This window comes from Rhizobium sp. CB3060 (assembly GCF_025200735.1).
In the GTDB taxonomy this organism is placed as follows: Bacteria; Pseudomonadota; Alphaproteobacteria; order Rhizobiales; family Rhizobiaceae; genus Rhizobium.
Window position 1 is genome coordinate 111,700 of record NZ_CP104158.1, and the last position, 55,820, is coordinate 167,519.

Sequence of the window (55,820 nt, forward strand, 5' to 3'; positions counted from 1 at the left end):
GAACAGCACGCCTTCGACAAAAACGCGGTGTTCATAGAGAGCGATCAGGCGGCCGAGCGCATAAGGCGTCAGCTTGTCGTAGACAAAGGTGATCGACGGACGGTTGCCGGTGAAGACGCGATGCGGCGCGATGAAATCGGCCTTCTTGTCGTCCATGCCCTTGGCGGTGAGCTGGGCCTTGGCTTCCGCGAAGGTGCGGCCCTTCATCAGGGCTTCCGACTGTGCCACGCAGTTCGCCATCAGCAATTGGTGCTGGTGACGCAGATCCGGTTCGAAGGCATTGGCGGCAATCATGAATTCGGCCGGGATGATGCTCGTGCCCTGGTGGATGAGCTGGTAGAAGGCATGCTGGCCGTTGGTGCCCGGCTCGCCCCAGACGACGGGACCGGAATTGCCCTCGACCGGCGTGCCGTCGATGGTGACCCCCTTGCCGTTCGATTCCATGTCGAGCTGCTGCAGATAGGCCGGGAAGCGCGACAGGCGCTGGTCATAGGGCAGGATGGCGCGGGTGGTGTAGCCCAGCACGTTGCGATGGTAGAAGCCGATGAGGCCAAGCAGCATCGGCAGGTTTTCCTTGAAGGGCGCCTTGCGAAAATGGTTGTCCATCGCATGCGCGCCGTCGAGAAACTTGCCGAAGTTCTCCGGACCGACGGCGATCATCAGCGGCAGGCCGATGGCTGACCAGATCGAGTAGCGGCCGCCAACCCAATCCCAGAAGCCGAAGACGCGCTCGCTGTCGATGCCGAAGGCGGCAACCTTGTCGAGCGCGGTCGAAACGGCGGCGAAGTGATGCTGAACGGCTGCTTCGCCAAGCGCCTTGGCGATGAAGTTGCGCGCCGTCTGGGCGTTCGTCATCGTCTCGATGGTGGTGAAGGTCTTGGACGCAATGATGAACAGCGTCGTTTCCGGCGAAACGAGCTTCAGGATGTCGGCGATATGGGCGCCGTCGATGTTGGAGACGAAATGCGCGCGCGGGCCGTCATGGAAGGGAGCTAGCGCCAAGGTCGCCATGACCGGACCGAGGTCGGAGCCGCCGATGCCGATATTGATGACGTCAGTGATCGCCTTGCCGGTCGCGCCCTTTAGCGTGCCAGAGCGGATGCCGTCGGCAAATTTGCCCATGGCCGCCAAGACGCCGTTGACGTCGGGCATCACATCCTTGCCGTCGACGAGAACAGGCGTGTTGGAGCGATTGCGCAGCGCGGTGTGCAGAACGGCGCGGTTTTCGGTGAAGTTGATGGCAACGCCCGAGAACATCTCGTCGCGCTTGGCTGCGATGCCGCCTTCGGTTGCGAGCTTCTCGAGAAGCGCGAAGATCTCGTCGTTCACCGCGGTCTTGGAATAGTCCATCAGCAGGTCGTCAAGCGAGGTGCTGAAGCGGGAGAAACGTTGGGCGTCGGCGGCGAAGGCGGCGCGGATATCGGTGGCCTTGGTGGCCGCTGCGGTGCTCTTCAGTTGTTCGACGAGGGCGTTCATGGAGGGGCTCCTTGCGGTTCGCGCCGCTGGCCGTCTGGCGAGGGCGGGGGCACTCTGAGTTAGTCGCGGAAACTATTCGCTTTGTGAGGGGTAAATCAAGTTCGCGCGCACGTAAAAGCGAAAAAAGCCGCCCGCGGATGAAGGCGGGCGGCTTCCCGAATGGCAGGGAATAATGACATCGAATTATGTCAGTTGCGCAATTCCTTGCGCAAGATTTTGCCGACATTCGATTTCGGCAGTTCGCTGCGGAATTCGATGAAGCGTGGCCGCTTGTAGTTGGTGAGGTTTGCAACGCAATGCGCCTTGACATCGGCCTCGGTCAACGCCTGGTCCTTCTTGACGATGAAAAGCTTGACGGCTTCGCCCGAATGTTCGTCCGGCACGCCAATGGCGGCGGCTTCGAGAATGCCGGGATGCATGGCGGCGACTTCTTCGATCTCGTTCGGATAGACGTTGAAGCCCGAAACCAGGATCATGTCCTTCTTGCGGTCGACGATCTTGGTGTAGCCGTGCTCGTTCATGAAGCCCATGTCGCCGCTGCGGAAGAAGCCGTCCGATGTCATCACGCGCGCGGTTTCGGCCGGCTGTTTCCAATAGCCCGCCATGACCTGCGGCCCGCGGATGCAGATCTCGCCGACCTCACCGAGCGGCAGCGATTTGCCGTTCTCGTCGCGAATGTCGAAATCGGTTCCTGTTATCGGCAGGCCGATCGTGCCGGTGAATTCCGGGCTGTCGAAACGATTGGCGCTTGCGACCGGCGATGTCTCGGAAAGACCGTAGCCCTCGGTGATCCAGGCCCCCGTCATCTTCTGCCAGCGCTCGGCGACCGGCCGCTGCACCGCCATGCCGCCGGCGAGAGTCGCTGTGTTGGAGAGATCGAGCTTGGCAAATTCCGGATTGTTCATCAGCGCATTGAACAGTGTGTTGAGGCCGGGGAACATGTCGAACTTGTACTTGCCCAGCTCCTTGATGAAGGCGGGTATGTCGCGCGGATTGGCGATCAGGACATTATGTCCGCCGAGCGACATGCCCATCAGCGAATTCACCGTGAGCGCGAAGATGTGATAGAGCGGCAAGGCGCAGACGAAGGTGAGCTGCTCGGGACGCGGCTTGTTGATATAGGCCGATTGCAGCCAGAGCAGCAATTGCTGCTGGTTGGCGAGCAGGTTGGAATGCGTCAGGATCGCGCCCTTGGCAACGCCGGTCGTGCCGCCGGTATATTGCAGGAAGGCGATGTCGCTTCTGGTGAGCTCGGATGGCTTCAACGGCAGCCGCGCCCCTTCGGAGAGCACGCCCTTGAAGCTGCGATGGCCGGGAATGGACCATGCCGGTACGAGTTTCTTCACCTTGCGAACGATGAAGTTGACGATGTGGCCCTTGATGCCGAGCATGTCGCCAAGTGCGGTGACCACGACATGGCGCACATCCGTATGCGCCAGAACCTGCTCCACCGTATGGGCGAAGTTTTCAAGCACGAAGATCGCCCTGGCGCCGCAATCGCGAAGCTGGTGTTCCAGCTCGCGCGGCGTGTAGAGCGGATTGACATTGACGACGACAAGACCGGCACGAAGTATGCCATAAACGGTGATCGGGTTTTGCAGCACGTTCGGCATCATGACGGCGACGCGGTCGCCCTTCTGAAGGCCGAGGCTTTGCAGCCATGCGGCGATCTTGCGCGTTTGCGTATCGAGATCGCGATAGGTGATCGATTTGCCCATGCTGGTGAAGGCGAGCTTGTCGCCATAGCGCGCGCAGCTTTCCTCCAGCAATTCAACGAGCGATGCATGCTCCAACGGCGGCAGTTCGGCCGGCACGATATCCGGGTAAGATGCGAGCCAAATCTTTTTGACCAGCGGTCTATCCGAAGGAGCGGAAACTGAATTCATGCGTACTTCCTCCTTGACGCATCATCACGCCCCGCCTTCGGCGAGCCGCGGCTTTGTAGCGTGGCACTGCTTGGTGGAAAAGTCTCCCGCTTTTCGCACCGCTGCCGCTTTTGCCCTCACCTAAAGACGTAGAGCAACAAAGAAAGCTATACTGACTTTGACGTAAACGTCAATAATACCTGAGCGTTAACTATTTTTTAATAAGTTTGAAAAAAGTACTGGAACTTTTGTGACAACAGCGCGTTAATGCGCGGTGAGCGAGGGCCTCACCGAACGCATCGTGCTGCCCGCACGGTACTCCGGGGCGGGGTCGGATGCTCAAGAGTTTTATGTGAAGCGTATCCAAGAGGAGGTGCGCACATGCATAAAGAGAGTGCCGAGACGATTAGCCGCGAACTCTATGTCAAGGACATGTCGATGCTGGTCGCATGCGACCGGGTCGAGGGGTCCAAGGTCTTCGGGTCCGATGGCAAGCAGATCGGTCATATTGAGCGCCTGATGCTGGAAAAAAGCGATGGTCGCATCGCTTTCATCATTCTGAGCTTCGGCGGCTTTTTCGGCATCGGCCAGGATCACTACCGGCTGCCGTGGGAAAAGCTACGCTATGATGCTCGCATCGATGGCTATCGTATCAATATGACCAAGAATGACATCGAAAAAGCCCGCCGTTTCGCCAGCAAGGACGACATCGTCGCCCACAAGGATAATGGCCATAAGAGCCATGACTATTTCGGCGTGCCACCCTACTGGATGTAGGCACACATATAGGAAAGCCAGAAACTGGCCCCGTTTTCACGGGGCTTTGGTTTATGCGGCTTTTACTGAAACCGCCCGTTCCTTTGCATGACTTCGATCCTGTAGCCATCGGGATCGCTGACGAAGAAGAAGAGGGCGAAAAGTCTTCCATCGCGATTGAGTTCAACGATCTTGCCGGGATTGAGACCAAGCTCGGTGAAGCGCGCGTGCTCGTCCCGGAGTTCATCGACCGAAACAGCAAGATGGCCATAGCCTTCCCCGAGTGCATAGGGTTCGATGCGGCCCTGATTGACGGTCAATTCCAATTCGAAACCGGTCTCGGCATTGCTGAGATAGATCAGTGTAAAGGTCGGAAAGGTGACGCGGTCGGCGACCGCGAGCCCGAAAGCCTTGCCGTAGAAATCGACCGCGCGCGCTTCATCGAGCACTCGGATCATCGAATGGATCATTTTCGCCATGTGCGCCTCCCTGTCGTTAAAGGCGGGGCCAAGATCATGCTCCGGAGCCGCCAAGGCTAAATCAGTGCGGCTGCAAGCCGATTTTGCGCGTGACTGCGGTTTCGATCAATTCCATGCCGTCATAGATCAGCACCGCCATCAAGCCGACGATCAAGCCGCCCTGCAGGATGAAGGCGGTGTTGTCGTTGATCAGGCCGGCGATGATGACTTCTCCAAGCCCCTTCGCCGCAACGGTCGAGCCGATCGTCGCCGTGCCGATATTGATGACCGTGGCGATCTTCAGCCCTTCGATGATCAGCGGCAGAGCGAGCGGCAGCTCGACCCGAAACAGCCGCTGCCAGCCGTTCATGCCCATGCCGTCGGCGGCGTCGAGCACGGAGGCCGGCACCTGCTGCAGGCCGGCGACGGTATTTTCGAAGATCGGCAGCAGCGCATAGAGGAAAAGCGCGATCAGTGTCGGCACCGCGCCGAAGCCGGTGGTGGAGATGGCGAGCGCCAATACTGCGACAGGAGGAAAGGTCTGGCCGGCATTGGCGATCGCCCGCGATAGCGGCAGGAAATCGGCGCCGCTCTTGCGGGTGACGAAGATGCCGCCGAGCACGGCGAGAATGCCGCTGGCGGCGATCGAGACGAGGATCAGCTCCATATGGCTGATCGCGAGACCGACCAGGCTGTTCTGCGTATAGATCGGCGATGCTCCGAATTTGGTGAGCGGTGCCAGGATCGGCATCAGCCATTCCGGCCGGAATAGCAGCACCAGCAGCAACGCCAGCGCCAAAAACCGGAAGATGTTGGCGGTCAGAAACTTCATGCTTTGCGGCCCAGTTCGATCAAATGCCGCATGGAGATCGAGCCGACTGGGACCTTGCTGTCGTCTTCGACGGTCGCCTCGTCCGCGCCCTGCCAGATCATCTCGGCCAGTGCATCGCGCAGATTGAGCGTCTGCGGCAGGCTGTAGCCAATGCCCGGTCGCAGCGGCTGCATGCTTTCCTTGAGCGGCAGCAGCGACATCAGCTTCAGCGCCCGGTCGGAGGTACCGGTCAGTTGCTGCACGAAGGGATCGGCGGGCTCGGTGAGGATCTTCCCCGGTTCCGAACATTGCAGCAGCTTGCCTTCGCTCATCACCGCGATCTGGTCGCCGAGATGGAAGGCTTCGTCCATATCGTGGGTGACGAGCACGATGGTCGTGCCGAACTGTTTCTGGATGGCCAGAAGGTCGTCCTGGGCCTTGCCGCGGATGACGGGATCGAGTGCGCCGAAGGGTTCGTCCATCAGCAGGACTTCCGGTTCGGCCGCAAGCGCACGAGCAACACCGACGCGCTGTTGCTGGCCCCCGGAAAGCTGGCTCGGATATTTCGCCGCGAAGGTGCCGGGATCGAGATGGAAGAGATTGAGCAGCTCCTCGACGCGCCGGTCGATGCGCGCCTTGTCCCAGCCGAGCAGTTGCGGCACGGTTGCGATGTTCTGCGCCACGGTGCGATGCGGAAACAGGCCGTGGCCCTGGATGGCATAGCCGATGCGGCGGCGAAGCTCGGTCGCCGGCACGCTCATGACATCCCGGCCGTCGACCAAAATCTGGCCGAGGGAGATCGGCACCAGCCGGTTGATCATGCGCACCAGCGTCGACTTGCCGGAGCCGGAGGTGCCGACAATGACGGTGATCGTGCCTTTTTCCATGCTCATGCTGACATTATCGACCACGGTGGCGTTGCCATAGCGCTTGGTTACGTCCTTCAGCTCGATCATGGCGGTCATGCGTGTTGCCCTCGGATGCTGTCGATGACCGCATCGAGGATGACGGCCGATGAGAATGCGAGAAAGACCGTCGGCACGGCGCCGAGCAGCACCAGATCATTGGCCGTCTGGCCGATGCCCTGGAAAATGAAGAGACCGAAACCGCCACCGCCGATCAACGCCGCGACGGTGACGAGGCCGATCGCCTGCACCAGCACGATGCGGATACCCGTCAGGATGACCGGGAAGGCGAGCGGCAGGTCGATGCCGGTCAGGATCTGCCGGCGTGTCAGCCCCATGCCGGCAGCGGCATCGCGCACCGACGGGTCGACGCCGGCAAGCCCGACGACGGTGTTGGCGACGATCGGCAGCAGCGAATAGATCACCAGCGCCACCAGCGCCGGCGCGGTGCCGATGCCTTGAACGCCGATCGCGGCCGCGAAAGGGACGTGCGCCGCGATATAGCCGAGCGGCAGCATAAGAATGCCGAACAAAGCGAGGCTAGGAATGGTCTGCACCAGGCTCAGGCCGCGCAGAACGACGGCGCGAAGCCTCGGCTGCCAATAACAGAAGATGCCGAGCGGCAGGGCAAGCACGATGGCGATGGCGACCGAGCCGAGCGAGAGGAACACATGGCCAAGCGCCTCGTTCCAGAATTTATCGGCATTGTTGGCGTATTCCTTCATGATCGACAGATTGTCGAGCAGGCCGGATCTAAGGATGATGCCGAGGATCGCGGCATAGAGCGCGAGCGAGGCGACCCGAAGCCATGGCGTAAGCCGCAGCTTCACCAGTGCATCCGAGATCACTAGGCCGATGACCGCGAGCAGCACCCAGAAGGCACCGCCCGGCGTAATGCGCGCCACGGTGCTGCCGGCAGGCGTGGCCGCAGTCGAGACGAAGCCGAGCGTGACGATCAGAAGGGCAATGGCGAGCGTGGCGATGGCGAGGCGGACGAGCTGGTTGCGCAGGAGAAGGGCGGCAAGGGCGGTGGCGACGAGAAGGAGGAGAAGTGCCAGCGCGACGGGCTGGGCGAGGAGCTGCGTCAGCAATTGCGGCTTGCCGGCGGCGATGCGGTTTGCCTTGACGATGATGAACGGCATCGACGCCGCCGCGAGGCAGCCACCGGCCACCAGCACCACTCCGAGACGGTCCACCCTGCGGACCGCTAGCGCATCTTCCATCAAGCAAGCTCCGTCAGCGCATGCCAAAACCGGCGAGGCGGTTTTTGGATAAGATCATGCCTCATCAAATATCCATGCGGCCCCACCTTATCAAAGCGGAGCCGCAGGGGTGATAGGTAAAGTCTTACTTCAGGAAGCCGTTTTCCTTGAGGTAGGATTCGGCAACCGACTTGGCCGGCTCGCCGTCCACCTGGATGCGGCCGTTCAGCTTGCGCAGCACGTCGGCAGTCAGGCCCTTGAAGATCGGGGCCAGAACTTCCTCGATCTTCGGATTGGCCTTCAATACGGCTTCGCGGATGATCGGCGTCGGCGCATAGACCGGCTGCACGCTCTTGTCGTCTTCGAGAACCGTCAGTTCAGCCGCTTCGATGGCGCCGTCAGTGCCGTAGACCATGGCGGTGTTGACGCCGTTGGTCTGGTCGGCCGCAGCCTTGATCGTCGCTGCCGTGTCGCCGCCGGAGAGCACGACTTCCTGCTCTGGCTTGATCTGGAAGTTGTAGGTCGTCTGGAAGGCCGGCAGAGCCGCCGGCGAGTTGACGAACTCGGAAGACGCCGCAAGCTTGACCGGCCCGCCGCCGGCAACCCACTTGCCGAAATCGGACATGGTCTTGAGTTTGGCCGGGCCGGCGACGTCGTTGCGAACGCCGATCGCCCAGGTGTTGTTGGCGGGCGAGGGCGTCAGCCAGACGATCTTATTGGCATCGTAATCGAGCTTCTTCGCCAGATCATAACCCTGCTGCAGGTTCTTCCAGGCCGGATCGTCTGATTTGTTGAAGAAGAAGCCGGCATTGCCGGTATATTCGGCGTAAATGTCAATTTCGCCGGCCGTGATCGCCTTGCGCAAAACGGGCGTCGTGCCGAGCGCGATGCGGTCCTTCGCCTTGATGCCGTTGGCATTGAGCGCGGCGAAGATGATGTTGCCGAGCAGCGTGCCTTCCGTGTCGATCTTTGAGGAGACCACGACGTCGGCAGCGCTGGCACCACTGGCGACGAAAGCCGTTAGCGCGGCGGCGAGTGCGAACTTCTTGAACATGATGTTTCCCTTTGTACCCCGTTGAACCGTTAGTCTGGCGTATCCGTTCGGTTCAAATCCGGTCCCCGGACACGCCACATATGACTGCGGGCCGAAGAACCCGCATGCGAAGTCCTGTCTGCGTCTGGGAGATAGCGCTCGCCACCGAAAAATCGATGACACGCCAGTCCGCCACCTGCAGTCGCCGCGCGATTATGACGAGGGTGCCCGGCATAAGCGCGAAAATAGATTTCTTTTTTCGGGGGCAAGTGCGTTTGTTTTTGTTCCCCTTACCCGTTTCGCCGCCGTTCCGATCTCTTGGGTTGAGCAGGGTCAGTTAGGCGGTCATCGAACGATAGTCCTCGCTCTTTTGGTTTGGGATATCTTTTTTTGAGAACACATCATATCGTGCCGGCATGTTGGTTCGGCCGCGTGCGAGGCAGGGTATGTGGCAGGCTCGAAAGGATGGCCGGCTTGTATCTCGGGGCATTGTTCATCGCCGACACGGTTTTCTCGATCGGCTCCGTCAGGGAGACGGCCCGCAGGCTCTCTTTTTCGGCCTCGACCGTGTCGAGCGCGCTTCGGCGGCTGGAGACGGAGCTGGCGATAAAGCTCGTCGAGCGAGCATCGGGCGAGCTCGCCACCCTGCTTGCCAGCTCGAAGGTGCAGAAGGGCCTGCAGCCGATCCTCTCCGCCATGCGGCAACTCTCGGTGCTGACGAAAGAACCTCCCGCACCACAGGACTATCCCCAATGGGCTGCGCGGCTACCGTTGAGGATCGCCACCATTGAACGTTTCCTGGAGGTCGCCGATCAGGGCAGCATCAATCGCGCCGCCCGCCGCCTGCGTCTCGGTCAGCCGCAGCTTTCGCTGCAGATCGCCAATCTGGAAGAATTGTTCGGTTGCCGCCTGTTTGAACGACAGGCGCAGGGTTCGGTGCTGACCGACGTCGGTCGCGAGGTCTATGCCATCCTTGCCGGTATCGCGGAGGCCTGGGACGAGATGAAGGCGGCGGCGGACGAGCGATTTCAGCGGGCGGCGCGGGCCGTGCGCATCGGGTCGATCATCCCGACCGGCTCGGAGAGCTGGGTGGCCCGCTCGCTCGCCAGCCTTGTGGCGCGCTGGAACATCAGCGGTAACCGCAACACGCTGTCCTTGATGCTGATGACCGCCGACGATTTGCGTGAGGCGCTGAGATCCGGCCGCATTGACGTCGCCATCGTCGATTCCGTCTTCGGTCTCGATGCCTTCGAGCATATGGAGCTGGTGGCAACCGACATGGTAGCGATCGCGCCGCCTGGCAGCACGGAACAGACGGTGACGGCGCTGGTCGAAAACCATCCGCTCTGCGTGCCGAGCTCGCGCACCGGCATCGGCAATGCGGCCACGGCCTTCGGCTACGACAGCGGCGACCGTCGCCGGTTTCGCGGCCGCGACATCACTTCGGCCGACTCGCTTCCCGTCATCGTCGACCTTGTCGCCAATCATGGCTATGTTTCGTTTCTCGGCCGCGTCAGCGCCGCGCCGATTGCCGACAAGGTGCGGATCGTCAATCCGGATCAGATTTTGCCGCTTTCCTATCACCTCGCCCACAATGGCCGCCGTGCTTCCGTCGATGCCTGCCGGCTGATCCAGGAGGCGGTGCGCGAGCTGGTGGGCGCAACGGAAGCTGCTCGAAGTCGCCCAGCATCTTAGGAGATTTTGGACTGACGGGACGCATCCTGACGTCCATACGGAACGGAGCTTAATCGCCAGGCCCGCGCGTACAGGCCGTATTTCTCCCATACCTCATAGCTTTAGCTTCCGGAACATGCATTCCCCTTGAGCGTTTAACTCCATACCCCGCTTGTGCGGGAATGATGTGATCCGGGCCGGCATAGGTATCGCCGGCCTTACGGATGCGTGTAAGGAGAAGAGAAATGAGGATCATCGCAACGGCGTTAGTAGCGCTGGGTATCCTCGCTTTGCCAGTAACCAATGCTGATGCTCATCGTCGGTACTATTACCACCATCATCGGCACTACGGTCCCAGCGTCGTGATCTCGCCGGGCTTCGGCTTCTATGTCGGCCCAAGCTACGGCTACCATCGCTACTACTATCGCGACCGCTACTGGCGCGGTGGGGATTATTGGGGCTACCGCCATGGGTACTATCGCCCTTACTGGCGTGACCGCTACTACGATCCCTGGTACTGAGCAGGCAACCAGCTAACCCAGGCAAGCGGGTTATAATAAACGGCGCCAAAAGGGCGCCGTTGGAGCGTTGTCGTAATGTGCGACTTAGACCGGGCTCAGCACATGCACGGCGCGCGCGGCCATAAGGTCCTTCACTTTCTCCCCATAAGCGGCCATATGCGCCGAAGCGGCATGTGCCTTAAGCGCCGCCATGCTTTCCCATTTTTCGACCACCACGAATGTATCGGGACCAAACGCCGGGTCGGCGCCTTCGACATCCACGACAGCGGTATATTCGATGCAGCCGTCTTCGGCATGCACGGCCGGAACATTCGCCTGGAAGGCTTCGAGCACGGCGGCACGCTTGCCGGGCTGCGCGGTGAGGATGGCGAGAACGTGGATCATGATGGTTCCTCTGAATGGATCGGATGATGGTGACGCAAAAGGATGGATGACGCACATTGCGCGCCGGTTTCGACGAATATCACAAATAGACGGCGGTCGAATGCTTGACTTCACTTCGATGCAGTTGCAATTCTCTATCTAGGCGTGAGTTTTAATGCGCCGATCTATTATGGCGTGAGGGGGCTTGCGCCGGAAAATCACTTGAGAGGGAAAATGGGGCTTTCCACGCAAGAGCAAATATTGGTTGAACAACGTGTGACCAATGAAGCAAAATCGGTGGGCGCAGCCTACTTGCTTTGGTTCTTTCTTGGCACTCTGGGCGCTCACCGGTTTTACCTCGGTAGAACCGGCAGCGGCGTAGTGCAGTTGCTTCTGTTCGTACTCGGTTGGCTTACGACATTCATTGTCATCGGCATCGCCCTCTTAGCTGCGCTGGGCATCTGGTGGATCGTCGATGCTTTCCTCATTTCCGCGATGATTGCCGAGCAAAAGCAGGAGATCCGGCAACGTCTGACTGACGAGGCGCTCTGGGCGAATCAGCAGGCGAGCAGGCAAAACGCGCCGTGATTTCAGCGCATGGCGAAAAGTCATAGTCGTGTAAGAAGATGCTTCGGCGGTGGCAGCGCCGAGATAGGATAGAAGGGTATAGAGCGGCTTTGTAAGCCGCCCACCTTCGCGTGTTCTTAATGTATCGATGAACTTCATCCTCGACGCACAATAACAGCGGCGTACGAAGTGGTGTCTGCCTCTCGTAATCAAAGTGATTACATGACAATCGACAAACATTAGTGCTTCCCTATGTTCATAAAAACAGGAGGAAAGCCAATGTCAGCCGAATGGCCAATGTTCATTTTGCAGTCGATCGTGGTTTTTGGCTTGGTGGGCGCCCTGTTCATCAGGGCATAGCCGCCGTCGCCAAACCCTTTGCCGCCTGAACCGCGGTTTCTCGGTCTCGAAGCCAAGCAGCCCGACCGATCAAACGGTCGGGCTGCTTGCACGATCCGATCAGGGGTCAAATCCAACCAGATCACAAATCATTAAGTTGAACTTATTATAAGTCAACTACTATCCATCCAAACCGTGCACGCCTCCCATCAAGACCAAACGTCCACCATCCGTCTAAAGCCCCGAATTGCTTGAACTTGACCAGTAGGGGCTTGTCCGCAGGGGTATGGTATTGCCGCAGCGGCTGCTGACAACTGCACGATTATCCATACCGACGCATTTTTGACGGAAAGCCGTTTTTCTGGCAACCTACGCTGGGGCGAAGGGGACTATCCGGCATGTCCGAGCACAATCCGGCGAGCAGCGATGCCTTCTATGGCTCGCAATACACACGCATCTACGGCCAACTTGCGTCAGAAATCCGCAGAGAGGCTTTCGGCGAGGATTTCGGGCAGGAAAGTTGGCGCGGTCCAGCTGAGCAGGCCGAGATCGCCGCCCTTCTGAGGCTAGGTCCGGACGCGTGCGTTCTCGATGTAGCGTGCGGGGCCGGCGGCCCATCCCTTGCTTTGGTAGAGCAAACCGGCTGCCGCCTCCTGGGCATCGACATCGTGCCTGAAGGCGTGTCAAGCGCGACAGCGGAAGCGGTGAAGCGAGGACTCACGGATCTAGCCAAGTTTGTCGTGCTCGACGGCGGGGAACCACTCCCGTTCGAAGACGGCACATTCGACGCCATTGTGTGTATCGACTCTATCTCTCATCTTCCCGACCGGCACTCCGCTTTGCGGGATTGGGCACGGCTTTTGAAAGCTGGCGGGCGCCTGGTCTTCACCGATCCGCTCGTCGTGACCGGAGCCCTTTCGAAGTTGGAGATCGACGGCCGTTGCGCTCTGGTCCTCGATGCATCCAATGCACTTTTCGTACCGCCCGGCTTTAATGAAAGCGCCATGACCGCGGCGGGCCTTGTGCTGTTGCAGACTGTCGACCGTGCTGCAGCTGCCGCCGAGATCGCTGGCCGCTGGCGCGACGCCCGCGAGCGCCGCGCGAATGCGTTGATTAGAGAAGAGGGCGAAGACTGGTTCCGACGTAGACAGGTTATGTTGAATATGACCGCTCACCTCGCGTCAGAGCGGAGATTAACGCGGTTCTTCTATCTCGCAGAAAAGCGCGAGGAATCGCAGTAACGGTGCGAATCCGAGCGACCTGCGTGGGCGCTACGCCCGATCGTCACCGCGGCATCGCGTATTTGACGCTCGCAATCGAGGAAGACGGCGATCTTCGATTTCGAGGTACTCATCGGGCCCACTTGAACTTCGCAACTCAAGGCGCGGACGGCGCTCCGCGTCAACGACCGGAACCACCTGTTCTTGGCCGAGGTCGAGGGCACTGCGCCCAAGTTTGGCCCTAGGTTCGCCATCGAGCCAATGATCGCTGTTGAATAGTTGGGTCAAGTATTTGCGTTTATTGGAGTGGTGCCGCTTACGTGACTCGAACACGTGACCCCATCATTACGAATGATGTGCTCTACCGACTGAGCTAAAGCGGCATTCCGGGCCGATCGGTATGGCCCTGCGATTTGCATGGCGCTGATACAGTCAATGCGCCGAGATTTCAAGCGCTCAAATTGCCGATTGGAAAAAAAGCGAGGGGCCTGTGAAAAAGCAGGCGCGCTTTCGAGCGTTCTCAGAGCGCCAGCCGGGCGCGCGCCTGACGATACTGCGCCTCCAGCCGATCGACAAGCGCGGCCACCGGTTCGATTGCTTTGACAGCGCCGATTCCCTGGCCGGAGCCCCAAATATCCTTCCAGGCCTTGGCGCCGGTCGTCGCCGTTTCGAAATCCATCTTGGAAGGATCGGCCTCGGGCAGGTTGTCCGGGTCCATGCCGGCGGCGCGGATCGAGGGTTTGAGGTAGTTGCCGTGGACGCCGGTGAAGAAGTTGGAATAGACGATATCGGCGGCCACGCCGTCGACGATCGCCTGCTTGTAGGCTTCCGCCGCGCGCGCCTCCTCAGTGGCGATGAAGGGCGAGCCGATATAGGCCATGTCCGCGCCCATCGCTTGGGCCGCCAGGATCGCGCCGCCATTGGCGATCGCGCCGGCAAGCAGCAACGGCCCGTCGAACCATTCGCGGATTTCCTGAACGAGCGCGAAAGGCGAGAGCTGGCCGGCATGGCCGCCTGCGCCTGCTGCCACCGCAATCAGCCCATCGGCTCCTTTGCGGATGGCCGAATTGGCATGACGGTTGTTGATGATATCGTGCAGCACTATGCCGCCATAGGAATGCACGGCCGCGTTGACCTCCGGCACGGCGCCGAGCGAGGAAATGACGATCGGCACCTTATATTTGACGCAGAGCATCAGATCGTGTTCCAGCCGCTTGTTCGAGGCATGGACGATCTGATTGACGGCGAAGGGAGCCGACGGGCGTTCGGGATGCGTCGCATCATGCGCAGCGAGATCTTCCGTGATCATCGCCAGCCATTCGTCCAACTGGCTCTCCGGCCGGGCGTTCAGCGCCGGAAACGCACCGACGACACCGGCCTTGCATTGGGCCAGTGTCAAAGCCGGATGCGAGATGATGAAGAGGGGAGAGGCCACGACCGGCAGCCGCAGGCGCTCGGTCAGGACGGAGGGAAGGGCCATGAACATCATCCGTATTTGACGTTTACGAAAACGTCAAAGGGATAGCAGATGTGCGTCGGGAGGGGAAGATGGCAGGCAGTAGGCAATGGGCAATAGGCAATAGTGATTGACGGCATCCGCGATTGAGGCCTTCCCCTGCTGCCTGCTGCCACCCCATTTGTGTCGTCTTTGCCATTTATCCCCGCCCGAGTGTTCGCGCCTCTTTTCGAGAGACTTGCACATTGCCGGTCGGGGCGTTACCGAATTCGGTTAGCGAATAGTAAAGAAATGGTCGTTTTGCGGTAGAGTATGCGGGCGCATCGCGAGTGAGAGTAAAGGACCTGATGTGAGCGGATTAGAAACGGCTATCAGAAGCGCGTTGGAGCGATCCGAGCGCGCCAATCCGGAAATCCGGGCTCGTATCTATCAATCGGCGCGACAGGCGCTCGAAGCCGGGCTTCGCAAGCAGGACATTACCGATATCGGCATTATTTCGGCTCAGCGCCAACGCCTGGAGGCGACCATCCGGGCGATCGAAGGCGAGGAGCGTGCCCGCCCGCCGGAACCGTCTGCTGCCCCCGAGGTGGAGGCGCCTTATGTGCCGCCCGCGCCGCCGCAACAGCAGGCCCCGCGACCGATGCAGCAGCGACAGGAGCAGGAGCCTGTCATGAGCGTTCGCGGCGAGACGCGCGACCACCCTGTTGCCGGCCAAGCCTCCGTTCCCGTCGAACCCACCGCCCCGGAAAGCGATTTTGGCGACATGCGAGCCGGCCCCGCCGATCATCTCGGCGCCGATAGCGATGAACGCCAGGCCGTCGCCGCGCCGGCCGCAACGCGGTCGATGAATTTCAAGCCCGAGCGTGCCGCCGTTCGCCGCAAGCCGCGCAAGTTCTTCTCCCGCCTGCTGGTCTTCTGCATCCTCCTCGCCTTCCTTGGTGTCGGTGCCTGGTGGATCAAGACCTCGGGCGTGTTCATGACGGCGGCCCAGCGCGACACCAGCGTTCCCAATCCGCCCGCGCATGTCGATTCCCAGGATTTCAACGGCAACAACAATGCCGACGATACGTCCGATGACGACGATAACAGTGGCCCCCCCGCCAATCCGGGGCTGGCGACGATCGATCCGCAGAACAGCTTCTCGGAAGAGTGGATCGAGATCTTCAAGCCGACCGACTTGGCCAAAGTCGCCAGCGGCCCGCAGGCCAAGGCCGAGAATGTCTCGGAAAACGAAGGCCCCGCAGTGCGGCTGACCTCTGAGACCAGCGGTGCCGATGGCAACGCATCCGTCGAAGTGCCGGCAAACGTGCTGCAGCAATTGGCCGGAAAATCGTCGACCGTCGCGCTTACGCTGCAGTCCACCTCGGATACACCGACGCAAATCACCGTCGAGTGCGATTTCGGCTCGCTCGGCTCTTGCGGCCGTCATCGTTTCGACGTTACCCGCCAGAAGACTGATGCGCTGTTCCAGGTCCGCTACGATCGTTCGCTTGCGCCCACGACACCGGGTCGCCTGATCATAAACAGCGATGTCGACGGCAAGGCGCGCGGCATCAACATCTACGCAATCCGCGTCCTGCCGGGGCAGTAAGGCTAGGGTGCATCCTGCCTATTTGAGAACATGCAATCCCATGCCAAGGATTTTGTCGTCGATCTCGCCGATCGCCTTCTCGTCCCTGCCGTCATAATCAAGCGCTAGCAGAATGTGACGGATGAGGTTGAGGCGCGCACGACGTTTGTCATTGGCGTGGATCACCGTCCATGGCGCATAGTCCATATGCGTCTCCTTCAGCATCCGGTCGCGCTTTTCGCTGTAGTCCTTCCATTTGGTCAGGGCCGCGATATCCATGGAGGAGAGCTTCCACACGGCGCGCGGATCGTGGCGTCGGTCGTGAAAGCGCTTGAGCTGCATTTCCCTGCCGATATCGAGATAGAATTTGAAGAAGAAAATGCCGTCCTGGACGATGAGCTTTTCCATATGCGGGGTCTGCTTCAGGAATTGCTCGTATTGCTCCTGCGTGCAGAAGCCCATGACCGGCTCGACACCGGCGCGGTTATACCAGGAACGATCGAACAGCACGAATTCGCCCGCTGTCGGGAACTGGGCGACATAGCGCTGGAAATACCATTGCCCGGCTTCCCGGTCGGTCGGCTTGGTCAGCGCCACGGCGCGCGCAAGGCGGGGGTTCATATGTGCCGACGTTGCCGCGATCGCACCACCCTTGCCGGCGGCGTCGCGGCCTTCGAAGAGCGCCATCACCCGCTTACCGGTCGCCTGCAGCCAGAACTGCACTTTGATGAGCTCGATCTGCAGCTTTTCCAGCTCTTCCAGATACTCTTCTTCCTTTAGCTTCTTCTTGTAGGGATAGCCGCCGGAAGCAAGCGCCTCGTCGTCGATCCAGTCTGGCAGCACAGGGTCATCGACATCGAATATGCGCGTCTTGCCATGCATATCCAGCTCCACCGCACGGCTTTTCACGTCCTCTGCCATGTGCTCTGCTCCTCCGCAATTTACGCCATCTTAACGATATCTGCCCGTGCGGCAAAAAAAGCCTCACGGGCAAGTTGGGTCATTTATCCAGTATTTTCAAGCCTTTTGCGGACATCCTCATTCGCCGGCTACATTTATTGTTGTCAGTTGCGGGCTTGTGTGGATAGAGCCGAAAACTTCTGTCATGAATCCCCGCTAAGACCCAGAGTCTTGGATTCCGCTATGACAGGCAAAGGGACGGGTACACTTGGAAGACGAATGGTCATTCCTCAGAAAGCTGGCTGCACGGCTGCGGCAGGAGATCGCCATGCTAGTTCTGGCGACGCTGATCGCCGTTTTGGCGCTTATCGAGGGTATCAATACGGGCATCGTTTTCTGGCTCTGGGTGGTCGTTGCGATCGTCGCGCTGATTCGCCGGCCGCTCATTGAGAAGGCCGCGCCGCCGGCACCCGTCGAGATGGTTCCTACCGATCCGCAAACCGTGCTTCGCACCGTGTTCTCCGGCCTTGCCGCGCTCGACGTGCCGGTGCTGATCATCGACCGCGAGGCGTCCGTTCTGATGCAGAATGCCGCCGCCGAGAAAGCGTTCGGCGCCTTTCCGCTCAATGCTCATATCTCCGCCAAGCTGCGCTCCCCAGGCGTGCTCGACATGGTGCGCGAGACGATCACCACCAATACGCCGAACCAGATCGAACATTCCGAGCGCCTGCCGTCCGAGCGCGTTTATGTCGTCCGCATCGCCCCGGTCGATCTGCCGGAAACTGACATCGAGCCCGGCACCTTCTTTGCGCTGTCTTTCCGCGATATCTCCGAACTCCGCCATATCGACCGCATGCGATCCGATTTCGTCGCCAACGCCAGCCATGAGCTGCGCACGCCGCTCGCCTCGCTCCGCGGTTTCATCGAAACCATCCAGGGGCCGGCCAAGGCGGATCCGAAGGCGCAGCAGCGCTTCCTCGGCATCATGTTCGACCAGACGACGCGCATGAGTCGCCTGGTCGACGATCTCCTGTCGCTGTCGCGGCTGGAGCTGAAATCGCACATCGCGCCGGATCAGAAGGTCGATCTCGTGCCGTTGCTCGGCCATGTCCGCGACGCGCTGCTGCCGCTTGCCGACGATCTCGACGTCACCATCAATCTGCATCTGCCGCCGGGGAAGGTGGAAGTGCTGGGTGATCGCGACGAACTGGTGCAGGTCTTCGAAAACCTGATCGAGAATGCCTGCAAATATGGTCAGGAAGGCAAGGTGGTCGAGGTTTCCGTCTTGAACGAACTGGGCCAGGCCGTCGAGGTCATCATCTCGGACAGAGGGCCGGGCATCCCGGCGGAACACGTGCCGCGCCTGACCGAGCGCTTCTATCGCGTCAATGTAGAAGACAGCCGCTCGAAAAAAGGCACCGGCCTCGGGCTCGCCATCGTCAAGCATATTCTCACCCGTCACCGCGCACGGCTGATCGTCAAGTCGGAAGTCGGGAAAGGAACGGACTTTACGGTCCGCTTCTGAACGCCTTCGTAAATCACCCCTTTTCGGCGCAACTTCATTGATAAATTTCAAGGGGTTGATCTGTCATAATTGTTTCACTCGCCTGACATAAAAGGGCGGTGCTTTGACCGCTAAAAAAGAGATGTTGAACAGGCGGATGCTCCGTTCGCCGTCGCGCTCTTCAAAGCCCGTCAGGGAGGGTTCACCATGGACACGTTGAAACTGTCTGTCATCGCGTTGGTTGCATCCGCCGCTTTCGCTGGCGCCGCCGCGGCCCGTGATCAGATTCAGATTTCAGGTTCCTCCACCGTATTCCCCTATGCCAAGATCGTTGCCGAGAGTTTTGGTGAGACCTTCACGAATTTCAAAACGCCGGTCGTTGAATCCGGCGGCTCCGGTGCCGGTCTCAAGGAATTCTGCAAGGGCGTCGGCCCCGATTCCATCGATATCGCCAATTCGTCGCGCCCCATCAAGGCTAGCGAGGTCGAGGCCTGCAAGGCTGCCGGCGTTGCCGATATCCAGCAGGTCAAGATCGGCTACGACGGCATCGTCTTCGCTTTCGACAAAAGCAATCCCGACATGAAATTCGTGCCGGCCGATCTCTATAAGGCGCTGGCGGCCGAAGTCGTGGTGAACGGCAAGTTGGTTCCCAATCCTTATAAGAAGTGGTCGGAGATCAATCCGGCCCTGCCGGCCTTTGAGATTGAAGCCTATATTCCCGGTGAGAAGCATGGCACGCGCGAGGTCTTCGAAGAGAAGGTGCTCGCCGCCGGCTGCAAGGGCTCCGGTGCGCTCGATGTCATCAAGGCGACGGTCTCCGATCCCGATCAGCAGACCAAGAAATGCATTGCGGTGCGCAAGGACGGCGCGGCGGTCGATATCGACGGCGATTATCCCGAGACGCTCGCCCGCATCGATGCCAACAAGCATGGCATCGGCGTCTTCGGCCTCTACTTCTATCAGAACAATGCCGACAAGCTGAAGGTCGCGCCGGTGAGCGGCATCGTGCCCTCGGGCGAGACCATCGCCAACGGCACCTATCCAGTGTCGCGGCCGCTATTCTTTTACGTCAAGAAGGCGCATCTCGGCGTCATTCCGGGCCTGAAGGAATATGTCGACTTCTTCACGAGCGATCAGATGATCGGACCGGACAGCCCGCTTGCCGAATACGGCCTGGTGCCGGCGCCGGATTCCGAGCGTGACCAGATTCGCAAGGATTTCGCGGACGGGAAGATCATGTGATTGCATAAGGACTGCCCGTCGGCGCGGCTTGCCGCCGTGCCGGCGTTCGCCGGGGAATGGGAATGAGTTTGTCACTGCTGCTGTTGTGTCTGTCGATCATCGGCGCCTTTGCTTTCGTGCTGGGGCGGACGAGAGCGGCTGCGCTGTCGGGCAACAGATCCTCGGCCATACATTCGCGGCTTGGATACCACGGCGCCTATGCGGCCATCTGGGCGGTATTGCCGGCGTTGGCGTTGATTTGCGCCTGGCTGGTGGTCAGCCCGCAGGTTATCGACCGTTTCGTGGTCGAATCCTTTCCGGAGGAGGTGAAATCCCTCTCGACCGCCGAACTTAAGCTCACCTACGGCATAGTGCGCAGCATCGCCCATGGCATGCGCCAGCTCGATGACCGGGACCTTGCCAACGTCGCCAACGGCTCGGCCGATCTGCAATTGGTCCTGGCACAGAAAGGCATCCCGCTCGCTATCCGGCCGACCGGCTATATGATAGACGCCGCCAATAAATATAACGGCATGCGGCATGTGAGCCATGTCGTCATGTCCGTGGCGGCCATCATTCTTTCGTTGTTCGGTGCCATCCACGGCCTGCGTGCCATCGCGCCGCGTTTTCGCGCCCGCAACCGGGTGGAACAGGTCATTCTCGGCGGCCTGATCATTGCCTCTTCCATCGCCGTGCTGACGACGGTCGGCATCGTCGCTTCGATGCTGTCGGAGGCCGCCCGCTTCTTCAACATGGTTCCGGCTGCCGAGTTCTTCTTCGGTACCGTCTGGGACCCGCGCTTCACCGGCGCCGGCTCACAAACGTCTGGCACGTTCGGCCTCATTCCGTTGCTGGCCGGCACGCTCTATATCGGCTTCGTCGCCATGCTGGTCGCCGTTCCCGTCGGGTTGTTTGCCGCGATCTACATGGCCGAATATGCCTCGGCGCGCGTGCGCTCCGTCGCCAAACCGATGCTCGAAGTATTGGCCGGCATTCCGACCATCGTCTATGGCTTCTTTGCGCTCGTCACGGTCGGGCCTTTCCTGAGAGATATCTCGGCTGATCTCAATGGCCTGCTGACCGGCAATTATGCCAATTTCATCGAGGCGCAGAGCGTGCTGACCGCCGGCCTCGTCATGGGCGTCATGCTCATTCCCTATGTCTCCTCTCTGTCCGACGACATCATCATGGCCGTGCCGCGGTCGCTGCGGGACGGCTCGCTCGGCCTTGGCGCCACGCGCTCGGAAACGGTCAAGCGCGTCCTCCTGCCGGCGGCCCTTCCGGGCATCGTCGGCGCGCTGCTGATGACGGCGTCGCGGGCGATCGGCGAGACGATGATCGTGGTACTTGCTGCCGGCGTTGCGGCCCGCATGCAGCTCGATCCCTTTGAGCCGATGACGACGGTCACGGTGAAGATCGTCAGTCAGTTGACCGGCGATCCGGAATTCACGTCACCGCAGACATTGGTTGCCTTCGCACTCGGCATAACGCTGTTCTGTCTGACCCTTTGCCTGAATGTCTACGCGCTTTACGTCGTCCGCCGCTACCGGGAGCAATACGAATGAGCGATGTCGTATCCTCCCAGGCACCGAATATGTCGCGCGGATTGACGCCAGGCGCTCCGGCGCGGCGGGATATCGGCATCAAGCGACGTTATGCGGCCGAGCGGCGTTTTCGTGCCTATGGGATGGCCGCCGTCATTTTCGGACTGGTTTTCCTGATTATTCTCGTCTCGACCGTTGTCCGCAACGGCTACACTGCCTTCGTGCAGACCTCCATCGCCCTGCCGATCGAGTTCACCGAGAAGGTCATCGATCCCATAGGCAAGGGGGCCAGTGATCCGAAGGTCCTGATATCAGCCAACTATACGGCGCTGGTACGCGACGCCGTGGTGAAGGCGCTGGGCATCGATCCTTCCAATCGGGCGCTCGTGCGCCAGGCGATGGAAATGGTATCGGACGGCGCACGCATTGCATTGCGCGACAAGGTCGTGGCCGATCCCTCTGTCATCGGAAAGACGGTGAAGGTCACTTTCCTCGCCAGTGCCAATATCGACTCTGCCTACAAGGGACAGATCGACCTGACGGCGGACGAAAAGGACCGCAAGGTCTCCGACCAGCAACTCGCCTGGATGAGGCAGCTTGCCGCCGCCGGCGCCCTGCACGAGGCGTTCAATACGGGTCTGTTCCTGTCCGGCAATTCCAGTCGCCCGGAGGCCGCGGGTCTCGGCGTCGCGCTAATCGGCTCGCTCTATCTCATGTTGACCGTGCTGGTCTTGGCGCTGCCGGTCGGCGTCGCCGCCTCGATCTACCTTGAGGAATTCGCGCCGAAGAACCGGTTGACGGATCTGATCGAGGTCAACATCAACAATCTCGCCGCGGTGCCGTCGATCGTCTACGGCCTGCTCGGCCTCTCGGTCTTCATCAACTTTATGGGCCTGCCGCGTTCCGCCTCGCTGGTCGGCGGGCTGGTGCTGAGCCTGATGACGCTGCCGATGATCATCATCGCCACCCGCTCGGCATTGCGCGCCGTGCCGCCGTCGATCCGCAGTGCCGCGCTCGGGCTTGGCGCATCGCGCATGCAGATGGTTTTCCATCACGTCTTGCCGCTCGCCATGCCGGGTATCCTGACGGGTACGATCCTCGGCCTTGCCCATGCGCTCGGCGAGACCGCGCCGCTGCTTCTGATCGGCATGGTCGCCTTCGTCGCCAACTATCCGAGAGGGCCGCTCGATCCTTCGACGGCCCTGCCGGTGCAAATCTACATGTGGGCGAGCGAAGCTGAGCGCGCCTTTGTCGAGAGAACCTCCGGAGCCATTATCGTCCTGCTCTTCTTCCTTGTTGCGATGAACATCGGGGCCATCCTGCTGCGCCGTCGCTTTGAGCGGCGCTGGTGACGGGAGGCGATGGAATGAACATGATGACGGAAGCCGCGAGCGAAAAAGCACTGGCCAGGAAGATGATAACGATCCCCTACAAGATGATCGGTCAGGCCGTCTCGGTCCATTATGGCGAGAAGCGCGCGCTGTTCGACGTGGATCTGAACATCCGCGCCAACACTGTCACCGCGCTGATCGGTCCTTCCGGCTGCGGCAAGTCCACCTTCCTGCGTTGCCTCAACCGCATGAACGATACGATAGACACCTGCCGCGTCACCGGCAAAATCACGCTCGACGATCAGGATATCTACGACAACTCAATCGATGTCGTCGAGCTGCGTGCCCGCGTCGGCATGGTGTTTCAGAAGCCCAATCCGTTTCCGAAGTCGATCTACGAGAATGTGGCCTATGGTCCGCGTATCCATGGGCTGCATCGGTCCAAGAGCGATCTCGACCATATCGTCGAAACCAGTCTGCAGAAGGCCGGGCTGTGGGGCGAGGTGAAGGATCGGCTCTATGATGCCGGCACCAGCCTCTCTGGCGGTCAGCAGCAACGCCTCTGCATCGCCCGCGCCGTCGCGGTCAGTCCCGAGGTCATTCTCATGGACGAGCCGTGCTCCGCGCTCGATCCGATCGCCACCGCCAAAGTCGAGGAACTCATTCATGAGCTGCGGGAAAACTTCACGATCGTCATCGTGACGCATTCCATGCAGCAGGCAGCCCGCGTTTCGCAACGTACCGCAATGTTTCATCTCGGCCATCTGGTCGAGGAGAACGATACCGATAAGATGTTCACCAATCCCGATGATTACCGCACGCAGGATTACATCATGGGCCGTTTTGGCTGATGATGCTCCCCGCGCGGTTCCTTTCACATCTTTCACCTAGAGGATAAAAAAATGGTCTCAACACACATTCTCTCCGCTTACGACGAAGACCTGAAGTTCCTGACGCGCCGCATTTCCGAAATGGGCGGCCTGGCGGAGCAGATGGTCAGCGACAGCGTCCGCGCCCTGGTAAACGGCGATGCCAGCCTTGCGCAGAAGGTCATCTCCGATGACGTCATTCTCGACCACGCCGAGCGCGAAGTCGGCGACAAGGCGATCGTCACCATCGCCCGCCGTCAGCCGATGGCTGCGGACCTGCGTGAAATCATGGGCTCCATCCGCATCGCCGCCGATCTGGAGCGCGTCGGCGATCTCGGCAAGAACACCGCAAAGCGCGTCATCGCCGTGCAGGGCACCGGCGTTCCGCGTCGTCTCGCCCGCGGCATCGAACACCTCTCCGAACTGGCGCTCGTCCAGCTCAAGGAAGTGCTCGACGTCTACTCGACCCGTTTACCTGACAAGGCCGTGTCGATCCGCGAACGCGACGAGGAAATCGACGCCATGTACACCTCGCTCTTCCGCGAGATGCTGACCTACATGATGGAGGATCCGCGCAACATCACCACCTGCACGCATCTTCTTTTCTGCGCCAAGAACATCGAGCGCATCGGCGACCATGCCACGAACATCGCCGAGACGATCTATTACATGGCGACCGGTGCCCAGCCCGAAGGCGAGCGCCCGAAGGACGATACCGCCAACACCGTCGGTTCGGTAACGGAATAAAGTAGACACCAAGAGAAGGAGACCAGAGGCGCATGGTTCCGAGAGTTGCTGTTGTAGAAGACGAGGAAGCGCTAAGCGTTCTGCTGCGCTATAACCTCGAGGCCGAGGGCTTCGAGGTCGACACTATCCTGAGAGGCGACGAAGCTGAGCTGCGCCTCCAGGAGCGCATCCCCGATCTTCTGATCCTCGATTGGATGCTCCCCGGCGTGTCCGGCATCGAGCTCTGCCGTCGGCTGCGCATGCGGCCGGAGACGGAGCGCCTGCCGATCATCATGCTCACCGCTCGCGGCGAGGAAAGCGAGCGCGTGCGCGGCCTTTCCACCGGCGCGGACGACTATGTCGTCAAGCCGTTCTCGACGCCGGAACTGATGGCCCGCGTCAAGGCGATGTTGCGCCGAGCCCGCCCGGAGGTCCTGTCCACGGTACTGCGCTGCGGCGATATCGAACTGGACCGCGAAACCCATCGCGTCCACCGAAAGAGCCGTGAAGTGCGGTTGGGGCCGACGGAATTCCGCCTTCTGGAATTCCTGATGTCGTCCCCCGGCCGCGTCTTCTCTCGGTCTCAGTTGCTCGACGGCGTGTGGGGGCATGATATCTATGTCGACGAACGCACCGTCGACGTGCATGTCGGCCGCCTGCGCAAGGCGCTGAATTTCTCCAACATGCAGGACGTCATCCGCACCGTTCGCGGCGCGGGTTATTCCATGGAGGCCTGATGGGGGAGGCCTGATCGGGGCAACCCGATTGGCCATCCAACATAGCGGCGGAAACAGAAAACGGGCCTTTCGGCCCGTTTTTCCTTTGTCTGGTGTGGTTCAGTGCGCGGCCCGGCGCCGGTCATGCACCGGCTGGTAAGCCAGCCGCTGATGGTAGGTGCAGTACGGCGAAGAGTCCGGGCTGTCATTGCCGCAGAAGTGAAAATCTTCCTTCAGCGGGTCGCCGACCGGCCACTTGCAGGTGCGCTCCGTGAGCTCCGTCAGGCCGAGGCGGCGCGAGATCGGAACGACCACATTGGCGGCCGGACGATATTCGACTTCGCTGACCGTATCGATCTCGACCTCTTCCTTGAGCATCGTCGCACCCTGCTGGCGGGTAACCGTGCGGGTTGCAACGCGCGAGGCGTAATTCGGCGCGCGTGGGGCCGAGGTATTGCGCTTCGGCGCTCGAGCTGTGGTTGCCGCACCACCGGCCTTCGCTCGGCCCGGCAGGCTCAAGCGATGCACTTTGCCGATGACGGCATTACGGCTGACACCACCGAGCTGTGCCGCGATCTGGCTGGCGCTCAAACCTTCGGACCACAGCTTTTTCAGCTTCTCGACGCGTTCGTCTGTCCAATTCATGCCCTGTCTCCGCTATCGCGTTTCTGATGGCAGAATCCCTCACCATTGCCTCGAATTGGGTCGAGGCGTGAAACGCTTTAAAATTGTGGTGACTAGTTCCGCCGCATGCAGTCTAGTAATTGGTTTTTAACCTAGTGTGAGGCTGACTCCGTGACAAGAGTCGCGGGAATCTTGAGGAATCGATTTCGAGGTTTTCCCCAACTTGCTATACGTGAGTGGCATTTATGCAATATAAGTTGTCGAAGACATGCCATCCATCGAGAGGTGCTCTGCCGCACCTGCTAAATCGCCAGTTTTGTTGACATCGCAGTGCAAAACATCAATAGTGCCCATGCCGCCGCAAGGCGGCATTTTTGATTTTTCCGGGCCCGTTTCATTCGAAGGAAACGATTGGCCCTAAAGGTTGTGATTGAGGAGAATGCGCCATGGCTGAAACCGCGCCGCTTTATGACACCTATATGCGTGCTCCGCTGCGGTTCGAGCGAGGCGAGGGCGTGTGGCTGATCACGGAGACCGGCGAGCGTTATCTCGATTTCGCCGCGGGCGTCGCGGTGAATTCGCTTGGCCACGCCCATCCACATCTGGTTGCAGAGCTGAAGTCGCAGGCCGACAAGGTCTGGCACCTGTCCAACCTCTATGAGGTGCCAGGCCAGGAGAAGTTGTCGAAGCGCCTGACGGAGGCCACCTTCGCCGATAAGGTATTCTTCACCAATTCCGGTGCGGAGGCGCTGGAATGCGCCATCAAGACGGCGCGTCGCTACCAGTTCTACAAGGGTCATCCGGAGAAATTCCATATCATCACCTTCGAAGGCGCCTTCCATGGCCGCACGATCGCGACGATCGCCGCTGGAGGCCAGGAAAAGTATCTCGAAGGTTTCGGCCCGAAGGCGCCCGGCTTCGACCAGGTGCCTTTCGGCGATCTCGACGCGGTGCGTGCCGCCATCACCGATGCGACGGCCGCGATCCTGATCGAGCCCGTGCAGGGCGAGGGCGGTATCCGCCCTGCGACCAACGAGTTCCTGCGCGGCCTGCGTCAGATTTGCGATGAGAATGGCCTGCTTCTGGTCCTCGACGAGGTTCAGACCGGCGTCGGACGCACCGGCAAGCTCTTTGCCCATGAATGGGCCGGCATCACGCCTGACATCATGGCCGTCGCCAAGGGCATCGGCGGTGGCTTTCCGCTCGGTGCCTGCCTTGCGACCGCGGAAGCGGCCGCAGGCATGAAGGCGGGCACGCATGGCTCGACCTATGGCGGCAATCCGCTCGCCATGGCGGTCGGCAACGCCGTGCTCGATGTCGTGCTATCAGACGGTTTCCTGCAGCATGTGCGCGATGTTGCGTTGGTGTTCCGCCAGGGCTTGGCCTCGCTCAAGGATCGTTTTCCGGATATTATCGAAGATGTCCGCGGCGAAGGGTTGTTGCTTGGCATCAAGGCGGCCATTCCCCAGGCGGACCTGTTGCAGGCGATCCGCGCCGAACATCTGCTGGGTGTGCCGGCCGGCGACAACGTCATCCGTCTGCTGCCGCCGCTGGTGGTCACGGCCGAGGAGGCGCGCGAAGGCATTGCCCGCATCGAACGTGCCGCCGAAAGCCTGCGTGCCGCCCGCGTCAAGAAGTCGGCTTGAGTTCAGCGCCCGCCGGTAGGGGCGTATTACTGCGCCGCGCGTCCGAAGGACGCGCAAAGGACGCAGTAACACTTAGAGTGGCGCATAAGCCTTTCCTTAAATCGGCTCCGATTTAAGGGGTTATGCGCGCCCCACGGCGGGCGTTATCATTTTTGGAGTACAGGTAGGGACATGGCTTCACCGAAACACTTTCTCGATCTCTCGGCCGTCGCGGCTGCCGATCTGCGCAGCATCATCGACGATGCCATCGTGCGAAAGCAGGCGCTGAAGGCGGGTGCGGCCGATAAGCCGCTCGCCGGCAAGATGCTGGCGATGATCTTCGAGAAGCCATCCACCCGCACCCGCGTCTCCTTCGATGTCGGCATGCGCCAGCTCGGCGGCGAGACGCTGTTCCTGTCCGGCACGGAAATGCAGCTTGGCCGCGCCGAGACGATCGGCGATACGGCAAAGGTGCTGTCGCGCTATGTCGACGCCATCATGATCCGTACGACCGAACATTCGCGCCTGTTGGAACTCGCCCAGCACGCGACCGTGCCGGTCATCAACGCTCTCACCGACGACACGCATCCCTGCCAGATCATGGCCGACATCATGACCTTCGAGGAGCATCGCGGTCCGATCAAGGGCAAGACCATCGCCTGGACCGGCGACGGCAACAACGTGCTGCATTCGCTGGTCGAAGGGGCCGCCCGTTTCGGCTATCGCATGAACATGGCCGTACCCCTTGGTTCCGAGCCGAAGGATCACTATCTGAACTGGGCCCGCAACGAGGGCGCCGAAATCATGCTCTCGCATGATGCCGACCGTGCGGTCGCCGGCGCCGATTGTGTGGTAACCGATACCTGGGTTTCCATGAATCAGGAGCACCGGGCCCGCGGTCACAACGTCTTCCAGCCCTATCAGGTCAATGCGGCTTTGATGGCACAGGCCGGCAAGGACGCGTTGTTCATGCATTGCCTGCCCGCCCATCGCGGGGAGGAAGTGACGGACGAGGTGATCGACGGTCCGCAATCCGTTGTTTTCGATGAGGCGGAAAACCGCCTTCATGCGCAAAAGTCGATTCTTGCTTGGTGCCTGGGCGCGATCTGAGGATATAGAACCGCGTTTGATGTCGCGGGCGCAGTAGGAGTAGAGCAATGGCGGAAAGTGCAGCCTCGCTGGGTCAATTCGATTTTGCCGGCGACGATCATGTCGTTCCCTTCCAGGTAGAGGGTCTTGATGTCCGCGGCCGCGCCGTGCAGCTTGGGCCGCTGTTGGACGCAATTCTCGCCCGGCACAGCTATCCGGCCCCGGTTGCCCGGCTGCTGGCCGAGGCGGTGGTGCTGACCGTGCTGCTCGGCACGTCACTGAAGTTCGAGGGCAAGTTCACCGTGCAGACGAAGAGCGACGGGCCGGTCGACCTTCTGGTCGCCGATTTCTCGACGCCGGAGAACGTCCGCGCCTATGCCCGTTTCGATGACGAGGCGCTGGCCAAGGCCGTGGCTGCCGGCAAGACCGAACCGGAACAATTGCTCGGCAAGGGCGTCCTCGCCTTCACCATCGATCAGGGTCGCTTCAGTCAGCCCTATCAGGGGATCGTAGCGCTTGACGGCGCGTCGCTCGAGGAGATCGCCGGCACCTATTTCCGCCAGTCGGAACAGATCCCGACGCGTGTCCGCCTCGGGGCCGCCGAATTGTTCGATCGCGATGAGGCCGGCAAGCCGCGCCATCGCTGGCGGGCAGGCGGCCTTGTAGCGCAGTTCCTGCCGGAAGCTCCGGAGCGCATGCGCCAGCCGGACTTCCACGGCGGCGACGGCGACACCAGCCTGCGCGCACACGTCGAGGATGACGCCTGGGCGGAAGCCCGCTCACTGGTCGAGACGATCGACGCCGACGAATTGACCGATCCGCAGGTCGGTACCGAGCGTTTGCTATTCCGCCTCTTCCATGAGCGCGGCGTGCGCGTTTATGAGCCCAAGGCGGTTTTTGACCGCTGCACCTGTTCGCGCGATAAGCTGAAGGGTGTGTTGCGGGGGTTCTCCGCCGAGGAGGTCGAAGCGAGCCAGGAGAACGGCGAAATCGCCGTCACCTGCGAGTTCTGCTCGACGACCTATCGCTTCGAGGTGTCCGAGGTGACGGCCGCCTGAGCAATCTCAGGAAAGTGCGAAGAGCAAAGATGGAGCGGTGAGGCGATGCCGTGAAAGGCCGACCGCTCCAGCGAGCTTCAGTTCAGCGTCCGCAGCAGGTTGGGCGTATCCAGCGAGAAGGCGGGGATCTTGACGTGAAACAGCTTCCCGTCATCCGTCTCCATCTGATAGTGGCCGAACATCATGCCCGATGGCGTGTCGAGCGGGCAGCCTGAGGAATATTCATAGGTATCGCCGGGCCGCAGCCTGGGCTGCTCGCCCACGACGCCCGGCCCGGTCACCTCATCCACCATGCCGTTCTGATCGGTGATGTGCCAATAGCGCGTCACCAGCCGCACGGTGACGGTCGAGTGGTTGGAAATGATGATGCGGTAACCCCAGACGTAACGATCGTCTTCCGGATCGGATTGCTCCTCCAGATAAAAGGGTTCGACAACAACTTCGATGTCGTGTGTTAGTGCGCGATACATGCCTGACACCTTGGTCACTACTCCGAAACGTCGCGCGCTCAAACGAACGCACAAAGGACGCTCCAGCATTTAAGTCTAGGGCACCTTATCCGCTTTCTATGATCCCACGGAAAGCGGGATACTTAGGGGTATCCTATAAAGCGACCTGTTCCGTCAAGGAATGGATTGGTGAAAACGCCTTTGACGGATTAAACCATTCGGATTTTCAGATGTTAGGAATAACTCTAAAGGTTAATTGTCGGCGGTCGAAAGTATAGGCGCACGGTTCGTTTTCGAGATGTGTAAGCCCGCCCGAACAATATTCGGGCGGGTTTGGGTAGATATAGTCAGGCGGAAACTTGTGCCAGAGCGCGGGCGAAATCCTCGACCAGATCTTCGCTGTCCTCGATCCCCGCGGAAAAGCGCACCGTTCCCGGCGAAATGCCGAGTTCGGCACGGGCCTCGTCGGTGAGGTTCTTGTGCGTCGTGGTAGCGGGATGGGTGATCAGGCTCTTGGAGTCGCCGAGATTGTTGGAAATTTTGACGATCTCCAGTGCGTTCTGCAGCTTGAAGGCCGCTTCCTTGCCGCCCTTCAGCTCGAAGGCCACCAGCGTCGAGCCGCCGGTCATCTGCTTGGCGATGATGTCTGCCTGCGGATGGTCCTTGCGGCCGGGATAGATCACCTTGCCGACCTTGCTCTGTTCTGCGAGGAAGTCGGCGACCTTGGCGGCATTCTGCGTCTGCTGCTTGACGCGCAGCGGGAGCGTTTCGATGCCCTTCAGCAGCGTCCAGGCAGTGAACGGCGACATGGCCGGACCGGTGTGGCGGAAATAATCGTGCAGGTTTTCGTCGATCCACTGCTTGTCGGAGAGGATGACGCCGCCGAGCGAGCGGCCCTGGCCGTCGATGTGTTTGGTCGCGGAATAGACGACGATGTGCGCACCGAGCTCCAGAGGCTTCTGGAACAGCGGCGTTGCGAAGACGTTGTCGACCACGACCTTGGCGTCGATCTGGTTGGCGAGCTTGGCGACGGCGGCGATATCCACGACTTCCAGCGTCGGGTTGGTCGGGCTTTCCAGGAAGAACACCTTGGTATTCGGTCGGATGGCCTTTTCCCAGTTCTCGATGAAGCGGCCATCGACCAGCGTGCATTCGATGCCATATTTCGGCGCCAGCGTCTCGACCACCCAGCGGCAGGAGCCGAAGAGGGCACGGGCTGCGACGATATGATCGCCGGCCTTCAACTGGCAGAGAATGGCGGCAGAAACGGCGGCCATGCCGGAAGCGGTGGCGCGGGCATCTTCAGCGCCTTCGAGAGCGCACATGCGCTTCTCGAACATGTCGTTGGTGGGGCTGCCGTAGCGGGCGTAGATGAAGCCATCCGTCTCGCCCTTGAAGCGGGCTTCTGCGGCTTCCGAGGTGTCGTAGACGAAGCCCTGGGTCAGATAGATTGCTTCGGAGGTCTCGCCGAATTGCGAACGGAGAGTTCCGCCGTGAACGAGCTGGGTTGCGGGGCGCCAAGTCTTGCTCATGCCATCACCACTTTCAAAACAAAAAAACCGGTCGCGAAAGCAGACCGGTTTAACCCCGGTCCTTTTAGCCACTTGTTTAACGTGGCTGCAAGCCGACCGGCCAAATCACCACGGGATAAGTTGCAATACTGCCGTTGACCGCTTGCGTCAATTCCCTGAGTTTGGTTTTGTCTGCGGCAAATTATGGAAGAGGCATGATGGCTCGCACTACTGGAATTTTGGCCGATCGCGCAATTGCGGCGCTCTTCGAAGCGGGGCGGCTGACGAGCGAAAAGGAACTGGATGTCGATCAGATCCAGCCGGCGAGCCTTGACCTGAGGCTCAGTGCCCATGCTTTCCGTGTCCGCGCCAGCTTCATGCCCGGCCCGTCGCATCTTGTCGCCGACAAGCTCGACCGGCTGAAGCTGCATGTCGTCGATCTCTCGGAAGGCGCGGTATTGGAAACCGGCTGTGTCTACATCGTGCCGCTGATGGAGCGGCTCGACCTGCCGGCCGACATGTCCGCCTCCGCCAATCCGAAAAGCTCGACCGGCCGTCTCGACATCTTCACCCGCGTCATCACCGACCGCGCCCAGGAGTTCGACAAGATCCCGGCCGGCTATTCCGGTCCTCTTTATCTCGAAATCAGCCCGCGCACCTTCCCGATCGTCGTTCGTCGCGGCTCGCGCCTGTCGCAGATCCGCTTCCGCGTCGGCCAGGCCATGCTCTCCGAGCCGGAATTGCTGGCGCTGCACGAGAGCGAGACGCTGGTCGCCAGCAAGAAGCCGAACGTCACCGGCGGTGGCATAGCGCTCTCGATCGATCTGGCCGGCGACAAGGAAGGCCTGATCGGTTATCGCGGCAAGCACCATACGGCGGTCGTCGATGTCGACAAGAAGGCGCAGCACGATATTTTCGATTTCTGGGAGCCGCTCTATAGCCGCGGCCGCACCGAACTGATCCTCGATCCGGACGAGTTCTATATCCTCGTCTCGCGTGAAGCCGTTCATGTGCCGCCGCATTATGCCGCCGAAATGACGCCCTTCGATCCCCTGGTCGGCGAATTCCGCGTTCATTACGCCGGCTTTTTCGACCCCGGCTTCGGCCACGCCCCCGCCGGCGGCCGCGGCAGCCGCGCCGTGCTGGAAGTCCGCAGCCACGAAGTTCCCTTCATCCTCGAAGACAGCCAGATCGTCGGCCGCCTGGTCTACGAGCACATGCTGGAACAACCCTCCAGCCTCTACGGCTCCGGCCTCGGCTCCAACTATCAGGCGCAGGGCCTCAAGCTGTCGAAGCACTTCCGGCTGTGATCGCCTATTTGGCGGCCTTGACAGAGGCCGCCAACTGTTGGACATCTCTGAATGTCAGGCGGGTGTAGCTCAATGGTAGAGCAGCAGCTTCCCAAGCTGAATACGAGGGTTCGATTCCCTTCACCCGCTCCAGTTCTTCCTTCATAAACAGCTATTTATAGACGGCCTTACCGAGCGCCTACGCACTTGCCTGTCCGGTCCGAACGCGATGGGCGCACAAGCCTGATTTTCGACGACGGCTGGCGCCGGCGTCATCGCCACAACAATACCCATCTTCATTCAGGTTAATGCCAGATATTCCTGCCAAAAATCATCCCTCGACTGGAAGGGATGCCGATGCTCAATGTTGCGCTGCTTTACAGATTGAGGGCGATCTTCGCGCGCGGTGCATTGAGGATTTCCCGCCGCACGAAAGTGCCGCGCAGCGCGACGATCATCTGGAAGGATGGCAGCGTCAGCATCGGGCCAAAGGCCTTTCTGCGCAGGGGGATCGTTATCGATGCCCAACGCGGCAGCATCGATATCGGCCGGAATGTCTCCCTCAACGACTACACAATTCTGCTGGGACGCGGCGGCATCACGATCGGCAACGACGTGCGGATCGCCGCCCATGCCATGGTGGTGTCGTTCGACCACAATTTCGATGATCCCACACAGCCCATTCGCATGCAGGGCGTCACCAAGAAGCCCGTCGTCATCGAAGACGATGTCTGGATCGGCGCCGGGGCGAAAATTCTCGGCGGTTCTTATATATCCAAAGGTTGCGTCATCGGCGCCAATTCCGTCGTCAAGGGCAGAACCATACCCTATGGCGTCTATGTCGGCGCTCCCGCGAAGCTGATCAGGCGCCGGGGCGAATCCGACAGCGTCAGACACGCGGATTTCGAACGGTTTTCTCTCTCCAAAAGAAAAGCGGACCGATAGGCTCCCTCAAACAAACAGGCGGGATGCGATGAAGCATCCCGCCTGTTTTCGTGTCGCGTTATTGCGTCAAGCAGCGTTGCGGGCTCAGAATTCCGTCCAGTCCGCGTCCTTTGTGGGAGCCGCCACCGTCTGGCTGCCGCTGCCGAAGGCGCTCATCAGTTTTTGGCCGAGCGCGCGGGCAGGGGAGGGTGCCGGGCGTGCCTTCGTCCCCTCGACGGCGCGAACCGGAGCAATCGCCGGCCGCGGCGCGGGGCGGGTGACGGCGCGCGGCGTGTGGTTCGAGGGGGCCGCGGCAGCAATATAGTTGCCTTCGGTTCCGGTCATGCGGAACTGGCCGAGCAGGGCCGTCAGCGAGGCGGCTTCTGTTGCCAGGCTATGGCTGGCGGCGGTGCTTTCCTCAACCATGGCGGCGTTCTGCTGCGTGCCGTGATCCATGGCGTTGACGGCGGTGTTGATCTCCTGCAGGCCGGCCGATTGTTCGCGCGAGGCCTCTGCGATCGCGTGCACATGCCGGTTGATCTCCTGCACTTCCGAGACGATGACGTCGAGCGCCTTGCCGGTCTCGTCGACGAGATTGACGCCGGTCTGCACATGCGTGCTGGATGCGGTGATCAGCGATTTGATCTCCTTGGCGGCATTGGCCGAGCGCTGCGCCAGTTCGCGCACTTCCTGGGCGACGACCGCAAAGCCCTTGCCGGCTTCACCGGCGCGAGCGGCTTCGACGCCGGCGTTCAGAGCGAGAAGATTGGTCTGGAAGGCAATGTCGTCGATCACGCCGATGATGTTGCCGATCTCAGACGAGGATTTCTCGATCTGCTGCATGGCGCTGACGGCGTTGCGGACGATCTCGCCGGACCGTTCGGCGCCGGAGCGGGTGTGGGCGACAAGCTGGCTTGCTTCCTCCGCCCGCTTGGCGGCGTCCTTGACGGTAGTGGTGATCTGCTCGAGGGCGGCCGCCGTTTCTTCGACGGCGGCGGCCTGTTGTTCCGTGCGCTTGGAAAGCTCGTCGGCGGAGCCGCGGATTTCATTGGCGCCGGCGTTGATGGCGCGTGCATTGGCACCCACCGCCTGCATGGCCTCGTTCAGCTTGATGAGCGAATGGTTGAAATCCTGCCGTAGCTGATCGAGATGGGCGACGAACTGCGTGTTGATGTGGGTGACGAGATCACCTTGCGCTAAGCGCTTCAGACCGTCGCCGAGCGCCTGCACTGCCTGCTGCAGATGCGCGGCTTCGGTCGCCTGCCGCGCTTCACGTTCGGCGTGCTCGCTGTCGCTGAGATTACGGTCGACTTCGGCTTGCGCTTCCAGCCGGGCGCGTTCGATGGCGTTGTCGCGGAAAACGGAAACTGCCGAGGCCATTTGACCGATTTCGTCGCGACGGTCGAGACCTTCGATCTCGCTCGCCGTATCACCGCTGGCAAGCGTCACCATGCGGCGATGCAGGCGCGTCAGCGGCGTCGCAATGCCAGTCTGCGCGACATAGACGCCGAGGATCATGGCCAGAAGCGTCAGAGTGCCGAGAATGCCGAGCGTGTAGTTGATCGTGGTATTGACGTGGGCGGACACGGCATCGCCGCCATCATTCATCCGGTCGGTCAACTCATTGTTATTGGCCTGCATCTTGACGACGAGCGCGGTCAGCTTGTCGCTGATGGCGGCCATATTCGCATTCGCGCCCTTGACGTCGCCGCTCTTGCGCTGGTCGATCACCTTGTTCGTCAGCGCTTCCAGCTCGTCTATGCCGGCGAGGATCTGATCCATCTGTGCTTTTTGCGCAGGGACCTGATTTTCGGCCTGCTTCAATCGGTCCTTGGCCTCGCCAAAGCGGCTTTTGCCGGCGGCAACCGTCTTGAAGGCGTCGCTGTCGGGGTCGAAATTCAGCATCATGCTTGCCTGCAGCACGGAGGCCAGAACGGAAGTGCTGGAGCGCGTGCCTTGGGTCGCCGCAACCGCCTCGTTGTCGAGGAAGGCGCTGTAGACCTGATCCGCCTTGCGGAATTCGCTGACGATGAAGAGCAGGCCGGCGAAGGAGATGATCCCGAAAAACAGGATCACGGCGAGCATCTTGGTTTTGATTTTCAGGTTCCTGAACATGACGATCCGTCCGAGGGATATCGCGCCGCACCGGACGGCAGCGCGCAATGATCCGCTTTCCCTGGAGAAACGAAGGACATCGCGCTTGCTGCCTGGTGCACGCAAGTGAAGCCGAATTTTATGAGATACCTTGGCAAGCAAGGTTCGGACGACCTGCGTCATGCAATCGGCTTCCGGAGCCGACGTCGTCGGTGCCAAATAGAATCGATAGAGCTTAATCGACCGCTAACGCAGATATCTTCAAGGCCGGATTCTGCGGTGTATCCACGCTTTTCCAAGTATCGCAATACTGCGATGCGATTGCATCGGCGGCTTTGCCTGAAGGGATCGTTGCGACGGACGGGCAGGGCGGTATATTCTCCCTTCGGCACGACTCTGTTACACCGATTTCGAAATCGGAAACCGCGAACCGACCGGAGGCTGGATCATCATGCGTGTTTGCCCTTCGGCGTTGGGATCCTTGGCAAGGCTTTTGGTATGCGCGGCGCTGATCCCCGCGTCCTGCACCATGCCTCTGGCGGCCCAAGAGGCGCCGCCGTCCGGCCTGCCGATCTTATTCGATTCGCGCGAGCGGCTGCCGAAGCCGGACCTTTCGTCGCTGGTCAGGCTGCGTTTCCTGACCTCCGTCGACTTCCCGCCCTTCAATTTCGCCGATCAGAATGGAAAGCTCGCCGGCTTTCATGTCGATCTTGCCCGCGAGATCTGCGACGAGCTCGGCATATCGGACAAATGTCAGATCCAGGCGCTGCCCTTCGATGAATTGCAGAGTGCGCTCGCCGCCTCGCAAGGGGATGCGGTGATCGCCGGCGTCGCGGTGACGTCCGAGCTGCGCAAGAGCTTTGCCTTTTCGCGTCCTTTTCTGATGTTGCCTGCCCGTTTCGTCCGCAATCTCAAAGCGTCGATCGACGGCACGACGGCCGCCGCCCTTACCGGTCATCCGGTGGGTGTGGTCAAGGGCACGGCGCATGAGGCGATGCTCGCCGCCTTTTTCCCCGCCATCAAGCAAGTGCCCTTCGACGACAAGGACGCGCTCCTGGCGGCAGTGAAGGACGGCAAGGTGGACGCCGCCTTTGCCGATGGGTTGCAACTATCCTTCTGGGTATCGTCGTCATCGGCCGAAAAATGCTGCGCGCTGTTCGACGGACCCTATCTCTCGCAGCAATTCCTTGGCGAGGGCATGACCATCATGTTGCGCCAGCAGGACGCCGATCTAACGGCCGCGATCAACCATGCGCTGGCAACACTGTCACGCGATGGCCGGCTCCAGGAAATCTACCTGCGCTATTTTCCCTACGGCCTCTATTGAGGACGCTTCTCAGCCCTTGCGGTAGCGGGCAATGGCGCTGCGCTCAATGGCGGCGCAGGTGAGCTTGTCGAGACCAAGACGGTCGCGCAGCAGGCTGAGCAGGCGCAGCTCCTCCGCCTTGACCGAGAAATCGGCAGAAGCGACCTCGACGGCAAGCGCGTAGGCGGTGTCATAGAGCCGCGCCGGCAGGGTGTCGCGCACCGTCTCCAGCACGATATCGAGCCCTTCGCTGCCTGCGAGAAGCTTGGCGCAATCGCGCGAAACGGAGATCAGCCGCTCGTCATCGAAACCGTCGAAAACCGGGAGCGCGTGGATCAGCTCGCCGATCCGCCCCAATTCCTTGTCGTTCATCGTCCGATCGACGGCGGATGCTATCACCATGACGTAGATCAGGGCTTCGTGGGCGGAAAGCGGCTTGTTCATGGCAGATCAAAATCCTTCAATTTGGCAGCAGACTAGAAAGTCGCGCCTCTCATGACAAGGGCTCGTGTCGGAAGCGCGGCGTCAGATTGTGATGTCAGATTGGATTAAGTGGGTTTTCCTTGGCAGGCGCCGGCCCGAGCGTTGATTTTCCGCCGACGCGCGGATCGTCGCCGTAGATGCCGCGCTTCTGCTGCTTTGCCTGTTCGGCAAGGGCGACCAGCGGCGATCCGGCCTCCGGCTCGGCCCAGCCGAACCGTACCAGCCATTCGCTGAGATCGACGCGAACATATCGGCAGGCGCCGATCACCGTACCCTGCCAGGTTGGGCTCGGCAGGTCGCAGTCGACGGTGCGGCCACGCAGATACATGCGGAAGGCCGTACGCGCCGCCGCCCCGCAGGGCCAACTCTTGCCGCTCGGCCCGGTGCACATCCGGTCGACATCGGTCGGAATGATGCCGGGAAGCTGCACGCTCTTGCCGCCAATGGTCAGTATGCCGGCGCGGTCTGAAAACGGCCGCACCAGTTCCACCGGCTTTGCCTGCTCGCTGGGCTTTTGATCACCGTCGGGCGACGCTTGCTGAGATGGCGGTTCTGCGGGCACGGTCCGGTGGGCCGCGGCCTCCCGCTCCCTGTCCACCTGATCGGCCGGCATCTGGTTTGCCGGCGTCTGGCCTATATCGGTCTGGTCGGAGGCCGCCGGAGTTGCCTGCGCCAGTTGCGTCTCGTTCGAATTTGCCGGCGTCGTCTTTCGCTGCGCCAACTCGGTGGACGCGCTGCTTTCCGGCAAAATTGCCGGCTGCACGGCTGCGGTGGAGCTGCCTTTGTCAATTTGAGCCGCGCTGTCGGCGACAAGAGCTTTCGCCGTCTCTTCCAGTGTCGACGTCGGAGTTATAGGCGGTTGATGGCTGTTGTCCGCCGCCGCGGCAACGGCGGCAGATTGTACGGCGCTCGTATCGGCAGGTTGCTGGGCCGAAGCGGTTGTTGCCGGGACGGCGGCCTTTGCCATTTCCGTCGGCGCCGGCGTGCTCACGGCAGGTGCGCTTTCCGCTTTGGCTTTGGTCGACAAGCCAGAGCCATGCTCCTCAACCTGCACGGCAATCAGCGTCAGCCACGAACCGAGGACCACGCCTACGACGCTTGCAAGCCAAATATCACGACGCATCACGAGAAAACTTTCCTATTGGCTGGCCCAAATGATCCGCGCAATCCATTCGACATCCGCAAGATCGAAGCTTCGATTCGGATGTTCCGGGTTGAGCGACAGCAGTTCGATCGACCGCGCGGTTTGTCGCAGTAGCACCTTGGCCATGACTTCGCCCTCGCGGGTCTTGACCACGACGCGATCATTGCGCCTGATCTGCGCGCCCGGCTCAACGATCAGTATGTCGCCATCGCGATAGAGCGGCAGCATGCTCTCGCCCTGCACTTCCAGCGCGTAGACGCCTCCCTTTTGCCCCGGCGGCACCGGAAATTCCACCATGTCCCATCCCTGGCCAACCGGAAAGCCGCCGTCATCGAAAAAGCCGCCGGAACCGGCTTGGGCAAAGCCGAGCAGCGGTATGGAGCTTGCCGGCATTGGGAAGGAGCGATCGAATGTGCCGCTGGCGCCATCCGCCGACCGCATGAAGCCGAGAAACTGCTCGATGCTGGCCCCGGTTGCGTCCAGAACCTTGGCGATCGATTCAGTCGACGGCCAGCGCAGGCGCCCATCCTGGCTCAACCGCTTTGACTTGTTAAACGAAGTGGGGTCGAGGCCAGCGCGCCGGGCAAGACCTGATGCCGTGAGGGCATGCCGTTCGGCAAGCCTGTCGATTGCACTCCATATCTGCTCATGTGACAGCATCGCCGTTCAGCACTCGGAAGCCGGATTGTCCGGCGTTTGGCCCTAAAAGAAAGGTTAACCGAGGCTTTTTTACGAGTAAAGCGGAGCGTAGGAATAAGGTCCTTTATCCCCCTGCTTTCGCTTTTGATTCCAGTGGCTTCAGGTCTTTTGCGGTTGCGCCTGGGTGTCGGGCGCCTCCTTCTGGAATTCTTTCGCCATCCCCATGAAGCCGCGCATGAATTTCTGCATGATGCCGAGGGTTCGATCGATCTCGGCGTCACTCGGCAGGTTCGATCCACTGCTTGCGGCCACTGTCTTTTCCAGCTTCGAGACGCGATCTGAGAGGCGGTCGAGTTCGTTTTCATAGGCTGCGCGCTCATCGGCAGCCATGCGGCAGACCAGATTGCCGTTCTGATCATCGCAGATCGACATGGCGCCCGTCTGCTTGTCCAGACGGACGAAATGATCGCCGCTGCGCTCGAGCTGGAAGCGCGCCGGGTCCGGCTCCGCGGCATGGCCGGGCGTCGCGAGAAGAAGAGCGGCAGGCAGGATGAGGGCCGCAAGGCCCGATATCGTTTCCTTCGTCATGTCATCCTCCGGATTTTCTGCTTTACTGTGCATCCATCTGCACTTTTCCCCGTGGACATCGGCAACGGTTTTCGTGCAAAGCCCTATCAAGGACAAAAGTCATGTAAGGATGATGACCGCGATGCCAGTGGTTTACAAGATCGTGCCGGATACGCTCTGGCAGCAAGCCAGACAAACCGGCGTTTTTAATGGCGCATCGATCGATCTGACCGACAATTTCATCCATTTGTCGACGGCGACGCAGGCAAAGGAAACGGCTGCGCGGTATTTTGCCGGCCAGGAGGGCCTGCTGCTGGTGGCGATCGACGGCGACGCGCTCGGTGACAAGCTGGTATTCGAGCCCTCGCGCGGCGGCGATCTTTTCCCGCATCTCTACGCGCCGCTCCAGCTTTCGACCGTGCTCTGGGAAAAGCCTCTATTGCTCGGCCCCGACGGCGCGCATGTCTTTCCGGAGATGCCGGAATGATCGGCGCCTTCCGCGATCTCGGCCGGCGCGGTCTGTTCATGTTCGATCCGGAGACAGCGCATGGAATGTCGATCGCCGCGCTGAGATCCGGGCTTGTTCCGGCCTGCCGGACCGGTAGCGACCCGCGCCTGCGCCAGACCGTGGCCGGACTGGATTTTGCCAATCCGCTCGGCATGGCTGCCGGCTATGACAAAAACGCCGAGGTGCCCGAGGCTCTGTTGAAGCTCGGCTTCGGTTTTACCGAGATCGGCACGGTGACTCCGAAACCGCAATCCGGCAATCCGCGTCCACGCATCTTCCGCCTGGTCGAGGATGAAGGTGTCATCAACCGCCTCGGCTTCAACAATGAAGGCCACGAGGCGGCGTTCCGGCGTCTGCAGCCGATCCGCGGCAAGGGCATCATCGGCGTCAACATCGGCGCCAACAAGGATAGCGCCGACCGCATCGCCGATTACGTCGCCGGCATCCGCCGTTTCTATTCCGTGGCGCGCTATTTCACCGCCAACATCTCCTCGCCGAACACGCCAGGCCTGCGCGACCTGCAGGCGCGTGAAAGCCTGTCCGCGCTGTTGTCGGCGGTCCTCGCGGCCCGCGACGAAGAGGCGGCAAAGGCAGGCAAAAAAATCCCGGTCTTCCTAAAGATCGCACCGGATTTGACCGAAGAGGGCATGGACGACATCGCCGCCGAAGTTTTGGCGCATGCGCTGGACGGGCTGATTGTCTCCAACACCACGCTTTCGCGCGACGGCTTGAAGGATCAGGTCCAGGCAAAGGAAGCCGGCGGTCTCTCCGGCAAGCCGCTCTTCGAAAAATCGACGGTCGTGCTGGCAAAGATGCGCCGCCGCGTCGGCGCAGCCCTGCCGATTATCGGCGTCGGCGGCGTGTCATCGGCAGAGACGGCATTGGAGAAGATCAAGGCCGGTGCCGATCTCGTGCAGCTCTACTCCTGCATGGTCTATGAAGGCCCCGGCCTGCCGGGCCGTATCGTGACCGGCCTGTCGAAGCTGCTCGACCGCGAGCGTGCCGGCTCAATCCGCGAGCTGCGCGACAGCAAGCTCGATCATTGGGCCAGCCGAAACGTCTGATCGGCGCGCTTTTTCAGCCCCATGACGAGGAAAATGCCGCGGAACAGCAGGAAGGCGTTCATGGCCAGCCATAGGCCGTGATTGCCGAGCGTCGGCACGAAGACCGCAAGTGCCAAAAGGTAGCCGGCAAACGACATCAGCATGCGGTTGCGCATGTCGCGTGACCAGGTGGCACCGATGAAGACGCCGTCCATCAGAAAAGCGAGCGCGCCGGTGAGCCCGGTGACGGCGGCCCAGGGCAGGTAGGTTTCAGCAGCGGCCCGAACTTCCTGCGAGGTCGTCAGCATGCGGATCAGCGCCGGGCCGACGGCGAAGAAGAACACGGCGGCGGCAAGTGCCAGCCCGAAGGACCAAAGCCCGGTCAACTTCAGCCCGCGCTCGAAGGCCGGACGATAGTTGGCACCGATCGAACGGCCGGTGATCTGCTCGGCGGCGTTCGCCAGCCCGTCGAGGTAATAGCCGGAAAGCAGAAAGAAGTTCATCAGCACGGCGTTTGCGGCAAGCGTCACCGCGCCGAACGTGTTGCCGATGCGGGTCATCAGCGTGAAAGCGCCGATCAGCACGAAGGTACGGATGAGAATGTCGCGGTTGAGCGCAAAAAGCTGCGTGAGTTTGGCGCGTGACAGAAGCTCGGCCCGGGCGGGCCGCGCTTCACCGGCAAAGCTGCGCAGCACGATGGCAAGGCCCGTGAGCGCGCCGACAGCCTCGCCGATCAAAGTGCCCCAGGCGACACCCGCGACACCCCAGCCAAGCCATAGGCCGAGCAGGATGGCAAGGATGATGTTGACGCCGTTAATCAAGGTCTGCAGCAAAAGCCCGATGCGGCCCTGACCCCGCCCGAGCACGAAGCCGAGGATGGCGTAGTTCGCAAGTGCGGCCGGGCCGGACAGCATGCGGATCGAGAAATAGGTGCGTGTCGCGTCGGCGATACCGCCTTCAGGCCCCATCAGCTTGATGCCGAGCCAGAGCAATAGGGGCGACATTAGGAGGAGCAGCAGACCGCATCCGAGCGCCGAGAGCAGTGCCCGCCAAAACACCGCCTGCTGCTCATGCCGGTCGTGGCGGCCATAGGCTTGCGCCGTCAGGCCGGTGGTCGAAGAGCGCAGGAAGTTGAAGCTTGCGAAGATGAGGTCGAAGAGCACCGCGCCGATCGCCAGCCCCGCCAGCGCTTCCGGTTGGCCGAGATGCCCGACGACGGCGGTATCTGCAAGACCCAGCAACGGTGTCGTCATGAAGCCGAGCGTCATCGGAACGGCGATGGACAGCACCAGCCGGTGCGTCACGTCGAAAGGCAGAACCCTTGCGCTATGCTCTCGATGATCCATGTCCAATCAGCCCGTCTTCAATTCGAAGAGAGCACCATGGACCAGTAGGGCTTGTCATTGGAAGAGGGGGTGTAGGCGAGGGCGACGCCGAGACCGTTATATTTGCCGAGCATGTTGTGCAAATGCTTCGGCGAATTGATCCAGGCCGTCACCGCGGCGTTCACGTCGCGCTGACCCTCGGCAATGTTTTCGGCCGCCGGCAACTTGACGCCGCTCGCCTTGACGCGCGTGCCGAAGTTGTCGCCGATACCCATCAGATGTTCCATCCTGCCGGCGTCGGCCATCCGTTTGGCCTGGTAGATCGCCGCCGTGCTGGCCGCTGGATCGATCTTCAGTGGCGGTAGCCCGTTCTTGGCGCGCAGGGAGTTGACGAGCGGCAGCGCGGAAGCTGTCTCGTCTTTGGCCGGCGTGTTGGAAACATGGGTGGGCTGCGTGGCGCAGCTCGCGAGGACGGCGGCGAGCGCTAGGCCCGTGAGGCGCAGCGCGGGGCGCCGCGTGGAAAGCGGAATTTTGGGGATCATATCAGCGACGGTAATTGATAAGGCGGAGGATGATGAAGAGCGGAATGACAATGGTGGCGCCGAGCAGCATGTAATCGCCGAACTCGCCGAGCGCAGCAAAGCCGCTGTGCCAGAGATCGAGGAGGAAGCGCCGGAGACCATAGAGGAAGTCGAGCGGCCGCCAGCCGAAGAATTTCATCACGAAACCGACGATCAGCGACACGATGATAAGCTTCACGAGTGTACGGCCGGGCGAGTCGCCGAGGAACCTGTTCACCTGATCGGACATGCGGCTGTCTCCATAATGCCTGTCGAGCGGTTTTGAGATAAGGCTGCGGCTTGCGACTCGCAAGCGCTTTTGCCCGATGCGTACCGAAACAGTGCGCACCGAACCGTGCTTACCTGAAACATGTGTCTGCCTGAAATAGGACTTGAGTTTTTTTGTGGCCGCGTCCAAAGGCGGGTATCAAACAGGGCTGAGATCATGCTGCTGACTGAGCTTTCCTCCGGCGACGTCATTGCCGACCGTCGCGCAGACTATGCGAAGATGCTCGCCGAAAGCGGTGAGCCGGCAAGCGCTGCCGAATTGATGGAGCAGGCGCTGGAACTGACGCCTGGCTGGGCCGCAGGCTGGTTCACCCTGGCGACTTATCGTGAAAAAGCGGGAAATACAGAGGGTGCCATCGAGGCGCTGACAAAGGTTCTGGCCCTCGATGCCGGCGATGTCTTCGGCGCCCGGCTGAAGCTTTCGGTTCTGGGAGCGGCCGAACTGCCCGACCAACCGCCGAGCCGCTATGTCGAGCGCCTCTTCGACGACTATGCCGATCGCTTCGAGACATCGCTGGTCGAAAAACTCGACTACAGTGTCCCGCAGAAGCTTGCGGCTTTGGTCGCCGACACGGCCGGCATTTCCGGGCATTTCCGTCTTGCCGTCGATCTCGGCTGCGGCACGGGCCTATTCGGTCCGGAAATCCGCACGCGGGTCGATCGGCTGGAAGGGTTCGACCTGTCGAAAGGCATGCTCGCCAGGGCAGCGGAGAAGGGGATTTATGATCACCTGGGACAAGCCGATCTTTCGCTGCCTCCGCCCCAGTCTGGCGTTTTCGACGGCGAGCTCACGCCGGCACGGGCCGACTTGATTACCGCCGCCGACGTGCTGATGTACCTCGGCAATCTTCAGAGCGTCATGACAATCGTCGGGGAACTAGCCGTCTCCGGGGCCGTGTTCGCTTTTTCCGTCGAGGATGCGGGAGAGGAGGAAGGTTATCTTCTGCGCGACTCCCTGCGTTTCGCCCATTCGGAAGCCTATGTCAGGACGATATTGGCCGCTCGTGGCTTTGTTGTCCTCAGTCTCGCGCGCAGCATCATTCGCATGGATGCCGGAAAACCGGTGCAAGGCATTTTGTTCGTTACCCAGAAATCCGCCTGACCGGCCCATGGCCGGATCGCTATATCGCGCTATAGGTGAGCGGTAACGTCTATTGCTTGCGGGTCTGGTCGGACTCCGTAATGGCGGCTTCGTGATACCAGCTATCGAAAGCAGCCGTCGCGATGCGCGGGCCGATATCGGGATCAAGGTTCACCTGATCGCGTTGGCCAGCAGCCGGGACGGTTCGGGTCTTGATGGGAAACTGAAAAATCTTTGCCGTTTCGTGTTGAGGGCTGGTTGCCATTGCAATGTCTCTCCCTTTTTGGTGTTCAGCGGGCGCGCTTCAAGAGACAGCTTATATATAGCAGAGTCGGAGGCCATTTTTGAGAGATGTGCCCAAAAAAAATGCAAAAGGTTGAATTTATAGGCAATTTTGAGGTTTTGTGGCGTTGGAATGTGGTTTTCGGGCGCCTAATTGTTGCGCTGCTTCGAATCTGCCGCACTGCGACAAGTTGGCAGCACCTTTCGGCCAAGTTGCTCACGATTTTGAGAGAATCCGAGCTGGGGCGATGGAAAATCGGCAAAAATTGACTCCGATTTGTGCATTTTTCTTCGAACGGCAGCGCATCTCGCTCAAATTGGCATGTCAAATGCATGTCACATGGCGGCCGTAGGTGGCGAAGATTTCCGGGCGGGCGCCTTCGAATTTTCTCTGCTTCGGGTAGTTAAACCCTTATGAGGTGCGTAATGACGAAGTTTAAGCTCGAGTATATCTGGCTCGACGGGTACACCCCGGTACCGAACCTGCGCGGTAAAACGCAGATCAAGGAATTTGCTGATTTTCCGAAGCTTGAAGAGCTTCCGCTTTGGGGCTTCGACGGTTCGTCGACGATGCAGGCCGAAGGCCGCAGCTCCGATTGCGTGCTGAAGCCCGTAGCGATCTATCCGGATCCGGCCCGTACGAACGGCGCCCTCGTCATGTGCGAAGTCATGATGCCGGACGGCGTAACGCCGCATCCGTCCAACAGCCGCGCCACCATCCTCGACGACGAAGACGCCTGGTTCGGCTTCGAGCAGGAATACTTCTTCTACCAGGACGGCCGTCCGCTCGGCTTCCCGGAATCCGGCTACCCGGCTCCGCAGGGGCCCTACTACACCGGCGTCGGCTACAAGAACGTCGGCGATGTCGCCCGCGAAATCGTTGAAGAGCACCTCGACCTTTGCCTCGAAGCAGGCATCAACCATGAAGGCATCAACGCCGAAGTGGCCAAGGGCCAGTGGGAATTCCAGATTTTCGGCAAGGGCTCCAAGAAGGCCGCCGACCAGATCTGGATGGCACGCTACCTGCTGCTGCGTCTTTGCGAAAAGTACGGCATTGATATCGAGTTCCATTGCAAGCCGCTCGGCGACACCGACTGGAACGGTTCGGGCATGCACTGCAACTTCTCGACCAAGTTCATGCGCGAAGTCGGCGGCAAGGCCTATTTCGAAGCGCTCATGGCTCAGTTCGACAAGAACCTGCATGACCACATTGCGGTCTACGGCCCGGACAACCACATGCGCCTGACCGGCAAGCATGAAACTGCTCCGTGGAACAAGTTCAGCTACGGCGTTGCCGACCGCGGTGCTTCGATCCGCGTTCCGCACTCCTTCATCAAGAACGACTACAAGGGCTACCTCGAAGATCGTCGTCCGAACTCTCAGGGCTGCCCCTACCAGATCGCTTCCCAGGTTCTGAAGACCATCTCGGAAGTTCCGACGGCTGGCTTCGCTTCCGAAGCTGCTTGATCGTTATCGGTCTCGGTTCGCCGAGACTGAGGAAAACAAAAAAAGCGCGGGATTTCGGTCCCGCGCTTTTTTCGTTTCTGGAGTCGTGGTCAGGCCGCCTTCGCGTCCTTATCGATCGGATGCTGCGAGCGGAAGCCGACGGCAAGGCGGTTCCAGATGTTGATCGTGCCGATCGCCACGGTGATCTTGACGATTTCCTCTTCGCTGAAATGCTGCTTCAGCGGCTCGAAGTCGGCATCCGGTATGCCGGTCTGAGCAATCTTGGTGACGGAGTCGACCCAGCGCAGCAGGGCGCGTTCGCGGTCGTCGTAAACGGGCGATTCCCACCAGACGCACATCAGGTTGATCCACTGTTCGCTGAGGCCGTCGTGACGGGCTTCTTTCACATGCATGTCGACGCAGTAGGCGCAGCCGTTGATCTGCGAGGCGCGGAGCTTGATCAGGTGGATGAAGCGGCGCTCAAGGCCGCAGGTCTGGACGAAATTTTCCAGCGCAACGACAGCTTTGTAGGATTCGGGCGAGGCTTTGCCGAAGTTGAAACGAGGTTGCATGGTTCTCTCCTTGGGTTCTGGATCTATCGGATGGTTCTGCGTTCATTGAGGGCAAGGAAGGCGCAGCCCCTTGCCGCGATGGCACCATCGTCGGTCTCCGCGACATCGGCGAGGATATCGGCAATGGTGGTCTTGGCGAGCTCGGCACGGTACACCCGCTCGGCCGCCAGCATCGCCGCGCTGATGCCGCACGGCTTTGCGAAGTATTTTCCAGACAGCGGGTTAGGCCCGCGCTGGCGGATTTCGGCGCAGCGAAAGGCAGGCGCCGGCCCTTCGACGGCGAGCACGATATCTAGCAGGGTGATTTTGGCCGGCAAACGCGCCAGCCGGTAGCCACCCTTGGGCCCGGGCACGGTGTCAAGAATGCCGGCGCCGGAAAGCGCCTGCAGATGCTTCAAGAGATAACTCACCGACACCCCATGAAACTCGGCAATCGCCGCCGCCGAGAGCACGCTGCCCTCAGACAGTCCCGCCAGCATCGCGACGCTGTGTATGGCCTGCTCAACGCCTTCGCCGAGTTTCATCGGTACGTCCTTTTTATATCATGGATATTTTTTATCCGTGATTATGTGAAGAGTCAAGGGGAGGAGGTGAGGATGACGGAGGGTGGGTTAGACCCATGGCACAAAGCGCCCTCAACCAACCCCCTGCTTCCTATCCTCCGCAATTCGACTACATTTGCCTCGTGGACCAGATCGATTCCGAGCGCCGCCTTGCCCTTCCTGCCCCCTTCATCCGCTGGTTTACGGAAAAGGGATGGCAGCCGCGTGCCCATCAGCTTGAATTGTTGGCCCGCGCCGAAGCCGGGGAGAGCACGTTGCTGATCGCGCCGACCGGAGCCGGCAAGACGTTGGCGGGGTTTCTTCCTTCGCTCACCGATCTGACTAGGCGCGGCAAGATCCCGCCCGGCTCCGCCTTCACCGGCATCCACACCCTCTACATCTCGCCGCTGAAGGCGCTGGCTGTCGATATCGAGCGCAATCTGATGAAACCGGTCACGGAAATGGGCCTGCCGGTTTCCGTCGAAAACCGCACTGGCGATACGCCCAGCGGCAAGCGGCAACGTCAGAAGCTCAACCCGCCGGACATTCTGCTGACGACGCCGGAGCAAGTGGCGTTGCTCCTCGCCAATCATGAAGCCGAACGCTTCTTCAAGGATTTGAAATACATCGTCCTCGACGAATTGCATTCCCTTGTGACGTCGAAGCGCGGCCATATGCTCTCGCTCGGTCTTGCGCGCCTCCGCAAGCTTGCGCCCGATCTGCAAACCATCGGCTTGTCAGCGACGGTTGCCGAACCGATGGACCTGCAAAAATGGCTGGTGGCGCAGGAGGAGGGGATGGAACGGCATGCCGGCCTGGTGATGGTCGACGGCGGCGCCAAGCCCGACATTTCGATCCTTAAGACCGATGAACATATCCCGTGGTCCGGCCATTCCGCCAAATACGCCATTCCCGATATCTATCGCGAGCTGAAAGAGCATCGCACGACGCTTCTCTTCGTCAACACGCGTTCGCAGGCGGAAATGCTGTTTCAGGAGCTGTGGTCGGCCAATGACGACAATCTGCCGATCGCGCTGCATCATGGTTCGCTCGATGTCGGACAGCGCCGGAGGGTCGAAGCCGCCATGGCGGCCAACAAGCTGCGCGCGGTCGTCGCCACCTCAACGCTCGATCTCGGCATCGACTGGGGCGATGTCGATCTCGTCATCCATGTCGGCGCGCCAAAAGGCGCTTCCCGCCTTGCCCAGCGCATCGGCCGTGCCAACCACCGCATGGACGAACCGTCGAAGGCGATCCTCGTGCCGGCCAATCGTTTCGAGGTGATGGAATGCCAGGCGGCGCTCGACGCCAATTATGTCGGCGCGCAGGATACGCCGCCGGTCGGCGCCGGCGGGCTCGATGTCCTTGCTCAGCATATCCTCGGAATGGCCTGCGCCGGACCCTTCGACATGCTCGAGCTCTATGACGAGATCCGCAGCGCTTCGCCCTATGCCGACCTATCCTGGGAGACGTTCGAGCGCATCGTCGATTTCGTCGCCACCGGCGGTTATGCGCTCCGAACCTACGAACGCTACGCCCGCATCCGCAAGACCCCGGAGGGTCGCTGGCGCGTCTCCAATCCGCAGGTAGCGCAGCAATATCGTCTGAACCTCGGCACCATCGTAGAAGAGGCAATGCTGAACATTCGGCTGGTGAAGCGCAATGCGTTGGGGTCGCTCGGCCGCGGCGGAGCACCGCTGGGCAAGGTCGAGGAGTATTTTCTCGAACAGCTTTCGCCCGGCGATACCTTTCTCTTCTCCGGCAAGGTGCTGCGTTTCGAGGGTATCCGCGAGAATGAATGCCTGGCCTCGCAGACCTTCTCCATGGATCCGAAAATCCCCTCCTATGCCGGCGGCAAGTTTCCGCTGTCGACCTACCTTGCCGATCAGGTGCGCATGATGATCGACGATCCCGATCGCCGGCATCGTTTGCCGGATCAGGTGCGCGACTGGCTGGAGCTGCAGAAGGACAGGTCGCTGCTGCCGAAGCGCGACGAGTTTCTGATCGAGACCTTTCCGCGCGGCAGCCGCGCCTACATGGTCGCCTATCCCTTCGAAGGGCGGCTGGCGCACCAGACGCTCGGCATGCTGTTGACGCGGCGCCTCGAGCGGGCCGGCGCAAAGCCGATGGGCTTCATCGCCACGGATTATTCGCTCGGCATCTGGGGGCTGGAGGACATGGGGCTGATGATCGCCAATGGCCATCTCAGCCTTTCCGATCTCTTCGACGAAGACATGCTCGGCGACGATCTAGAAGCCTGGCTCGATGAATCCTTCCTGCTGAAACGCACCTTCCGCAATTGCGCCATCATCGCCGGCTTGATCGAGCGCCGCCACCCCGGCAAGGAAAAGACCGGCCGGCAGATGACGGTATCGGCCGATCTGATCTATGACGTGCTGCGCAGCCACGAGCCCGATCATATTCTGATGCAGGCGACAAGGCAGGACGCTGCCACGGGACTTTTGGAAATTGGCCGTCTTGGGGATATGCTGAAGCGAATCAAGGGGCACATCACCCACCGGGCGCTGGACCACATTTCGCCGCTCGCCGTGCCGGTGATGCTGGAAATCGGCAAGGTGCCGGTACCGGGCGAGGCACATGATGTGGTGCTGGCGGAAGCGGCTGACGATCTGATCCGCGAGGCCATGGAATAAAACATGCCAAACAACGAAGGCAGACCAAGTTGATGAACCGCCTGGCGCTTGCGCGAGAGATGAACGGCCAAGTCAGGAACGGATTGACGCCTGCCTCGGGCGTCGAGACCGCCGTTCATGGTGTTGCCGCCGTCTGCGATCCGCTCGGGGCTCTTTATCTGCCGGATGCCGGCATCCTCGTTGTTTCCGATCTGCATCTGGAAAAGGGAGCAGCCTTCGCGCGGCGCGGCATGCTGTTGCCGCCTTACGATACGCTGGCGACGCTGACCGTGCTTGCCGCCGTCATTTCCCGCTACGATCCGAAGCTCGTCGTCTCGCTCGGCGACAATTTCCATGACCGCGTCGGCTCGGCACATCTGCCGGAAGAATTCCGCAGCCTGATCATCAATATGGCGCGTGGCCGCGAATGGATATGGATCAACGGCAATCACGATCCGGATGGCACGGTCGATCTGCCCGGTAGCTCCGTCGATGAGATGCATTATGGTGGACTGACCTTCCGCCATGAACCGAGGGGCGGCCAGCAGGCCGGCGAGATCGCCGGCCATCTGCATCCGTCTGCCACTGTCCGCCGTCGCGACAGATCCGTTCGCCGCCCGTGTTTCGCCACCGACGGCGCCCGCCTGCTGATGCCTGCCTTCGGCATCATGACCGGAGGCCTGGACCTGCGCCACAAGGCCATGACCGGACTGTTTGACCGGGAAAGCCTCATTGCCCATGTGCTCGGCCGCGACCGCATCTATTCGGTACGCTTCGGCAATCTCTCTGCCTAAGCCACTTTCGCGGGCTCGTAGCGCAGGATCACCGCGCCGGTCTTCAGCGGCGTGGATTCGAGCAGCTTCATCGGAATCTGTTCCGCCGCCGGCTTGAAATGCGGGTTGCCGCGGCCGAGAACAACGGGGACGAGGCAGATGCGGATTTCGTTCACCAGTCCTGCTTTCAGAAGCGTATCCGTCACTTCGGCGCTGCCGAAGACGAACATCGTTTTGCCCGGCTCTTCCTTCAGTTTCCTGACTTCAGCGACGATGTCGCGAACGACGCGGGTATTGTTCCACTCCGCCGTGTCCATCGTCCGCGAGGCGGCGATCTTGGCGATGCCATTCATATAGGCGGCGATATCGGGTGTCTCCGTCGCACTCGTCCAATAGGCGGCCATGCCTTCATAGGTTTTGCGGCCGAAGATCAGCAGATCGCCTTCCTGGCCAAGCTCTTTCGCGTAGTTTTCCAGCTCGTCGCCCCAGGCGAGCATATGGAAGTCGAGGTCCCAGGGTTTCGTTCCCTCGAAATAACCGTCAAGCGTCATGAGATTCCAGACAACAAGCTTTCTCATCGGTCTCCTCCTTGGTGATAACCGTATCATAATCAAAACCGGTTGCTAAAAGCAAGCAGTTGAAAATTAGCGCGACTGGTGGCAAAGTGCAAGCAGTTTTTGGAGAACCTTATGGACGCGCTCAATCGCTCCGGCTGCCCGGTCAATCTCACCTTGGAAATCCTGGGTGACCGCTGGAGTTTGATCATCATCCGGGACATCATGTTCGGCAATCGTCGGCATTTCCGCGAGCTGCTGCAGAACTCGGAGGAGGGGATTGCCTCCAACATCCTCGCGGACCGATTGAAGCGGCTGGTCGAGCGTGGGCTTTTGACCCGAGACGACGATCCGACCCACAAGCAGAAGGCCGTCTACAGCCTCACCGAAATGGCGATCGACCTCGTGCCGCTCTTTGCCCACATGGGGGCTTGGGGCCGCAAGCATCTGCCAGTCTCGGAAGAACTGTCGATCCGCGCGGAACTGCTGGAAGATGGCGGGCCGAAGCTCTGGGAGGATTTCATGGACGAGCTGCGGGCAAAGCACTTGGGCAAGGTGTTGCCGCCGGGAACACCGTCGGTGCTCGGCCGGCTGACGGAAGCCTATCTGGACGTGGTGGAGCGGAAGAGGAGCGCCTGATCAGCTCTTCCGGAACACGAAGCTCGCCGTCCATCCCGTAATCAGCGCCAGCAGCACCGAAAACGCGCCATAGGCGATGGGGCGTTCATGGGCGGCATCGGTGATCGTTTGCTCGATGCCGGTCTTGATGACGCGCAGCGGCAGGGATTTATCGGTCAGGAATTTGCCGCTCTTGAAGAGATAGGCGCGCACGGTATGCACGCCGTTCGGAACGTCCGCAGGCAACCTCAACGTTGCCCTGAACAGGCTGGAGCTGACGAAGCGCACGCCGGCCGGGTCGCTTTCGTAGAGGCCGCCGATCTCCTGCAGCCGCCGGAAGGCCTGGCGGAATTCCGGCACATCCGCGCCGCTGCCGACGAAACCGACTGGAGTTAGCTGAATATGATCCACGCCGATGCCGCGGTCGTTCAGTTCGAGCGGCGCGGTGATGTTGTCGACTGCGCGCGTGCTCGACAGCGAATAGGCCTGCGGCACATGCTCGAAGGTCATCGACCGGGTATTGACCCAGATGCCGAAGACACGTTCCTTTTTGCGCACCGTGGCGTTCTCGCGCGGTCCCTCCAGCACGACGACGATGTCGTATTGGCCGATCGCCAGCAGCAATTGGTCGGTGTTGGAAAGCGCGCCGAAGATCGTCAGGTCGGCACCGGTGAAATCGGAGGTGATGGCGATTTCGCTGGTTGAAGTGCCGATCTCCATCGTCTCGCGCGCGGTCGTGGAGGTCGTCGGCTGGTCGAGCAGCACCTGCGCCTTTGCACTCAATGGTGCAAGCAGGAGACCGGCTGCGAGCATCGGGCCGAAACGTCTCATCGGCCCGCTCCTTCGAGCACGACGGAATAGATATCGGCCGGCGTGACCACCAGGGCAATCGCCAGGCGAAGGCCGACGGCAAGTACGAGGAGGCCGAGCAAGGCGCGCAATTGTTCGCCGCGCAGTTTCTGGCCGACCCGCACGCCGTATTGCGCACCGACGACGCCCGCCACCATCAGCAGGAAGGCCAGCACGATATCGACGGAATAATTGGTCGCGGCCTGCACGACGGTCGTGTAGGCGGTGACGAAGATGATCTGGAACAGCGAGGTGCCGACGACGACATTGGTCGGGATGCGCAGCAGATAGATCATCGCCGGCACCATGATGAAGCCGCCGCCGACGCCCATGACTGAGGTCAGGATGCCGATGCCGAAACCGAGGCCAATTACGGGAATGACGCTCAGATAGATCTTCGACTTCTTGAAGCGCATCTTCAGCGGCAGGCGGTGCACCCAGCTATGATGGCCGGGCCTGCGGGGCATCGCAGGCTCGTTGCGGGCGGCACGACGCATCGCGTTCAGGCTCTCCCACAGCATCAACCCGCCGATCGTGCCGAGAAAGACGACGTAAAGCAACGAGATGAAGAGATCGAGCTGGCCGATGCGCCGGAGCAGCGAAAAGATCCAGATGCCGACAGTGGCGCCGGTAAGGCCGCCGATCAACAGCACCGTGCCGAGCTTCATATCCAGCGAGCCGCGGCGAAAATGCGTGATGGCGCCCGAGATCGACGAGGCGACGACCTGGTTGGCGCCGGTGGCGACGGCGACGACGGGCGGAATGTTGTAGAAGATCAGAAGCGGCGTGATCAGAAAGCCGCCGCCGACACCAAACATGCCGGAGAGAAACCCAACGGCGGCGCCCATGCCGAGAATAATAAAGATATTCACCGACAGTTCTGCGATCGGCAGATAGATCGTCACGGTCTGATCCCAGTTGCAGCTATCCGAGCCCAAACGAACGGATAGTTGTGAACAATTTCCCCTTTAAACAGACGATTCTAATCTGAAATGATTGCCAGAGCCTTAGGAAAAACCATGGCGTCATTCAGCTATCGCATTGTTCATTTCACTCTAACGCGGCATTTTCCGCGATTGTGTGACGATTTTCACAGCAAGGCAAAGCCGGCGCGTGGCCGGAGCACTTGGCCTTCTTCCGACAAGTGATACAGTTGAATTTCGGTCGTTCACCTGGACAATACGAAAAAGGAATTATTCCATGGGAGACCAGAAGCGCCTGCTGCAGCCTGGAGATTCCGCGCCCGCGTTCGCGCTAGCTTCGGCCAACTTCGAGGGAACGGTCTCTCTCGCCGACTTGCGCGGTCGCCCGTTCTTGATCGGCTTCTTTCGCGGGCTGCACTGCCCGTTCTGCCGGCGTCAGGTAGAACAGCTCGCCAGCGTGCAGCCAACCCTGCGCGCCGCCGGGGTGGAGACCGTGGCCGTTATCAACACGCCGGTGGAACGCGCCCGGCTATATTTCCGCCACCGGCCGACGCCGGTAATGCTTCTATGCGACCCGGACTGCCGCTCACATCGCGCCTACGGCGTGCCGCATGCCGAGTTCTTGCCCGATGGGAGCAGCGAGCAGCCCGAATGGCCATATCGCGTAACGATGGCACAATTCCAAGCGGCACGCATCAACTCAACAGGCGAGCTGCCAGAACCGCTACACCCGATGGAAGCCAACACGGTACTCAACGCCAAGGACCGCTTCGAGCTTGATGAAGCCGATAATGCAATATTCGAGAGCCACGCTACCCAGCTCGTCGGGCACTTCCTGGTTGATGCGAACGGCACCATCGGCTGGGCACAAATCGAAGCGCTCGACGGACCGAACAGCCTCTCCATCTTCCCGACCGCGGCGGAGATCATCGCCGCCGCTGGCAGCCTTGGACGCTGACCTGCAGCGAACCGTCCGCCAGCGTTGCTGCACGATGTCGAAGGAGGGCGACGACAGTATTAGATCGGGGCAAAGCCGCTACTGGCGCCAAGCGATCGGCCCTTGTGGGTCGGTGGCATTTGCTACCGAATTTCGCAAATGTGCCGATGAGTTGATCACGCAATCGGCAGCCGCAATGAGAACAGCATCAAGGCAAAACGGGCTTTCGCCTGAAAGACGTGGCTCGAGATCGCGCATCGCAGCGTCAGCGGGTTCGAAGGCTCCATCTCGATCGGAAATGAAGCCTTCTTATTTGTTGCGGGCCAGAAGTTCCTTGACGACCTGATCTGTCACCCGGCCGTCCTGCGGCAGGCCGACCGATTTCTGGAAGCTCTTCAGCGCGGCGACGGTCTTGCCGCCCATATTGCCATCCGGCGTGCCGGCATCGAAGCCGTTGTTGTTGAGGATCGCCTGGATGTTGCGGATCGCCTTCTTCATGTCGATCGAGGCGGTGTTGACACCTTTGCCGGTCGTCCATTCCTCGGGGATGGTCGTGCCGTTCGCCTTGGCGTCGAGCGGTTGCGCCTTCCAGAGATCGACCTTGGCGCGGGCGCTTTCAAGCTCGTCCTGCTTCATGGCGTTCGCCACTTCGTCGCGCTTCTGCGCTGCGTCCTTGTCGCCACCCTTGGCGGCGATTGCGAACCATTTGTAGGATTCCTGCAGGTCCTGCTTCACGCCATTGCCGCGCGCATAGAGGATGGCGAGGTTGAACTGGCTGTCGGATACGCCGAGATTGGCCGCCTTGATGAACCAGTTCGCCGCCGTCGGATAATCCTGTGGACCGGCCGCACCCGAGGCGTAGAGGACGGCAAGGTTGTGCATAGCGCTGGCATTACCCTGATCGGCGGCCTGCTCGTAATATTGCTTGGCTTTGGCGAGATCGCGCTCGAGGCCATTGCCCTTCTCGTACATGCTGGCGAGCCGGTATTGCGCCGGCGCGAAACCCTTGTCGGCGGAAAGCTGATACCAGCTTGCCGCCTGCTTGAGGTCGGTTGCC

General features: G+C 60.7%; 55 protein-coding genes, 2 tRNA genes and 1 riboswitch (2 of these 58 only partly in view). Of the genes, 28 read left to right on the forward strand and 29 right to left on the reverse strand.

Annotated features, from left to right (window positions below; translation table 11 throughout):
- On the reverse strand, positions 1-1,476 hold the 5' portion of the coding sequence (pgi, locus tag N2601_RS00575; protein WP_104821903.1) for a glucose-6-phosphate isomerase. The gene continues 150 nt to the left of window position 1, outside the view; the window shows 1,476 of its 1,626 coding nt (coding positions 1-1,476); its start codon is at positions 1,474-1,476; the stop codon falls past the left edge of the window.
- A gap of 188 nt (positions 1,477-1,664) precedes the next feature.
- Positions 1,665-3,362, reverse strand: coding sequence for a long-chain fatty acid--CoA ligase (locus N2601_RS00580; RefSeq protein ID WP_104821904.1), 1,698 nt, complete (start codon positions 3,360-3,362; stop codon positions 1,665-1,667).
- Between the two features lie 360 nt (positions 3,363-3,722).
- On the opposite strand from N2601_RS00580, the gene N2601_RS00585 reads away from it, so the two are divergent.
- Positions 3,723-4,118 (forward strand): PRC-barrel domain-containing protein, encoded by a 396-nt coding sequence (locus N2601_RS00585; RefSeq protein WP_104821905.1) that lies wholly within the window; start codon positions 3,723-3,725, stop codon positions 4,116-4,118.
- 62 nt (positions 4,119-4,180) lie between these two features.
- On the opposite strand, the gene N2601_RS00590 is transcribed toward N2601_RS00585, so the two are convergent.
- From N2601_RS00590 to osmF, 5 genes are all read right to left on the reverse strand, one after another.
- Complete coding sequence (locus N2601_RS00590; RefSeq protein WP_104821906.1) at positions 4,181-4,576, reverse strand: VOC family protein; 396 nt, start codon at positions 4,574-4,576, stop codon at positions 4,181-4,183.
- Between the two features lie 61 nt (positions 4,577-4,637).
- Entirely contained in the window at positions 4,638-5,387 is a 750-nt protein-coding gene (locus N2601_RS00595) for an ABC transporter permease (RefSeq protein ID WP_104821907.1), read from the reverse strand.
- The gene (locus tag N2601_RS00600; RefSeq protein WP_245463965.1) at positions 5,384-6,322 is read right to left on the reverse strand and encodes an ABC transporter ATP-binding protein; all 939 of its coding nucleotides are present in this window, start codon (positions 6,320-6,322) and stop codon (positions 5,384-5,386) included. The genes N2601_RS00595 and N2601_RS00600 overlap by 4 nt, the downstream gene beginning before the upstream one ends.
- Before the next feature lie 5 nt (positions 6,323-6,327).
- Entirely contained in the window at positions 6,328-7,494 is a 1,167-nt protein-coding gene (locus tag N2601_RS00605) for an ABC transporter permease (protein ID WP_104821909.1), read from the reverse strand.
- Between the two features lie 124 nt (positions 7,495-7,618).
- On the reverse strand, positions 7,619-8,527 hold the full coding sequence (gene osmF, locus N2601_RS00610) for a glycine betaine ABC transporter substrate-binding protein OsmF (RefSeq protein ID WP_104821910.1): 909 nt from the start codon (positions 8,525-8,527) through the stop codon (positions 7,619-7,621).
- Positions 8,528-8,980: 453 nt separating this feature from the next.
- Here osmF and N2601_RS00615 point away from each other — a divergent pair, with 453 nt between their 5' ends.
- Both N2601_RS00615 and N2601_RS00620 read left to right on the forward strand, forming a co-directional pair.
- Complete coding sequence (locus N2601_RS00615) at positions 8,981-10,201, forward strand: LysR family transcriptional regulator (RefSeq protein WP_104824971.1); 1,221 nt, start codon at positions 8,981-8,983, stop codon at positions 10,199-10,201.
- Positions 10,202-10,470: 269 nt separating this feature from the next.
- A complete protein-coding gene (locus tag N2601_RS00620; RefSeq protein ID WP_158704415.1) occupies positions 10,471-10,701 on the forward strand; it encodes a hypothetical protein in 231 nt (76 codons plus the stop codon).
- A gap of 84 nt (positions 10,702-10,785) precedes the next feature.
- Here N2601_RS00620 and N2601_RS00625 read toward each other — a convergent pair whose 3' ends face one another.
- On the reverse strand, positions 10,786-11,085 hold the full coding sequence (locus N2601_RS00625) for a putative quinol monooxygenase (RefSeq protein WP_104821912.1): 300 nt from the start codon (positions 11,083-11,085) through the stop codon (positions 10,786-10,788).
- A gap of 213 nt (positions 11,086-11,298) precedes the next feature.
- On the opposite strand from N2601_RS00625, the gene N2601_RS00630 reads away from it, so the two are divergent.
- Positions 11,299-11,652 (forward strand): TM2 domain-containing protein, encoded by a 354-nt coding sequence (locus N2601_RS00630; protein WP_104821913.1) that lies wholly within the window; start codon positions 11,299-11,301, stop codon positions 11,650-11,652.
- Between the two features lie 716 nt (positions 11,653-12,368).
- Positions 12,369-13,211 carry a class I SAM-dependent methyltransferase gene (locus tag N2601_RS00635; protein ID WP_104821915.1) on the forward strand — a complete coding sequence of 281 codons (843 nt, stop codon included), beginning with the start codon at positions 12,369-12,371 and terminating at the stop codon, positions 13,209-13,211.
- Between the two features lie 286 nt (positions 13,212-13,497).
- On the opposite strand, the gene N2601_RS00640 is transcribed toward N2601_RS00635, so the two are convergent.
- Both N2601_RS00640 and N2601_RS00645 read right to left on the reverse strand, forming a co-directional pair.
- A tRNA-Thr gene (locus N2601_RS00640) sits at positions 13,498-13,573 on the reverse strand.
- 137 nt (positions 13,574-13,710) lie between these two features.
- Entirely contained in the window at positions 13,711-14,670 is a 960-nt protein-coding gene (locus tag N2601_RS00645; RefSeq protein WP_104821916.1) for an NAD(P)H-dependent flavin oxidoreductase, read from the reverse strand.
- A 325-nt stretch (positions 14,671-14,995) separates the two neighbouring features.
- On the opposite strand from N2601_RS00645, the gene N2601_RS00650 reads away from it, so the two are divergent.
- Positions 14,996-16,237 (forward strand): hypothetical protein, encoded by a 1,242-nt coding sequence (locus tag N2601_RS00650; RefSeq protein ID WP_104821917.1) that lies wholly within the window; start codon positions 14,996-14,998, stop codon positions 16,235-16,237.
- A gap of 18 nt (positions 16,238-16,255) precedes the next feature.
- Here N2601_RS00650 and ppk2 read toward each other — a convergent pair whose 3' ends face one another.
- Complete coding sequence (gene ppk2 / locus N2601_RS00655; protein ID WP_104821918.1) at positions 16,256-17,137, reverse strand: polyphosphate kinase 2; 882 nt, start codon at positions 17,135-17,137, stop codon at positions 16,256-16,258.
- 307 nt (positions 17,138-17,444) lie between these two features.
- Here ppk2 and phoR point away from each other — a divergent pair, with 307 nt between their 5' ends.
- From phoR to phoB, 7 genes are all read left to right on the forward strand, one after another.
- Positions 17,445-18,641, forward strand: a complete 1,197-nt coding sequence (gene phoR / locus N2601_RS00660) for a phosphate regulon sensor histidine kinase PhoR (RefSeq protein WP_104821919.1) — start codon at positions 17,445-17,447, stop codon at positions 18,639-18,641.
- A gap of 186 nt (positions 18,642-18,827) precedes the next feature.
- On the forward strand, positions 18,828-19,862 hold the full coding sequence (locus N2601_RS00665) for a substrate-binding domain-containing protein (RefSeq protein ID WP_104821920.1): 1,035 nt from the start codon (positions 18,828-18,830) through the stop codon (positions 19,860-19,862).
- Positions 19,863-19,924: 62 nt separating this feature from the next.
- A complete protein-coding gene (pstC, locus tag N2601_RS00670) occupies positions 19,925-21,406 on the forward strand; it encodes a phosphate ABC transporter permease subunit PstC (protein ID WP_104821921.1) in 1,482 nt (493 codons plus the stop codon).
- Positions 21,403-22,737 carry a phosphate ABC transporter permease PstA gene (gene pstA, locus N2601_RS00675; RefSeq protein WP_104821922.1) on the forward strand — a complete coding sequence of 445 codons (1,335 nt, stop codon included), beginning with the start codon at positions 21,403-21,405 and terminating at the stop codon, positions 22,735-22,737. The genes pstC and pstA overlap by 4 nt, the downstream gene beginning before the upstream one ends.
- 14 nt (positions 22,738-22,751) lie before the next feature.
- Complete coding sequence (gene pstB, locus N2601_RS00680) at positions 22,752-23,567, forward strand: phosphate ABC transporter ATP-binding protein PstB (RefSeq protein ID WP_104821923.1); 816 nt, start codon at positions 22,752-22,754, stop codon at positions 23,565-23,567.
- 51 nt (positions 23,568-23,618) lie between these two features.
- Complete coding sequence (gene phoU / locus N2601_RS00685) at positions 23,619-24,332, forward strand: phosphate signaling complex protein PhoU (RefSeq protein ID WP_104821924.1); 714 nt, start codon at positions 23,619-23,621, stop codon at positions 24,330-24,332.
- Positions 24,333-24,364: 32 nt separating this feature from the next.
- Positions 24,365-25,048, forward strand: a complete 684-nt coding sequence (gene phoB, locus N2601_RS00690; protein WP_004128368.1) for a phosphate regulon transcriptional regulator PhoB — start codon at positions 24,365-24,367, stop codon at positions 25,046-25,048.
- A gap of 99 nt (positions 25,049-25,147) precedes the next feature.
- Here the strand turns inward: phoB and N2601_RS00695 are convergent, their stop codons facing one another.
- Positions 25,148-25,672 carry a GcrA family cell cycle regulator gene (locus N2601_RS00695; RefSeq protein WP_104821925.1) on the reverse strand — a complete coding sequence of 175 codons (525 nt, stop codon included), beginning with the start codon at positions 25,670-25,672 and terminating at the stop codon, positions 25,148-25,150.
- A gap of 425 nt (positions 25,673-26,097) precedes the next feature.
- Here N2601_RS00695 and N2601_RS00700 point away from each other — a divergent pair, with 425 nt between their 5' ends.
- From N2601_RS00700 to N2601_RS00710, 3 genes are all read left to right on the forward strand, one after another.
- Positions 26,098-27,297, forward strand: coding sequence for an aspartate aminotransferase family protein (locus N2601_RS00700; RefSeq protein ID WP_104821926.1), 1,200 nt, complete (start codon positions 26,098-26,100; stop codon positions 27,295-27,297).
- A 171-nt stretch (positions 27,298-27,468) separates the two neighbouring features.
- The gene (argF, locus tag N2601_RS00705; protein WP_104821927.1) at positions 27,469-28,386 is read left to right on the forward strand and encodes an ornithine carbamoyltransferase; all 918 of its coding nucleotides are present in this window, start codon (positions 27,469-27,471) and stop codon (positions 28,384-28,386) included.
- 47 nt (positions 28,387-28,433) lie between these two features.
- On the forward strand, positions 28,434-29,423 hold the full coding sequence (locus N2601_RS00710) for an Hsp33 family molecular chaperone (protein WP_104821928.1): 990 nt from the start codon (positions 28,434-28,436) through the stop codon (positions 29,421-29,423).
- Positions 29,424-29,500: 77 nt separating this feature from the next.
- Here N2601_RS00710 and apaG read toward each other — a convergent pair whose 3' ends face one another.
- Together apaG and N2601_RS00720 are read right to left on the reverse strand one after the other, a co-directional pair.
- The gene (gene apaG, locus N2601_RS00715; RefSeq protein ID WP_104821929.1) at positions 29,501-29,893 is read right to left on the reverse strand and encodes a Co2+/Mg2+ efflux protein ApaG; all 393 of its coding nucleotides are present in this window, start codon (positions 29,891-29,893) and stop codon (positions 29,501-29,503) included.
- 326 nt (positions 29,894-30,219) lie between these two features.
- Positions 30,220-31,404 (reverse strand): O-succinylhomoserine sulfhydrylase, encoded by a 1,185-nt coding sequence (locus tag N2601_RS00720; RefSeq protein WP_104821930.1) that lies wholly within the window; start codon positions 31,402-31,404, stop codon positions 30,220-30,222.
- Between the two features lie 43 nt (positions 31,405-31,447).
- A riboswitch (SAM riboswitch) is annotated at positions 31,448-31,526 on the reverse strand.
- A gap of 72 nt (positions 31,527-31,598) precedes the next feature.
- Between N2601_RS00720 and N2601_RS00725 the strand changes: the two genes are divergently transcribed.
- From N2601_RS00725 to N2601_RS00735, 3 genes are all read left to right on the forward strand, one after another.
- Positions 31,599-32,693, forward strand: a complete 1,095-nt coding sequence (locus N2601_RS00725; RefSeq protein WP_199773514.1) for a 2'-deoxycytidine 5'-triphosphate deaminase — start codon at positions 31,599-31,601, stop codon at positions 32,691-32,693.
- Positions 32,694-32,751: 58 nt separating this feature from the next.
- Positions 32,752-32,825, forward strand: a tRNA-Gly gene (locus tag N2601_RS00730).
- 204 nt (positions 32,826-33,029) lie between these two features.
- Positions 33,030-33,617, forward strand: a complete 588-nt coding sequence (locus N2601_RS00735) for an acyltransferase (protein ID WP_104824973.1) — start codon at positions 33,030-33,032, stop codon at positions 33,615-33,617.
- 84 nt (positions 33,618-33,701) lie between these two features.
- On the opposite strand, the gene N2601_RS00740 is transcribed toward N2601_RS00735, so the two are convergent.
- Positions 33,702-35,711: a methyl-accepting chemotaxis protein gene (locus N2601_RS00740; RefSeq protein ID WP_260303334.1), complete on the reverse strand. Its 2,010-nt coding sequence runs from the start codon at positions 35,709-35,711 to the stop codon at positions 33,702-33,704.
- Between the two features lie 508 nt (positions 35,712-36,219).
- On the opposite strand from N2601_RS00740, the gene N2601_RS00745 reads away from it, so the two are divergent.
- Positions 36,220-37,017, forward strand: coding sequence for a transporter substrate-binding domain-containing protein (locus N2601_RS00745; RefSeq protein ID WP_245463966.1), 798 nt, complete (start codon positions 36,220-36,222; stop codon positions 37,015-37,017).
- 9 nt (positions 37,018-37,026) lie between these two features.
- Here the strand turns inward: N2601_RS00745 and N2601_RS00750 are convergent, their stop codons facing one another.
- The 4 genes from N2601_RS00750 to N2601_RS00765 all read right to left on the reverse strand — a co-directional run bounded on the left by N2601_RS00750 (position 37,027) and on the right by N2601_RS00765 (position 39,850).
- A complete protein-coding gene (locus tag N2601_RS00750; RefSeq protein ID WP_104821932.1) occupies positions 37,027-37,440 on the reverse strand; it encodes a tellurite resistance TerB family protein in 414 nt (137 codons plus the stop codon).
- 94 nt (positions 37,441-37,534) lie between these two features.
- Positions 37,535-38,602 carry a thermonuclease family protein gene (locus tag N2601_RS00755; RefSeq protein ID WP_104821933.1) on the reverse strand — a complete coding sequence of 356 codons (1,068 nt, stop codon included), beginning with the start codon at positions 38,600-38,602 and terminating at the stop codon, positions 37,535-37,537.
- A 15-nt stretch (positions 38,603-38,617) separates the two neighbouring features.
- Entirely contained in the window at positions 38,618-39,283 is a 666-nt protein-coding gene (locus N2601_RS00760) for a S24 family peptidase (RefSeq protein ID WP_104821934.1), read from the reverse strand.
- A gap of 138 nt (positions 39,284-39,421) precedes the next feature.
- Positions 39,422-39,850, reverse strand: a complete 429-nt coding sequence (locus tag N2601_RS00765; protein ID WP_104824975.1) for a hypothetical protein — start codon at positions 39,848-39,850, stop codon at positions 39,422-39,424.
- 109 nt (positions 39,851-39,959) lie between these two features.
- Between N2601_RS00765 and N2601_RS00770 the strand changes: the two genes are divergently transcribed.
- The gene (locus N2601_RS00770) at positions 39,960-40,316 is read left to right on the forward strand and encodes a DUF952 domain-containing protein (RefSeq protein WP_104821935.1); all 357 of its coding nucleotides are present in this window, start codon (positions 39,960-39,962) and stop codon (positions 40,314-40,316) included.
- A complete protein-coding gene (locus N2601_RS00775) occupies positions 40,313-41,401 on the forward strand; it encodes a quinone-dependent dihydroorotate dehydrogenase (RefSeq protein WP_104821936.1) in 1,089 nt (362 codons plus the stop codon). Before N2601_RS00770 ends, N2601_RS00775 begins: the two co-directional genes overlap by 4 nt.
- On the opposite strand, the gene N2601_RS00780 is transcribed toward N2601_RS00775, so the two are convergent.
- The 3 genes from N2601_RS00780 to N2601_RS00790 are packed head-to-tail and all read right to left on the reverse strand — an operon-like array spanning position 41,377 to position 43,515.
- Entirely contained in the window at positions 41,377-42,726 is a 1,350-nt protein-coding gene (locus N2601_RS00780; RefSeq protein WP_104821937.1) for an MATE family efflux transporter, read from the reverse strand. The two genes, N2601_RS00775 and N2601_RS00780, sit on opposite strands and share 25 nt — an antisense overlap.
- A 17-nt stretch (positions 42,727-42,743) precedes the next feature.
- Positions 42,744-43,244 (reverse strand): CAP domain-containing protein, encoded by a 501-nt coding sequence (locus N2601_RS00785; protein WP_199773560.1) that lies wholly within the window; start codon positions 43,242-43,244, stop codon positions 42,744-42,746.
- 4 nt (positions 43,245-43,248) lie between these two features.
- The gene (locus tag N2601_RS00790; protein ID WP_104821939.1) at positions 43,249-43,515 is read right to left on the reverse strand and encodes a DUF6460 domain-containing protein; all 267 of its coding nucleotides are present in this window, start codon (positions 43,513-43,515) and stop codon (positions 43,249-43,251) included.
- A 195-nt stretch (positions 43,516-43,710) separates the two neighbouring features.
- On the opposite strand from N2601_RS00790, the gene N2601_RS00795 reads away from it, so the two are divergent.
- Positions 43,711-44,655, forward strand: coding sequence for a methyltransferase (locus tag N2601_RS00795; protein ID WP_260303336.1), 945 nt, complete (start codon positions 43,711-43,713; stop codon positions 44,653-44,655).
- Positions 44,656-44,704: 49 nt separating this feature from the next.
- Here N2601_RS00795 and N2601_RS00800 read toward each other — a convergent pair whose 3' ends face one another.
- The gene (locus N2601_RS00800; protein ID WP_104821941.1) at positions 44,705-44,899 is read right to left on the reverse strand and encodes a DUF2735 domain-containing protein; all 195 of its coding nucleotides are present in this window, start codon (positions 44,897-44,899) and stop codon (positions 44,705-44,707) included.
- A 443-nt stretch (positions 44,900-45,342) separates the two neighbouring features.
- On the opposite strand from N2601_RS00800, the gene N2601_RS00805 reads away from it, so the two are divergent.
- Positions 45,343-46,383: a glutamine synthetase beta-grasp domain-containing protein gene (locus N2601_RS00805; RefSeq protein WP_104821943.1), complete on the forward strand. Its 1,041-nt coding sequence runs from the start codon at positions 45,343-45,345 to the stop codon at positions 46,381-46,383.
- Positions 46,384-46,472: 89 nt separating this feature from the next.
- Here the strand turns inward: N2601_RS00805 and N2601_RS00810 are convergent, their stop codons facing one another.
- Together N2601_RS00810 and N2601_RS00815 are read right to left on the reverse strand one after the other, a co-directional pair.
- Positions 46,473-46,934, reverse strand: a complete 462-nt coding sequence (locus N2601_RS00810) for a carboxymuconolactone decarboxylase family protein (protein ID WP_104821944.1) — start codon at positions 46,932-46,934, stop codon at positions 46,473-46,475.
- Positions 46,935-46,957: 23 nt separating this feature from the next.
- Positions 46,958-47,458, reverse strand: coding sequence for an RrF2 family transcriptional regulator (locus tag N2601_RS00815; RefSeq protein ID WP_104821945.1), 501 nt, complete (start codon positions 47,456-47,458; stop codon positions 46,958-46,960).
- Between the two features lie 161 nt (positions 47,459-47,619).
- On the opposite strand from N2601_RS00815, the gene N2601_RS00820 reads away from it, so the two are divergent.
- On the forward strand, positions 47,620-50,130 hold the full coding sequence (locus tag N2601_RS00820) for a ligase-associated DNA damage response DEXH box helicase (RefSeq protein ID WP_104824976.1): 2,511 nt from the start codon (positions 47,620-47,622) through the stop codon (positions 50,128-50,130).
- Between the two features lie 32 nt (positions 50,131-50,162).
- Positions 50,163-50,903 (forward strand): ligase-associated DNA damage response endonuclease PdeM, encoded by a 741-nt coding sequence (pdeM, locus tag N2601_RS00825; protein ID WP_104821946.1) that lies wholly within the window; start codon positions 50,163-50,165, stop codon positions 50,901-50,903.
- Here the strand turns inward: pdeM and N2601_RS00830 are convergent.
- Positions 50,900-51,460, reverse strand: coding sequence for a dihydrofolate reductase family protein (locus N2601_RS00830; RefSeq protein WP_104821947.1), 561 nt, complete (start codon positions 51,458-51,460; stop codon positions 50,900-50,902). The genes pdeM and N2601_RS00830 overlap by 4 nt on opposite strands.
- A gap of 111 nt (positions 51,461-51,571) precedes the next feature.
- Here N2601_RS00830 and N2601_RS00835 point away from each other — a divergent pair, with 111 nt between their 5' ends.
- On the forward strand, positions 51,572-52,075 hold the full coding sequence (locus tag N2601_RS00835; RefSeq protein ID WP_104821948.1) for a winged helix-turn-helix transcriptional regulator: 504 nt from the start codon (positions 51,572-51,574) through the stop codon (positions 52,073-52,075).
- On the opposite strand, the gene N2601_RS00840 is transcribed toward N2601_RS00835, so the two are convergent.
- Positions 52,076-52,885: a TIGR02186 family protein gene (locus N2601_RS00840; RefSeq protein ID WP_104821949.1), complete on the reverse strand. Its 810-nt coding sequence runs from the start codon at positions 52,883-52,885 to the stop codon at positions 52,076-52,078.
- Positions 52,882-53,808, reverse strand: a complete 927-nt coding sequence (locus N2601_RS00845) for a sulfite exporter TauE/SafE family protein (protein ID WP_104824977.1) — start codon at positions 53,806-53,808, stop codon at positions 52,882-52,884. The genes N2601_RS00840 and N2601_RS00845 overlap by 4 nt, the downstream gene beginning before the upstream one ends.
- Before the next feature lie 295 nt (positions 53,809-54,103).
- Here N2601_RS00845 and N2601_RS00850 point away from each other — a divergent pair, with 295 nt between their 5' ends.
- The gene (locus tag N2601_RS00850) at positions 54,104-54,784 is read left to right on the forward strand and encodes a redoxin domain-containing protein (RefSeq protein WP_104821950.1); all 681 of its coding nucleotides are present in this window, start codon (positions 54,104-54,106) and stop codon (positions 54,782-54,784) included.
- A 288-nt stretch (positions 54,785-55,072) separates the two neighbouring features.
- Here N2601_RS00850 and N2601_RS00855 read toward each other — a convergent pair whose 3' ends face one another.
- Positions 55,073-55,820, reverse strand: the end of a protein-coding gene (locus tag N2601_RS00855; protein ID WP_260303339.1) for a peptidoglycan-binding protein. It continues 3,005 nt past the right edge of the window; the window shows 748 of its 3,753 coding nt (coding positions 3,006-3,753); its start codon lies off the right edge, out of view; its stop codon occupies positions 55,073-55,075.

Bases quoted from the DNA above. Each gene is read 5' to 3' on its own strand.
- N2601_RS00580 (WP_104821904.1), bottom strand. From the start codon at position 3,362: ATGAATTCAGTTTCCGCTCCTTCGGATAGACCGCTGGTCAAAAAGATT.
- N2601_RS00585 (WP_104821905.1), top strand. From the start codon at position 3,723: ATGCATAAAGAGAGTGCCGAGACGATTAGCCGCGAACTCTATGTCAAG.
- N2601_RS00590 (WP_104821906.1), bottom strand. From the start codon at position 4,576: ATGGCGAAAATGATCCATTCGATGATCCGAGTGCTCGATGAAGCGCGC.
- N2601_RS00595 (WP_104821907.1), bottom strand. From the start codon at position 5,387: ATGAAGTTTCTGACCGCCAACATCTTCCGGTTTTTGGCGCTGGCGTTG.
- N2601_RS00600 (WP_245463965.1), bottom strand. From the start codon at position 6,322: ATGATCGAGCTGAAGGACGTAACCAAGCGCTATGGCAACGCCACCGTG.
- N2601_RS00605 (WP_104821909.1), bottom strand. From the start codon at position 7,494: ATGGAAGATGCGCTAGCGGTCCGCAGGGTGGACCGTCTCGGAGTGGTG.
- osmF (WP_104821910.1), bottom strand. From the start codon at position 8,527: ATGTTCAAGAAGTTCGCACTCGCCGCCGCGCTAACGGCTTTCGTCGCC.
- N2601_RS00625 (WP_104821912.1), bottom strand. From the start codon at position 11,085: ATGATCCACGTTCTCGCCATCCTCACCGCGCAGCCCGGCAAGCGTGCC.
- N2601_RS00630 (WP_104821913.1), top strand. From the start codon at position 11,299: ATGGGGCTTTCCACGCAAGAGCAAATATTGGTTGAACAACGTGTGACC.
- N2601_RS00635 (WP_104821915.1), top strand. From the start codon at position 12,369: ATGTCCGAGCACAATCCGGCGAGCAGCGATGCCTTCTATGGCTCGCAA.
- N2601_RS00645 (WP_104821916.1), bottom strand. From the start codon at position 14,670: ATGGCCCTTCCCTCCGTCCTGACCGAGCGCCTGCGGCTGCCGGTCGTG.
- ppk2 (WP_104821918.1), bottom strand. From the start codon at position 17,137: ATGGCAGAGGACGTGAAAAGCCGTGCGGTGGAGCTGGATATGCATGGC.
- phoR (WP_104821919.1), top strand. From the start codon at position 17,445: ATGCTAGTTCTGGCGACGCTGATCGCCGTTTTGGCGCTTATCGAGGGT.
- N2601_RS00665 (WP_104821920.1), top strand. From the start codon at position 18,828: ATGGACACGTTGAAACTGTCTGTCATCGCGTTGGTTGCATCCGCCGCT.
- pstC (WP_104821921.1), top strand. From the start codon at position 19,925: ATGAGTTTGTCACTGCTGCTGTTGTGTCTGTCGATCATCGGCGCCTTT.
- pstA (WP_104821922.1), top strand. From the start codon at position 21,403: ATGAGCGATGTCGTATCCTCCCAGGCACCGAATATGTCGCGCGGATTG.
- pstB (WP_104821923.1), top strand. From the start codon at position 22,752: ATGAACATGATGACGGAAGCCGCGAGCGAAAAAGCACTGGCCAGGAAG.
- phoU (WP_104821924.1), top strand. From the start codon at position 23,619: ATGGTCTCAACACACATTCTCTCCGCTTACGACGAAGACCTGAAGTTC.
- phoB (WP_004128368.1), top strand. From the start codon at position 24,365: ATGGTTCCGAGAGTTGCTGTTGTAGAAGACGAGGAAGCGCTAAGCGTT.
- N2601_RS00695 (WP_104821925.1), bottom strand. From the start codon at position 25,672: ATGAATTGGACAGACGAACGCGTCGAGAAGCTGAAAAAGCTGTGGTCC.
- N2601_RS00700 (WP_104821926.1), top strand. From the start codon at position 26,098: ATGGCTGAAACCGCGCCGCTTTATGACACCTATATGCGTGCTCCGCTG.
- argF (WP_104821927.1), top strand. From the start codon at position 27,469: ATGGCTTCACCGAAACACTTTCTCGATCTCTCGGCCGTCGCGGCTGCC.
- N2601_RS00710 (WP_104821928.1), top strand. From the start codon at position 28,434: ATGGCGGAAAGTGCAGCCTCGCTGGGTCAATTCGATTTTGCCGGCGAC.
- apaG (WP_104821929.1), bottom strand. From the start codon at position 29,893: ATGTATCGCGCACTAACACACGACATCGAAGTTGTTGTCGAACCCTTT.
- N2601_RS00720 (WP_104821930.1), bottom strand. From the start codon at position 31,404: ATGAGCAAGACTTGGCGCCCCGCAACCCAGCTCGTTCACGGCGGAACT.
- N2601_RS00725 (WP_199773514.1), top strand. From the start codon at position 31,599: ATGATGGCTCGCACTACTGGAATTTTGGCCGATCGCGCAATTGCGGCG.
- N2601_RS00735 (WP_104824973.1), top strand. From the start codon at position 33,030: ATGCTCAATGTTGCGCTGCTTTACAGATTGAGGGCGATCTTCGCGCGC.
- N2601_RS00740 (WP_260303334.1), bottom strand. From the start codon at position 35,711: ATGTTCAGGAACCTGAAAATCAAAACCAAGATGCTCGCCGTGATCCTG.
- N2601_RS00745 (WP_245463966.1), top strand. From the start codon at position 36,220: ATGCCTCTGGCGGCCCAAGAGGCGCCGCCGTCCGGCCTGCCGATCTTA.
- N2601_RS00750 (WP_104821932.1), bottom strand. From the start codon at position 37,440: ATGAACAAGCCGCTTTCCGCCCACGAAGCCCTGATCTACGTCATGGTG.
- N2601_RS00755 (WP_104821933.1), bottom strand. From the start codon at position 38,602: ATGCGTCGTGATATTTGGCTTGCAAGCGTCGTAGGCGTGGTCCTCGGT.
- N2601_RS00760 (WP_104821934.1), bottom strand. From the start codon at position 39,283: ATGCTGTCACATGAGCAGATATGGAGTGCAATCGACAGGCTTGCCGAA.
- N2601_RS00765 (WP_104824975.1), bottom strand. From the start codon at position 39,850: ATGACGAAGGAAACGATATCGGGCCTTGCGGCCCTCATCCTGCCTGCC.
- N2601_RS00770 (WP_104821935.1), top strand. From the start codon at position 39,960: ATGATGACCGCGATGCCAGTGGTTTACAAGATCGTGCCGGATACGCTC.
- N2601_RS00775 (WP_104821936.1), top strand. From the start codon at position 40,313: ATGATCGGCGCCTTCCGCGATCTCGGCCGGCGCGGTCTGTTCATGTTC.
- N2601_RS00780 (WP_104821937.1), bottom strand. From the start codon at position 42,726: ATGGATCATCGAGAGCATAGCGCAAGGGTTCTGCCTTTCGACGTGACG.
- N2601_RS00790 (WP_104821939.1), bottom strand. From the start codon at position 43,515: ATGTCCGATCAGGTGAACAGGTTCCTCGGCGACTCGCCCGGCCGTACA.
- N2601_RS00795 (WP_260303336.1), top strand. From the start codon at position 43,711: ATGCTGCTGACTGAGCTTTCCTCCGGCGACGTCATTGCCGACCGTCGC.
- N2601_RS00800 (WP_104821941.1), bottom strand. From the start codon at position 44,899: ATGGCAACCAGCCCTCAACACGAAACGGCAAAGATTTTTCAGTTTCCC.
- N2601_RS00805 (WP_104821943.1), top strand. From the start codon at position 45,343: ATGACGAAGTTTAAGCTCGAGTATATCTGGCTCGACGGGTACACCCCG.
- N2601_RS00810 (WP_104821944.1), bottom strand. From the start codon at position 46,934: ATGCAACCTCGTTTCAACTTCGGCAAAGCCTCGCCCGAATCCTACAAA.
- N2601_RS00815 (WP_104821945.1), bottom strand. From the start codon at position 47,458: ATGAAACTCGGCGAAGGCGTTGAGCAGGCCATACACAGCGTCGCGATG.
- pdeM (WP_104821946.1), top strand. From the start codon at position 50,163: ATGAACCGCCTGGCGCTTGCGCGAGAGATGAACGGCCAAGTCAGGAAC.
- N2601_RS00830 (WP_104821947.1), bottom strand. From the start codon at position 51,460: ATGAGAAAGCTTGTTGTCTGGAATCTCATGACGCTTGACGGTTATTTC.
- N2601_RS00835 (WP_104821948.1), top strand. From the start codon at position 51,572: ATGGACGCGCTCAATCGCTCCGGCTGCCCGGTCAATCTCACCTTGGAA.
- N2601_RS00840 (WP_104821949.1), bottom strand. From the start codon at position 52,885: ATGAGACGTTTCGGCCCGATGCTCGCAGCCGGTCTCCTGCTTGCACCA.
- N2601_RS00850 (WP_104821950.1), top strand. From the start codon at position 54,104: ATGGGAGACCAGAAGCGCCTGCTGCAGCCTGGAGATTCCGCGCCCGCG.